General features: G+C 29.7%; 71 protein-coding genes, 1 tRNA gene, 1 pseudogene and 1 other annotated feature (2 of these 74 only partly in view). Of the genes and pseudogenes, 20 read left to right on the forward strand and 53 right to left on the reverse strand.

Features of this window, described 5'->3' with window-relative positions; genetic code table 11:
• From priA to gmk, 3 genes are all read right to left on the reverse strand, one after another.
• Window positions 1-2,036: the 5' portion of a primosomal protein N' gene (gene priA, locus EKN01_RS04110; RefSeq protein ID WP_129045098.1), read on the reverse strand. It extends 376 nt beyond the left edge of the window; 2,036 of the gene's 2,412 nt are visible here — the first part of the coding sequence; its start codon is at window positions 2,034-2,036; its stop codon lies beyond the left edge, outside the window.
• 73 nt (window positions 2,037-2,109) lie between these two features.
• Window positions 2,110-2,361: a DNA-directed RNA polymerase subunit omega gene (gene rpoZ, locus EKN01_RS04115; RefSeq protein ID WP_099974911.1), complete on the reverse strand. Its 252-nt coding sequence runs from the start codon at window positions 2,359-2,361 to the stop codon at window positions 2,110-2,112.
• A 2-nt stretch (window positions 2,362-2,363) separates the two neighbouring features.
• The gene (gene gmk / locus EKN01_RS04120) at window positions 2,364-2,978 is read right to left on the reverse strand and encodes a guanylate kinase (protein ID WP_129045099.1); all 615 of its coding nucleotides are present in this window, start codon (window positions 2,976-2,978) and stop codon (window positions 2,364-2,366) included.
• Window positions 2,979-3,152: 174 nt separating this feature from the next.
• Here gmk and EKN01_RS04125 point away from each other — a divergent pair, with 174 nt between their 5' ends.
• On the forward strand, window positions 3,153-3,476 hold the full coding sequence (locus EKN01_RS04125; RefSeq protein ID WP_129045100.1) for a hypothetical protein: 324 nt from the start codon (window positions 3,153-3,155) through the stop codon (window positions 3,474-3,476).
• On the opposite strand, the gene recN is transcribed toward EKN01_RS04125, so the two are convergent.
• From recN to rplU, 12 genes are all read right to left on the reverse strand, one after another.
• Window positions 3,468-5,165, reverse strand: a complete 1,698-nt coding sequence (recN, locus tag EKN01_RS04130; RefSeq protein WP_129045101.1) for a DNA repair protein RecN — start codon at window positions 5,163-5,165, stop codon at window positions 3,468-3,470. The two genes, EKN01_RS04125 and recN, sit on opposite strands and share 9 nt — an antisense overlap.
• Before the next feature lie 9 nt (window positions 5,166-5,174).
• On the reverse strand, window positions 5,175-5,996 hold the full coding sequence (locus EKN01_RS04135) for a TlyA family RNA methyltransferase (protein ID WP_099974915.1): 822 nt from the start codon (window positions 5,994-5,996) through the stop codon (window positions 5,175-5,177).
• Between the two features lie 14 nt (window positions 5,997-6,010).
• Window positions 6,011-6,856, reverse strand: a complete 846-nt coding sequence (locus tag EKN01_RS04140) for a polyprenyl synthetase family protein (protein ID WP_129045102.1) — start codon at window positions 6,854-6,856, stop codon at window positions 6,011-6,013.
• A gap of 1 nt (window position 6,857) precedes the next feature.
• On the reverse strand, window positions 6,858-7,094 hold the full coding sequence (locus tag EKN01_RS04145; protein WP_129045103.1) for an exodeoxyribonuclease VII small subunit: 237 nt from the start codon (window positions 7,092-7,094) through the stop codon (window positions 6,858-6,860).
• 3 nt (window positions 7,095-7,097) lie between these two features.
• Window positions 7,098-8,441 (reverse strand): exodeoxyribonuclease VII large subunit, encoded by a 1,344-nt coding sequence (xseA, locus tag EKN01_RS04150; protein WP_129045104.1) that lies wholly within the window; start codon window positions 8,439-8,441, stop codon window positions 7,098-7,100.
• Window position 8,442: 1 nt separating this feature from the next.
• Window positions 8,443-9,285: a bifunctional 5,10-methylenetetrahydrofolate dehydrogenase/5,10-methenyltetrahydrofolate cyclohydrolase gene (locus tag EKN01_RS04155; protein WP_129045105.1), complete on the reverse strand. Its 843-nt coding sequence runs from the start codon at window positions 9,283-9,285 to the stop codon at window positions 8,443-8,445.
• A 37-nt stretch (window positions 9,286-9,322) separates the two neighbouring features.
• Window positions 9,323-9,724: a transcription antitermination factor NusB gene (gene nusB, locus EKN01_RS04160; RefSeq protein ID WP_129045106.1), complete on the reverse strand. Its 402-nt coding sequence runs from the start codon at window positions 9,722-9,724 to the stop codon at window positions 9,323-9,325.
• A 7-nt stretch (window positions 9,725-9,731) separates the two neighbouring features.
• On the reverse strand, window positions 9,732-10,148 hold the full coding sequence (locus EKN01_RS04165) for an Asp23/Gls24 family envelope stress response protein (RefSeq protein WP_099974921.1): 417 nt from the start codon (window positions 10,146-10,148) through the stop codon (window positions 9,732-9,734).
• A gap of 28 nt (window positions 10,149-10,176) precedes the next feature.
• Window positions 10,177-10,737, reverse strand: coding sequence for an elongation factor P (gene efp / locus EKN01_RS04170; RefSeq protein ID WP_099974922.1), 561 nt, complete (start codon window positions 10,735-10,737; stop codon window positions 10,177-10,179).
• Window positions 10,738-10,863: 126 nt separating this feature from the next.
• Window positions 10,864-11,136: a 50S ribosomal protein L27 gene (gene rpmA / locus EKN01_RS04175; protein WP_099974923.1), complete on the reverse strand. Its 273-nt coding sequence runs from the start codon at window positions 11,134-11,136 to the stop codon at window positions 10,864-10,866.
• Window positions 11,137-11,148: 12 nt separating this feature from the next.
• Window positions 11,149-11,493 (reverse strand): ribosomal-processing cysteine protease Prp, encoded by a 345-nt coding sequence (locus EKN01_RS04180; RefSeq protein ID WP_129045107.1) that lies wholly within the window; start codon window positions 11,491-11,493, stop codon window positions 11,149-11,151.
• On the reverse strand, window positions 11,493-11,804 hold the full coding sequence (rplU, locus tag EKN01_RS04185; RefSeq protein WP_129045108.1) for a 50S ribosomal protein L21: 312 nt from the start codon (window positions 11,802-11,804) through the stop codon (window positions 11,493-11,495). The genes EKN01_RS04180 and rplU overlap by 1 nt, the downstream gene beginning before the upstream one ends.
• Before the next feature lie 10 nt (window positions 11,805-11,814).
• Window positions 11,815-11,881: a sequence feature (ribosomal protein L21 leader region), on the reverse strand.
• Window positions 11,882-12,029: 148 nt separating this feature from the next.
• Between rplU and EKN01_RS04190 the strand changes: the two genes are divergently transcribed.
• Window positions 12,030-12,809, forward strand: coding sequence for an ion transporter (locus EKN01_RS04190; RefSeq protein ID WP_241685241.1), 780 nt, complete (start codon window positions 12,030-12,032; stop codon window positions 12,807-12,809).
• 27 nt (window positions 12,810-12,836) lie between these two features.
• Here the strand turns inward: EKN01_RS04190 and EKN01_RS04195 are convergent, their stop codons facing one another.
• From EKN01_RS04195 to EKN01_RS04205, 3 genes are read right to left on the reverse strand one after another with little or no spacing between them, the layout of a single operon-like run.
• Window positions 12,837-13,289, reverse strand: coding sequence for a VOC family protein (locus EKN01_RS04195; RefSeq protein ID WP_129045109.1), 453 nt, complete (start codon window positions 13,287-13,289; stop codon window positions 12,837-12,839).
• 19 nt (window positions 13,290-13,308) lie between these two features.
• Window positions 13,309-13,773, reverse strand: coding sequence for a DUF1440 domain-containing protein (locus EKN01_RS04200; protein ID WP_129045258.1), 465 nt, complete (start codon window positions 13,771-13,773; stop codon window positions 13,309-13,311).
• 8 nt (window positions 13,774-13,781) lie between these two features.
• A complete protein-coding gene (locus EKN01_RS04205) occupies window positions 13,782-14,108 on the reverse strand; it encodes a heavy metal-binding domain-containing protein (protein ID WP_099974928.1) in 327 nt (108 codons plus the stop codon).
• Window positions 14,109-14,214: 106 nt separating this feature from the next.
• Here EKN01_RS04205 and EKN01_RS07820 point away from each other — a divergent pair, with 106 nt between their 5' ends.
• The 3 genes from EKN01_RS07820 (at window position 14,215) to EKN01_RS04215 (ending at window position 16,840) form a co-directional block, all read left to right on the forward strand.
• Window positions 14,215-14,391, forward strand: a complete 177-nt coding sequence (locus EKN01_RS07820; RefSeq protein ID WP_164966363.1) for a hypothetical protein — start codon at window positions 14,215-14,217, stop codon at window positions 14,389-14,391.
• 13 nt (window positions 14,392-14,404) lie between these two features.
• Window positions 14,405-15,025 (forward strand): DUF3862 domain-containing protein, encoded by a 621-nt coding sequence (locus EKN01_RS04210; RefSeq protein WP_129045110.1) that lies wholly within the window; start codon window positions 14,405-14,407, stop codon window positions 15,023-15,025.
• Window positions 15,026-15,151: 126 nt separating this feature from the next.
• The gene (locus EKN01_RS04215) at window positions 15,152-16,840 is read left to right on the forward strand and encodes an adenine nucleotide alpha hydrolase family protein (RefSeq protein ID WP_129045111.1); all 1,689 of its coding nucleotides are present in this window, start codon (window positions 15,152-15,154) and stop codon (window positions 16,838-16,840) included.
• Between the two features lie 94 nt (window positions 16,841-16,934).
• Here the strand turns inward: EKN01_RS04215 and EKN01_RS04220 are convergent, their stop codons facing one another.
• Genes EKN01_RS04220 through EKN01_RS04250 form a run of 7 tightly spaced genes read right to left on the reverse strand, consistent with a single transcriptional unit; the run spans window position 16,935 to window position 23,850 of the window.
• Window positions 16,935-17,690 (reverse strand): hypothetical protein, encoded by a 756-nt coding sequence (locus EKN01_RS04220; protein WP_129045112.1) that lies wholly within the window; start codon window positions 17,688-17,690, stop codon window positions 16,935-16,937.
• On the reverse strand, window positions 17,690-19,663 hold the full coding sequence (locus EKN01_RS04225; RefSeq protein WP_129045113.1) for a PEP/pyruvate-binding domain-containing protein: 1,974 nt from the start codon (window positions 19,661-19,663) through the stop codon (window positions 17,690-17,692). Before EKN01_RS04225 ends, EKN01_RS04220 begins: the two co-directional genes overlap by 1 nt.
• Window positions 19,651-20,481: a hypothetical protein gene (locus EKN01_RS04230; protein WP_129045114.1), complete on the reverse strand. Its 831-nt coding sequence runs from the start codon at window positions 20,479-20,481 to the stop codon at window positions 19,651-19,653. Before EKN01_RS04230 ends, EKN01_RS04225 begins: the two co-directional genes overlap by 13 nt.
• A gap of 16 nt (window positions 20,482-20,497) precedes the next feature.
• A complete protein-coding gene (locus EKN01_RS04235) occupies window positions 20,498-20,944 on the reverse strand; it encodes a flavodoxin domain-containing protein (protein WP_129045115.1) in 447 nt (148 codons plus the stop codon).
• A 22-nt stretch (window positions 20,945-20,966) separates the two neighbouring features.
• Window positions 20,967-21,863 (reverse strand): DNA-3-methyladenine glycosylase family protein, encoded by an 897-nt coding sequence (locus EKN01_RS04240; protein WP_129045116.1) that lies wholly within the window; start codon window positions 21,861-21,863, stop codon window positions 20,967-20,969.
• Between the two features lie 9 nt (window positions 21,864-21,872).
• Entirely contained in the window at window positions 21,873-23,075 is a 1,203-nt protein-coding gene (locus EKN01_RS04245; RefSeq protein WP_129045117.1) for an MFS transporter, read from the reverse strand.
• Window positions 23,076-23,097: 22 nt separating this feature from the next.
• The gene (locus EKN01_RS04250; protein WP_129045118.1) at window positions 23,098-23,850 is read right to left on the reverse strand and encodes a hypothetical protein; all 753 of its coding nucleotides are present in this window, start codon (window positions 23,848-23,850) and stop codon (window positions 23,098-23,100) included.
• A 329-nt stretch (window positions 23,851-24,179) separates the two neighbouring features.
• Between EKN01_RS04250 and EKN01_RS04255 the strand changes: the two genes are divergently transcribed.
• From EKN01_RS04255 to EKN01_RS04265, 3 genes are read left to right on the forward strand one after another with little or no spacing between them, the layout of a single operon-like run.
• The gene (locus EKN01_RS04255) at window positions 24,180-24,917 is read left to right on the forward strand and encodes a CPBP family intramembrane glutamic endopeptidase (protein WP_129045119.1); all 738 of its coding nucleotides are present in this window, start codon (window positions 24,180-24,182) and stop codon (window positions 24,915-24,917) included.
• A complete protein-coding gene (locus EKN01_RS04260) occupies window positions 24,898-25,152 on the forward strand; it encodes a PqqD family protein (RefSeq protein ID WP_129045120.1) in 255 nt (84 codons plus the stop codon). The genes EKN01_RS04255 and EKN01_RS04260 overlap by 20 nt, the downstream gene beginning before the upstream one ends.
• 16 nt (window positions 25,153-25,168) lie before the next feature.
• Window positions 25,169-25,732 carry a CYTH domain-containing protein gene (locus tag EKN01_RS04265; RefSeq protein WP_129045121.1) on the forward strand — a complete coding sequence of 188 codons (564 nt, stop codon included), beginning with the start codon at window positions 25,169-25,171 and terminating at the stop codon, window positions 25,730-25,732.
• Between the two features lie 168 nt (window positions 25,733-25,900).
• Here the strand turns inward: EKN01_RS04265 and EKN01_RS04270 are convergent, their stop codons facing one another.
• The 4 genes from EKN01_RS04270 to EKN01_RS04285 form a co-directional block, all read right to left on the reverse strand.
• Window positions 25,901-27,037, reverse strand: a complete 1,137-nt coding sequence (locus EKN01_RS04270) for an FRG domain-containing protein (RefSeq protein ID WP_129045122.1) — start codon at window positions 27,035-27,037, stop codon at window positions 25,901-25,903.
• Between the two features lie 2 nt (window positions 27,038-27,039).
• Window positions 27,040-27,609, reverse strand: coding sequence for an ImmA/IrrE family metallo-endopeptidase (locus tag EKN01_RS04275; RefSeq protein ID WP_129045123.1), 570 nt, complete (start codon window positions 27,607-27,609; stop codon window positions 27,040-27,042).
• 349 nt (window positions 27,610-27,958) lie between these two features.
• Window positions 27,959-28,945 carry a C39 family peptidase gene (locus EKN01_RS04280; protein WP_129045124.1) on the reverse strand — a complete coding sequence of 329 codons (987 nt, stop codon included), beginning with the start codon at window positions 28,943-28,945 and terminating at the stop codon, window positions 27,959-27,961.
• 128 nt (window positions 28,946-29,073) lie between these two features.
• Entirely contained in the window at window positions 29,074-29,574 is a 501-nt protein-coding gene (locus EKN01_RS04285; RefSeq protein ID WP_129045125.1) for a hypothetical protein, read from the reverse strand.
• Window positions 29,575-29,765: 191 nt separating this feature from the next.
• Here EKN01_RS04285 and EKN01_RS04290 point away from each other — a divergent pair, with 191 nt between their 5' ends.
• Window positions 29,766-31,322 (forward strand): DUF6056 family protein, encoded by a 1,557-nt coding sequence (locus EKN01_RS04290; RefSeq protein WP_241685242.1) that lies wholly within the window; start codon window positions 29,766-29,768, stop codon window positions 31,320-31,322.
• A gap of 52 nt (window positions 31,323-31,374) precedes the next feature.
• Here EKN01_RS04290 and EKN01_RS04295 read toward each other — a convergent pair.
• From EKN01_RS04295 to EKN01_RS04310, 4 genes are all read right to left on the reverse strand, one after another.
• Window positions 31,375-31,464: transfer RNA gene (locus EKN01_RS04295), tRNA-Ser, on the reverse strand.
• Between the two features lie 82 nt (window positions 31,465-31,546).
• The gene (locus EKN01_RS04300) at window positions 31,547-32,056 is read right to left on the reverse strand and encodes a YagU family protein (protein WP_129045127.1); all 510 of its coding nucleotides are present in this window, start codon (window positions 32,054-32,056) and stop codon (window positions 31,547-31,549) included.
• 110 nt (window positions 32,057-32,166) lie between these two features.
• Window positions 32,167-32,550 carry a nuclear transport factor 2 family protein gene (locus EKN01_RS04305; protein WP_129045128.1) on the reverse strand — a complete coding sequence of 128 codons (384 nt, stop codon included), beginning with the start codon at window positions 32,548-32,550 and terminating at the stop codon, window positions 32,167-32,169.
• Between the two features lie 113 nt (window positions 32,551-32,663).
• Complete coding sequence (locus EKN01_RS04310; protein WP_129045129.1) at window positions 32,664-34,112, reverse strand: catalase; 1,449 nt, start codon at window positions 34,110-34,112, stop codon at window positions 32,664-32,666.
• A 391-nt stretch (window positions 34,113-34,503) separates the two neighbouring features.
• Here EKN01_RS04310 and EKN01_RS04315 point away from each other — a divergent pair, with 391 nt between their 5' ends.
• Entirely contained in the window at window positions 34,504-34,782 is a 279-nt protein-coding gene (locus EKN01_RS04315; protein ID WP_129045130.1) for a hypothetical protein, read from the forward strand.
• Here the strand turns inward: EKN01_RS04315 and EKN01_RS04320 are convergent.
• The 3 genes from EKN01_RS04320 to EKN01_RS04330 all read right to left on the reverse strand — a co-directional run bounded on the left by EKN01_RS04320 (window position 34,769) and on the right by EKN01_RS04330 (window position 36,193).
• Window positions 34,769-35,284 (reverse strand): GNAT family N-acetyltransferase, encoded by a 516-nt coding sequence (locus tag EKN01_RS04320; RefSeq protein ID WP_099974936.1) that lies wholly within the window; start codon window positions 35,282-35,284, stop codon window positions 34,769-34,771. The two genes, EKN01_RS04315 and EKN01_RS04320, sit on opposite strands and share 14 nt — an antisense overlap.
• Before the next feature lie 291 nt (window positions 35,285-35,575).
• On the reverse strand, window positions 35,576-35,875 hold the full coding sequence (locus EKN01_RS04325) for a hypothetical protein (protein WP_129045131.1): 300 nt from the start codon (window positions 35,873-35,875) through the stop codon (window positions 35,576-35,578).
• A gap of 48 nt (window positions 35,876-35,923) precedes the next feature.
• Complete coding sequence (locus EKN01_RS04330; protein ID WP_129045132.1) at window positions 35,924-36,193, reverse strand: thioredoxin domain-containing protein; 270 nt, start codon at window positions 36,191-36,193, stop codon at window positions 35,924-35,926.
• Between the two features lie 101 nt (window positions 36,194-36,294).
• Here EKN01_RS04330 and EKN01_RS04335 point away from each other — a divergent pair, with 101 nt between their 5' ends.
• Complete coding sequence (locus tag EKN01_RS04335; RefSeq protein ID WP_129045133.1) at window positions 36,295-36,630, forward strand: hypothetical protein; 336 nt, start codon at window positions 36,295-36,297, stop codon at window positions 36,628-36,630.
• A gap of 299 nt (window positions 36,631-36,929) precedes the next feature.
• Here the strand turns inward: EKN01_RS04335 and EKN01_RS04340 are convergent, their stop codons facing one another.
• From EKN01_RS04340 to EKN01_RS04350, 3 genes and pseudogenes are all read right to left on the reverse strand, one after another.
• On the reverse strand, window positions 36,930-37,238 hold the full coding sequence (locus tag EKN01_RS04340) for a hypothetical protein (RefSeq protein WP_129045134.1): 309 nt from the start codon (window positions 37,236-37,238) through the stop codon (window positions 36,930-36,932).
• 119 nt (window positions 37,239-37,357) lie between these two features.
• Window positions 37,358-38,089: a hypothetical protein gene (locus EKN01_RS04345; RefSeq protein WP_129045135.1), complete on the reverse strand. Its 732-nt coding sequence runs from the start codon at window positions 38,087-38,089 to the stop codon at window positions 37,358-37,360.
• A pseudogene (locus EKN01_RS04350) lies at window positions 38,082-38,992 on the reverse strand (ABC transporter ATP-binding protein). Before EKN01_RS04350 ends, EKN01_RS04345 begins: the two are co-directional and overlap by 8 nt.
• A 162-nt stretch (window positions 38,993-39,154) precedes the next feature.
• Here EKN01_RS04350 and EKN01_RS04355 point away from each other — a divergent pair.
• From EKN01_RS04355 to EKN01_RS04365, 3 genes are all read left to right on the forward strand, one after another.
• Window positions 39,155-39,553 (forward strand): hypothetical protein, encoded by a 399-nt coding sequence (locus EKN01_RS04355; protein ID WP_129045136.1) that lies wholly within the window; start codon window positions 39,155-39,157, stop codon window positions 39,551-39,553.
• Between the two features lie 91 nt (window positions 39,554-39,644).
• The gene (locus EKN01_RS04360; RefSeq protein ID WP_099974943.1) at window positions 39,645-39,920 is read left to right on the forward strand and encodes a SemiSWEET family transporter; all 276 of its coding nucleotides are present in this window, start codon (window positions 39,645-39,647) and stop codon (window positions 39,918-39,920) included.
• A gap of 155 nt (window positions 39,921-40,075) precedes the next feature.
• Complete coding sequence (locus EKN01_RS04365) at window positions 40,076-40,267, forward strand: DUF378 domain-containing protein (protein ID WP_099974944.1); 192 nt, start codon at window positions 40,076-40,078, stop codon at window positions 40,265-40,267.
• A gap of 45 nt (window positions 40,268-40,312) precedes the next feature.
• Here the strand turns inward: EKN01_RS04365 and EKN01_RS04370 are convergent, their stop codons facing one another.
• Window positions 40,313-41,899, reverse strand: coding sequence for an ATP-binding cassette domain-containing protein (locus EKN01_RS04370; RefSeq protein WP_129045137.1), 1,587 nt, complete (start codon window positions 41,897-41,899; stop codon window positions 40,313-40,315).
• Window positions 41,889-43,445: an ATP-binding cassette domain-containing protein gene (locus tag EKN01_RS04375; RefSeq protein ID WP_129045138.1), complete on the reverse strand. Its 1,557-nt coding sequence runs from the start codon at window positions 43,443-43,445 to the stop codon at window positions 41,889-41,891. Before EKN01_RS04375 ends, EKN01_RS04370 begins: the two co-directional genes overlap by 11 nt.
• 130 nt (window positions 43,446-43,575) lie before the next feature.
• On the opposite strand from EKN01_RS04375, the gene EKN01_RS04380 reads away from it, so the two are divergent.
• Complete coding sequence (locus tag EKN01_RS04380; RefSeq protein WP_129045139.1) at window positions 43,576-44,442, forward strand: helix-turn-helix domain-containing protein; 867 nt, start codon at window positions 43,576-43,578, stop codon at window positions 44,440-44,442.
• Window positions 44,443-44,470: 28 nt separating this feature from the next.
• Here the strand turns inward: EKN01_RS04380 and EKN01_RS04385 are convergent, their stop codons facing one another.
• The 10 genes from EKN01_RS04385 to EKN01_RS07905 all read right to left on the reverse strand — a co-directional run bounded on the left by EKN01_RS04385 (window position 44,471) and on the right by EKN01_RS07905 (window position 51,333).
• On the reverse strand, window positions 44,471-45,388 hold the full coding sequence (locus EKN01_RS04385; RefSeq protein WP_129045140.1) for a zinc-binding dehydrogenase: 918 nt from the start codon (window positions 45,386-45,388) through the stop codon (window positions 44,471-44,473).
• 9 nt (window positions 45,389-45,397) lie between these two features.
• Entirely contained in the window at window positions 45,398-45,844 is a 447-nt protein-coding gene (locus EKN01_RS04390; protein ID WP_129045141.1) for an SRPBCC family protein, read from the reverse strand.
• 131 nt (window positions 45,845-45,975) lie between these two features.
• Window positions 45,976-46,347: a hypothetical protein gene (locus tag EKN01_RS04395; RefSeq protein ID WP_129045142.1), complete on the reverse strand. Its 372-nt coding sequence runs from the start codon at window positions 46,345-46,347 to the stop codon at window positions 45,976-45,978.
• Window positions 46,348-46,551: 204 nt separating this feature from the next.
• Complete coding sequence (locus EKN01_RS04400; RefSeq protein ID WP_129045143.1) at window positions 46,552-46,731, reverse strand: CsbD family protein; 180 nt, start codon at window positions 46,729-46,731, stop codon at window positions 46,552-46,554.
• Window positions 46,732-46,854: 123 nt separating this feature from the next.
• Window positions 46,855-46,992, reverse strand: a complete 138-nt coding sequence (locus tag EKN01_RS07825) for a hypothetical protein (RefSeq protein ID WP_099974950.1) — start codon at window positions 46,990-46,992, stop codon at window positions 46,855-46,857.
• A gap of 12 nt (window positions 46,993-47,004) precedes the next feature.
• A complete protein-coding gene (locus tag EKN01_RS04405) occupies window positions 47,005-47,250 on the reverse strand; it encodes a GlsB/YeaQ/YmgE family stress response membrane protein (protein WP_099974951.1) in 246 nt (81 codons plus the stop codon).
• A 619-nt stretch (window positions 47,251-47,869) separates the two neighbouring features.
• Entirely contained in the window at window positions 47,870-49,030 is a 1,161-nt protein-coding gene (locus EKN01_RS04410) for an MFS transporter (protein WP_129045144.1), read from the reverse strand.
• Window positions 49,031-49,415: 385 nt separating this feature from the next.
• Complete coding sequence (locus tag EKN01_RS04415; protein ID WP_241685243.1) at window positions 49,416-49,892, reverse strand: GtrA family protein; 477 nt, start codon at window positions 49,890-49,892, stop codon at window positions 49,416-49,418.
• A gap of 243 nt (window positions 49,893-50,135) precedes the next feature.
• Window positions 50,136-50,384: a hypothetical protein gene (locus EKN01_RS04420; RefSeq protein ID WP_129045146.1), complete on the reverse strand. Its 249-nt coding sequence runs from the start codon at window positions 50,382-50,384 to the stop codon at window positions 50,136-50,138.
• A 406-nt stretch (window positions 50,385-50,790) separates the two neighbouring features.
• Window positions 50,791-51,333, reverse strand: a complete 543-nt coding sequence (locus EKN01_RS07905) for an HNH endonuclease signature motif containing protein (RefSeq protein WP_241685244.1) — start codon at window positions 51,331-51,333, stop codon at window positions 50,791-50,793.
• A gap of 555 nt (window positions 51,334-51,888) precedes the next feature.
• On the opposite strand from EKN01_RS07905, the gene EKN01_RS04430 reads away from it, so the two are divergent.
• Window positions 51,889-52,263, forward strand: coding sequence for a hypothetical protein (locus EKN01_RS04430; RefSeq protein ID WP_129045147.1), 375 nt, complete (start codon window positions 51,889-51,891; stop codon window positions 52,261-52,263).
• Window positions 52,264-52,320: 57 nt separating this feature from the next.
• Here EKN01_RS04430 and EKN01_RS07830 read toward each other — a convergent pair whose 3' ends face one another.
• Window positions 52,321-52,458 carry a hypothetical protein gene (locus EKN01_RS07830; RefSeq protein WP_164966364.1) on the reverse strand — a complete coding sequence of 46 codons (138 nt, stop codon included), beginning with the start codon at window positions 52,456-52,458 and terminating at the stop codon, window positions 52,321-52,323.
• Between the two features lie 1,103 nt (window positions 52,459-53,561).
• The gene (locus EKN01_RS04435) at window positions 53,562-54,122 is read right to left on the reverse strand and encodes a DUF722 domain-containing protein (protein ID WP_129045148.1); all 561 of its coding nucleotides are present in this window, start codon (window positions 54,120-54,122) and stop codon (window positions 53,562-53,564) included.
• A 161-nt stretch (window positions 54,123-54,283) separates the two neighbouring features.
• On the opposite strand from EKN01_RS04435, the gene EKN01_RS04440 reads away from it, so the two are divergent.
• From EKN01_RS04440 to EKN01_RS04455, 4 genes are all read left to right on the forward strand, one after another.
• Window positions 54,284-54,517: a hypothetical protein gene (locus EKN01_RS04440; protein ID WP_129045149.1), complete on the forward strand. Its 234-nt coding sequence runs from the start codon at window positions 54,284-54,286 to the stop codon at window positions 54,515-54,517.
• Between the two features lie 2 nt (window positions 54,518-54,519).
• Window positions 54,520-55,596, forward strand: coding sequence for a DUF4429 domain-containing protein (locus EKN01_RS07910; protein ID WP_241685245.1), 1,077 nt, complete (start codon window positions 54,520-54,522; stop codon window positions 55,594-55,596).
• Window positions 55,597-55,669: 73 nt separating this feature from the next.
• Window positions 55,670-56,059 (forward strand): DUF805 domain-containing protein, encoded by a 390-nt coding sequence (locus EKN01_RS04450; RefSeq protein ID WP_129045150.1) that lies wholly within the window; start codon window positions 55,670-55,672, stop codon window positions 56,057-56,059.
• 92 nt (window positions 56,060-56,151) lie between these two features.
• On the forward strand, window positions 56,152-56,322 hold the 5' end (the start) of the coding sequence (locus EKN01_RS04455; protein ID WP_129045151.1) for a DUF805 domain-containing protein. The gene runs 195 nt beyond the window's last position; the window shows 171 of its 366 coding nt (coding positions 1-171); the start codon lies at window positions 56,152-56,154; the stop codon falls past the right edge of the window.

The following is a 56,322-nucleotide window of genomic DNA, read 5'->3' on the forward strand; positions in this document are numbered from 1 at the left end:
ATTGCGTAATGATCAGGATTATAGGTTTGAATAATAACTCGACCTTTTTTTTCTGCTCGACCAGATCTACCACTCACTTGTGTTATTAGTTGGAAAGTTCTTTCACTAGCGCGGTAATCTGACAAACTCAAAATTGTATCCGCATTAATAACGCCTACCAGCGTAACATTAGGAAAATCCAATCCTTTGGCAATCATTTGAGTCCCAATTAAAATGTCAGCATTCTGAGTTTCAAATTCCTTCAATAACTTGGCATGTGCTCCTTTTTTACTTGTAGTATCAACGTCCATGCGTAAAGTTTTAGCATCAGGAAACATATCATTTATTTGTTGTTCTACGTTTTGTGTTCCAGTTCCGTAAAATCCTATCTTGTCACTATGGCAATTAGGACATTCATCCAGAACATTTTCTTCATGACCGCAATAATGACACTTCATTCTTTGAATATCCTTGTGGTAGGTCAAAGATACTTCACAATTTGGGCATTTTAAAACAAATCCACATTCACGACACATCAAAAATGAAGAATATCCACGTCTATTTAGAAGTAATATTGCTTGTTCTTTCCTAGATAATATCTCATCTAACTGTGTCTTCAATGCATTAGAAATATCTCCTGAAACAGCTGCATTGTCGCTATCACGCATATCTACAATTTTAACTTCTGGTAAATCATGATCATTGAATCGGCGTTTCAATTCTATTAGTTTATAAACACCTTTTTGTGCTCTCGCACGAGACTCTAAACTAGGTGTTGCACTACCTAATACAACTGGACAATGATGATACTTAGATCTCCATTGGGTAACATCTTTTGCATTATATCTAGGATTATCATCTTGCTTATAACTAGCTTCATGTTCTTCATCAATTATAATTAGTCCAAGATTTTTTAGTGGTGCAAAAACTGCACTTCTTGCACCGACAACTACATTCACTGATCCGTTTTCAATACGAGTCCACTCGTCATATCTTTCACCGCTTGAAAGTCCACTATGTAAAACAGCTACTTGATCACCAAATCTTGAAGAAACCCTATTAACCATCTGAGGAGTTAGCGATATCTCAGGAACCAACATCAACGCAGTTCTACCTTCTTTTAATGCTTCATCAATTGTTTGCAAATATATTTCAGTCTTACCACTACCAGTAACACCTTGTATTAAAAAGGTTTCAGCATTTTGCTGATTGATAGAATTATTTATTTGTTTTACAGCATTTAACTGTTCATTTGTTAATTCTAATTTTTGAGTAGTAGCATTTTTTAGATCCGTTGGTTTTCTGAGTTTTGTAACTTCAATAATATCTATTAATTTGATCTTTTGTAGTGCTTTAATAGCTGGTCGAGATATTCCCATTGATTCCAAACTACTAATTTCAAACGTGTTTTTTTCATAATTTGAAATAAGAAATTCTAATAACTTTCTCTGTGAAGTAGCATTCTTTTTCAAACTATCTTCTGTTTCCAGTAAATGGTGCTTATCAACTTTAATTTGAATAGCTTGTCGTTTAATTTGTTTAGCACGATTTTTTACTGAAGTTAAAATTTCAATTTTTTTAGATTCAAGTAGTCTTTGAATTTCTTCAATCAAAGAATTATCTATATCATTGTTTAATTCTAAACTAGTTTTATTATCTAATAATTTAGTAACTTCCGGATCATTTTCGAATCCTTGTACTGGTACTACAGAACGAATATATTTAGCTCTTAAAAGATTAGGTAACATTATTTGTAAACATGATATTTGAAAAGAATATGTTAAATCAGCTAACCAAGACGACATTTCTAACATTTCTTTGGATAAAACAGGATTCAAGTCAATTACCCTTACGATCTCTTTTAGTTTTCCACTGTAATCACTTGTCTCAGTGACATCCAGAACAAAACCCTGAACCTGTCGCTTACCTCTTCCAAAAGGAACCTCAACTCTAACACCGGGTTCAACGACTGCCAGTAGTTCCGTAGGTATTTCGTATTCAAATGGTCTGTTAGTTTGCATAGTCGGGACATCAACAATAACTTTTGCTACTGGCATTTAATTCAGCTCCTTTGTAAAAAAAAATCCCTCACTATTATCTCATTCGACAATATGTGAAGGCCTAGTAAACTTATTCTTCTCGTTTTGCTTCTTCAATTTTTTCTGCTTCTTTTTCTAGCAAGATTGAATCTGGATCAATTTCAATTTTGTCATCAGCAATTTCTTCGAATGCACGTCCAATTGTTCTTGGTGATTTATAATCGTTTAACAACTCAATATCACCGTTCTCTAATTCATGTGCTCTCTTAGCTGCAAGAACTGCTAGAGAATATCTTGAACCAACTCGTTCTAGTAATGTATCAATAGATGGGTGAATAATCATATTTAATTATCTCCTATAATTTTTTTATATTTATCAATAACCCTTGGTACTCTTAAGTGTTCACTACGAATAATTTCTTCGATTTTTTCCACAGCCAAAGGAATTTCATCATTAACCACAGCATAGTCATAGTGCTTCATCATTTCAATCTCACTTTTTGCTGTTTCCATTCTTCTATCTATTGTAGCAGAATCATCTGTTCCACGACCTGTTATACGATTCCTAAGAGAAGAAAGATCTGGTGGTGTTAGGAATATATAAACTCCATCAGGCATCTTTTCTCTAACCTGCATAGCACCGTTAACTTCTATCTCTAGGAGTACATCTATACCGGCTTCTAGTTTCTCGTTAACATATTTTAATGGTGTTCCGTAGTAATTGCCAACGTAATTAGCATACTCCAACATACCATCATTTTTTATCTCATTTTCAAATTCTTCTTTTGTTCTAAAGTAATAGTCAACACCATCTTGTTCACCAGGTCTCATATTTCTAGTAGTCATTGAGATTGAATAATCGAATTGAACAGATGATTTTTCTAACATAGCTTGTCTAACTGTACCTTTGCCAACACCTGAAGGTCCAGACAAAACTATCAACATTCCTTTTGATGACATTTTTTTCCCTACTTATATTTATTATGTTATATATCATGCAATAAAAACACTAATTTTTCAAGGACTAAAGACCCTTGAAAAAAGTTATTAAGAAAATCTAAAGGTAAATTTGCGTATACGAACAATCGTTCGTATACTGTGGATACACAAACAAATGTTCGGGGGATATAAATAATGCAAATGAAACAACCTACAACTATGAGCTTTGCAAAGAACATAATTTCTAGTACAACTAACTTTATCGACAAAACTTTAGACTTCAATCTAAACTTCGATGACAATAATCTAAAACAAATGCCAGCAGAACAAATTGAAATATTTGCTCAACAAAGTTTTTCTAATGGATATAATGTTTTAATTACTTTCACAAATAATCAAAAGATAACTGGCCAAATTACAAAGAAAATTAACGATAGAAAATTTATTTTAACTAATAAATCTAGTAATTTACTACAAATCTTGGATTTAGAAATGGTTAAGTCAATTAATCTAATCTAATTTTTTTCGTTCATCTTTTGCTAAGTTCAATAACTCTTCAGCATGTTCCTTAGTTACATCCGTGATTTTAGTCCCAGCAAGCATCAATGAAATAGCGTCAATCCTCTCAGGATCGTCTAATAATGAAACTCTAGTTTGAGTTTTATTACTGACGGTCTCTTTTTTTATCAAGAATTGTTTATCTGACATTGCAGCTACTTGTGGTAAATGTGTGATACATAGAACTTGAACTGATTGAGAAACTGTATATATTTTATCACCAATTGACTGTGCAACTTTACCACTTACACCTGTATCAATTTCGTCAAAAATAATTGTTTCCACATTCATTTTAGTTGCAAGAATAGTTTCAAATGCAAGGATCACACGAGACAATTCACCACCTGAAGCAACCTTTACCAATGGTTTAAAATCTTCTCCAACATTAGTTTTTAGTTCAAAACTAACCAGATCCAGACCATTGTTATTAATCTGACTGTCTTTTAATCTTTCAAATTTCACTTTGAATCGTGCATTTTTCATTTGTAATTCTACAAACTGTGAATTAATAGATTTTTCTATTTTTTTAGCAGTTTGCTTACGTAATTCAGATATTCTTTCAGCATCTGAAATTAACTTTCTTTCTTTTTTAGATAAATCTTCCTTGAGTTCATCTAAATTACGATCTCCTAAATCCAACTGAGATAATTCTTCATGTGCAGATTGTCCATATTGAATTATTTCATCTAAAGTAGGACCATACTTTTTCTTTAATTCATCAATAGCTAATAATCTTTTTTGAATCTCCTCTAAACGAGATTCATCAAAGTCTAAACTATCAATCAAATTAGAGATTGTTGTCAGATCATCTTGCAACTGGTAGTAAGCACCATCTAAAGATTGAAATAAACTAGAATATTCTCTATCTAATTCACTAATAGATTCCACATTTGATCTGACAGTTCCTAGCGTATCAACTGTACCTACATTATTTTCAGAAAGTAGCTGATAACTTTCATTTAGAGCGTTGCTAATTTTTTCGAAATTTGCAAGACGATTCTTTTCTTCATCTAAAGTTACGTCTTCATTTTCTTTTAAATTTGCACCATCTATTTCTTCAATTTGAAATTTCAACATATCAATTCTTTGTGCAACACTTTGTGCATTCTTTTGAAGCAAATCTAGTTTTGCTTTCTGCTTATTATATTCTGAGTAATTGGCTTGATAATCTTCAAGCTGCTTAACTAAATCATCATCGTTATATCTGTCTAAAATTGTTATGTGATTATCTTCAGTAAGAAGTTCTTGTTGTTGATTTTGGCCGTGAATCTCTACTAAAAATTTTCCAATATTTCTTAGTGAGTTAGTGTTTACTAAAACTCCATTTATATGACAAACATTGCGCCCTTTGTGGTTTATTTCTCGATCAATTATGATGCTATTGTCATCATGCTCAATACCCATTTCATCCAAGATAGACAATGATGGATTGTTCTTAGAAATATCAAATAATCCCTGTACCTTAAGAGATTCTTCACCTGTACGAATGAAATCTGTCGACGATCTATTACCAACAATCAATCCTAAAGCATCAATTATAATTGACTTACCAGCACCAGTTTCCCCTGTTAGAGAAGTCATACCAGTATCAAAATTGATTTTCAATTCACTAATAATGGCAAAATTATTAATGATTAACTCTTTTAACATAAATACACCCTACTTCAAATCAGAATAAGCTCGTTCCATTGTATCTTCAATTGATACTGATTCTGAGATGGAACCTTCTACCTCAGATTCTGGTTTTTGAATTTCCATAAGAAACTCAATATTACCTTCTCCACCCTTAATTGGTGAAAAATCTAATCCTTCTACAAGAAATCCTGTCTTCTTTGCAAATTCGGTAATTTTCTCTAAAACCATTTTATGAACTTTTGAATCTCTAACAATTCCATGTTTTCCAACATTTTCAGGACCGGCTTCAAATTGTGGCTTAATTAAACATACAGCATGTGCACCTGTCTCGATAATTTCAAACATTGGTGGCAATATTAATTCAAGTGAGATAAAAGAGACGTCAGTCATTGCAAAGTTTGGACGTCCTTGATCAAAGTCATCTGGTTTACTATATCGAAAATTAACTCGTTCCATAACTATAACACGTTCATCACTTCTAAGTTTCCAAGCTAATTGGTTATATCCTACGTCTAGTGCATAAACTTTTTTTGCTCCATTTTGTAATGCAACATCAGTGAATCCACCTGTTGATGATCCAATATCCAAACAAGTTTTGTCAGTTAAATCGATATTAAAGGATTCTAAGGCCTTTTCTAACTTATATCCACCACGACTAACGTATTTACTATGAGCACCTTCAACAACATGTAGAATGGTTTCTTCATCAATTTTTTCTCCAGGCTTATCATATCTTAAATTATCTTGATCATATACTTGCCCAGCCATTACAGATCTTTTAGCCTGCTCACGTGATTCAAAAAAATTCTGTTCTACAAGTAAAACATCAACTCTTTTTTTAGCCAAAAATATATCTCCTACTATTTAAAATAATCTAAAAAACTAACTAATAGATTCTTATCAAATTTTTCTTCTTTTAAGACAGCGTTTAAAGCATCTTTTACATATTCAGATAACAGATCTTCACTTTCATTGATACCTAATAAATTGGGAAAAGTATTCTTATTTTTATCTTCACCATTTTGAAAATCATCTATATCATCCTTTATTTGAAAAGCTAACCCAATTTTCTTTGCATATTCTACCAAATTAATAGATATCGAGTGATCAGCTGTAGTTGCTCCCATAGTCACAGATGCAACAATCAGATCACCAGTTTTCTCATTATGAAGTTCTACTAATTCATCAAAACTGAGTTTTTTGTTCTCACTATCCATATCTTTTACTTGACCTGCAACCATTCCCATAGGACCTGAATTATGTGAAAGGACACGAATAGCCGCCATACGACGACTTGCATCTAACTTGGATTTTGATATCCAATAAAATGCTTGAGTCAATAATGCATCCCCTGTAAGTACCGCAATTGCTGCGTCAAATTTTTTATGAACAGTGGGTTTACCACGTCTAGTATCTGAGTTATCCATTTCAGGCAGGTCATCATGAATTAGTGAATATGTATGAATTAACTCTATTGCACCTGCTAGATCAAAATATTCGTTGAGATTTTCAAACTTAATCCCAGAAGAGTAAACAGTTGCAAGCATTAACATAGGACGAACTCTTTTACCGCCTGAATTAACGGCATACAACATAGCTTCACGCAAATCAGGTTGTGTTACATCTTTTGTAATTTGGCTATTCAAATATTCATTAAAACTTGGTAGTAATTTATCTCTAAATTCTAAAAAGTTAGTAATTTCCATTTTAGTCCTCTTTTGTAGTGATTTCTGGCATGTCTTTTAGTGTGCCATCTTCGCTCATAACCTTAGTTACTGTTTCTTCTGCTTGATCCAAAGTTGATTGTAGTTCTTTGCTCAAATCTATCCCTTTTTTAAAATTGTTCATTGCCTCTTCTAAAGGAACATTTCCCTCTTCAAGATTTTTAACAATATTTTCAAGTTCAGTTAGATTTTCTTCAAATGTCTTTTTCTTTTCAACCATGTTTTAGTCCTCTTCTACTGAAATAATTTCAGTTTTAGCATTACCGTCTATAAATTTTAAATTCAACTCATTACCAACTTCAACTTGCTTAACCGAAGTAATGATATTTTGATCTTTATCTGTAGAAATTGTATATCCTCTTGTTAGTGTCTTCAAGGGACTCAATGAATCTAGTGAAGCAATATCCCCTGCAAATTTGTTTTTTTGTAAATTAATTAATCTATTAACCGAACTAATCATATTTTGTTTACTATTTAAAATTAGTTGGCGATTTTTTTCAATATCATTAAGTGGTGTTTGATTTTTTAAACGAACATCTAACAAGTTTGTTCTTTCTTTATTGTTTCGAATTTTCTCCGAAACACTCTGGCTTAAACGTTTAATTAAACTATCAAGTTTCTGTAGATATACTTCATATATTCTTTCAGGATGCTTCAGAAATACGCTTTGAGAGCTTCTGTCCAATAACTGCTGTTTTGATTTGATTAATCTTGTTTCACTATTAAATAATCTTGCTTTCAAATCATTAATCTGACTTAATAATTCAATCAATTCTGGAGTTGCTATTTCAGCTGCGGCTGTTGGTGTTGCTGCTCTAACGTCTGCAACAAGATCTGCAATTGTAGTGTCTGTTTCATGTCCAACAGAAGAAATAACTGGTATATCACTGTCCAGAATGGCCCTTGCAACTTTTTCGTCATTGAATGGTGCTAGATCTTCTATAGATCCTCCACCACGACCAATGATAATCGTATCAAAATTGCCATCTTCTTTTATATGTTGCAACTGACTTACGATGGTGTCTGCTGCATTATCTCCTTGAACCTGTGCTGGGTACAAGATTATTTGTACTATTGGAAATCGACGATGTGTAGTCGTCATAATATCATGGATAACAGCACCAGATTGACTGGTTACAACCGCTATCCTACGAGGAAATTGTGATATTTCTTTCTTAGGAAGGTTGAAAACTCCTTCTTCTAAAAGTTTTTTCTTTAACTTTTCCAATTCTAGATAATATTTACCTAAACCGTCAGGTTGCATTGAATCAACATATATCTGATAAGTTCCACCAGGTTCATATAGTGAAATACGTCCCTCAGCAAGAACCTTCATACCTTCTTCTGGTTCAAAATTTAACTTAGCAAAACTATTTTTAAACATTATCGCTGAAATCTTACTTTTATCATCTTTTAAAGAAAAATATTGATGTGAGTTAGGTCTATTTCTAAAGTTAGAAATTTCGCCGACTAAATAAACCTTACCTAAGTAAGGATCAACATCAAATTTACGTTTAATGTATTGAGTTACTGCTGAAATCGATAAATATTGAGATGTATCTGGCATGCTATCTTCTTTCTGCTAGTGTTATTACTTGGTCCATTAGTGCTGTGATAGTCATTGGTCCCACTCCACCGGGAACAGGACTAATATATGAAGTTTTAGAACTTACATCGTCATAATCAACATCACCGCATAGTTTTCCTTCTTCATCACGGTCCATGCCGACATCTACAACAACAGCTCCTTCTTTAACAAAATTTGATTTAACAAATTTAGCTTTTCCAATTGCTACAATCAATATATCCGCTTGACTAGTAACTTCAGGTAAGTTCTTTGTTCTAGAATGAGTCATGGTAACTGTAGCATTACGTTCTAAAAGCATAGCTGAAACAGGTTTCCCTACTATGTTACTACGTCCAATAACTACAGCATTCTTTCCTTCAATTTCTATATTGTAAAAATCAAGCATCATCAAAATACCTGCTGCTGTAGCAGGTAATGTATTGGGTTGGCCTATCCATAAATTTCCAACATTTTCTGGTGAAAATCCATCAACGTCCTTTTTGGAATCAATTGCTTTTATTACTTTATCTTCATTAATATGATCAGGTAATGGCAACTGTACAATAAACCCATCTACCGTATTATCATTATTTAATTCTTCAATTTTATTTAGAAGAGTATCTTGAGAAACGTCAGATTCAAAATGAATCAAATCAAAATTAATTCCTAATTTTTCAGCTCTTTTTTGTTTATTTCGAACATAAACAGAGCTAGCTCCACTGTCCCCAACTAAAATAACTGAAAGTCCAGGTATTATACCTTTTGCTTTCAATTCAGAGACTCTTTGCATCATCTCTTGATCAAGTGTATTTGCGACTTCTTTACCATTTAACTGTTTCATCATTTTCACCTAAAAAAGGCCGGTACTACTGTACCAGCCTCTATCCTTCAACAAAATTTGATAAAATTCCATTAACAAAAGATTTTGAATCTTTATCGCTATATTCACCGGCAATTTCAATTGCTTCATTAATTGCAACTTTTTTAGGAACTTCTAAAGAATTTTCCATTTCAAAAAGACCGACTCTCAAAATTGCCAAATCAATTCTTGAAAGTCTTTTAACTGTCCATTTATCCTTAAGATATTTAGATATCTCACTATCTAGTTCGTCTTTCTTATCAATAGTTCCATTAACAAGAAAATCTAAATAACTTGGTATCTTTTCGTCAGCTTCATCTGACATATCCATGACAGTCTCAATAGCAACGGAAGAATCTTCTTCTGTTGTTTCCATAGAGAAAACTGCTTGTACTGCTAATTCTCTTATTTTATGTCTATTCATTACAACACTATTCCTTACTATCTGAGATTACACGCTCAATAGTTTCGTCTTTTTTAGTAATTAATCCAACAACATGAACATTGACTTGATTTAATTCTAAATCAGTCATGAATGAAAGTTGTTCAATAGCTATTTTCTGAATTTCTGTTGAAACTTTAGGGATTGAAACTCCATATTCAAGATATACAAATATGTCAGCAGAAATATTATCACCATTAAATTTGACATCAACACCCTTACCATGGTTGATGATACCAAATAAAGAATTAATACGATTTGATAATGTACCACGCATTTCATATACGCCTTCAACTTGACTAGTGGCAATTCCCAATATAATCTCAAGAACTTGATATGAAATCTCTGCGTTGCCTTCGACGCTTCCGATATTTTCTTTTAGTGTTACATATTTTTGATCTGCCATAGTTTCAAATCCTCCTGACATTTAGTTACTAAGCACGTGAAATATATGAACCATCTTGTGTATTAATAGTTAGTACATCACCTGCATTAACGAAAAATGGAACATTAACTACAAGACCTGTTTGCATTGTAGCTGGTTTTGTACCACCAGATTGTGTATCACCCTTAATTGATGCTTCAGTTTCTGCAACTTCAAGATCAACAGTGTTTGGTAAATCAACACCAATTGTCTCACCATTGTACATCATGATACTAACTTCCATATTTTCTTTAAGATAGTTAAGCTCTGATGTAATTACTTCTGCAGGAAGTGATAGTTGTTCATATGTATTCATATCCATGAACACGTGATTTGTTCCTTCAGCATATAGATATTGCATTTTTTTAGTTTCAATTTGTGCCTTTTCAACCTTAGCAGTTGATCTAAATGTCATTTCTTGAACAGCACCAGTTCTAAGATTTTTTAATTTAGAACGAACAAAGGCTCCACCTTTACCAGGTTTAACATGTTGAAATTCGATAACTCTCCAAATACCATCTTTAACTTCAATGGTAAGACCGTTTTTGAATTCATTAACTGAAATAGACATACTATAAATTCTCCTCAAATTGATATAAAAACATTTAACACTATTATATTACCAATAATTACATAACAATCGCAATAAACATAGTTAATTATATAAAAAAAAGAGGACATTGTCCTCTCCAAAAGATTAGTATACTGAAACTTTCTTTTTGTCGCGTCCCATTCTTTCGAACTTAACAACGCCATCTGTAAGTGCAAATAGAGTATCATCTCCACCGCGACCAACGTTTTCACCTGGGTGAATCTTTGTTCCACGTTGTCTATAGATAATTGAACCAGCTTTGATAGCTTGTCCATCAGCACGCTTAGCACCTAGTCTACGACCAGCTGAGTCACGACCATTTGATGTTGAACCTCCACCTTTGTGGTGAGAGAAGAATTGTAAATTCATTTTTAGCATAAGTATATTCTCCTAATCGAATTTGATTGTGTCGTCTGTTATGGAAACTTTTATATTATCTTGATAGCTATCTTGGATATCAACCAAAATATAATACAAGTTTTCCAATAGTAATGAGGTATCATGTGATACTTCACTAGTAATCTGGCAACCTAGATGGCCACCATTAACCTCGTCAAGAACAACTTGAAACTGAGATTTAGTAAGTTTCTCCAGATTATTCATAGTACCAATAGATATTGCTGATACTGCTGCACACACCAAATCTTGCCCATAGGGACCTGACTCGGCATGACCAGTAATAATGAACGAATCATACTGCTCTAAGTTATTCTGGTGAAATTTAGCGATTATCATTAGCCTTTGATACTATCAATAACTACTTTAGTATAAGGTTGACGATGACCTGTCTTTGTATGTGAATGCTTCTTAGGTTTGTATTTGTAAGTAACAATTTTCTTGTTCTTACCTTGTTTTTCAACTTTACCTGAAACTGAAGCTCCCTTAACAAAAGGATCTCCTACTTTCACACTATTGCCGTCAGAAACAAGGATTACTTCATCAAAAGTAACTGCCTTGCCTTCTTCAACGTCAAGTTTTTCAATATAAATTGCGTCATTTTCAGCAACTTTATATTGTTTACCACCAGTTTTAATAATTGCGTACATACGTGTACACTCCCTTACTCAGACTCGCCAATCAGGTGCTATGCTTGGATACCTGATTTGAGCGGTTGTAGATGCAATGTGATTGCAACTAGTAAAATATAGCAAAATTCCACGTAATAATCAACAGTTGATTGAGTATTTCTGGTTTTTATAATTGTATAATTAACTTATAATAAAAATAAATATTCATAATTAACCATTAACTATGTTAAAGGAAAAATACCCATGAATAAAAAAAAGTCAATCCGTGAAAATATTGTTTTTAAGTATATATACTTTATTACTACAATTCTACTTGCATTGGTGTCTATTATACTACTTATCTTAGATTACTCTGGAAAAATAGATTTAAACAAACAACCGTATTTTTTTGTTGATCAATTAATACTTGGCATCTTTACTGTAGATTATATTGTGAGATTCATTATTTCAAAAAACAAAAAACAGTTCTTCAGAAAAAATATTTTTGAGTTACTTGCTATCCTGCCTTTCAGCACAATCTTCTACTCTTTTAGGCTTGTAAAGATATTTAGATTTGCAAAATTTTTGCAACTAAATCAGGCATTTCAAATTCTTAGAATTTTTGGCTTCTTGGGTAAATTTCAAAAAAGTGTCAAACGTTTCCTTAATACTAATGGATTCATATATATTATGATTGCCGGAATAATCTTAATGTGTTTTTCAGCCATCGTATACTCTTATGTTGAAAATATTAAACTTTCAACTGCATTTTGGTGGGCTATTGTTACAACTACAACCGTTGGTTATGGAGATGTAGTTCCGCATACCGGAATAGGTAGATTTGTTTCAGCAATTCTTATGATTATTGGTATCAGTTTCCTTGGAATTATTACCAGTGCAATAACTAACTTTGTTACCAATAATGAAACTGAAAAATCCGACGAAAAAATTGAAAAAGTAATTGAAAAACTTGAATCATTGGAGAATCAAAACGCAAAGCTAGAAAAAGAATTATCAGATATTAAATCAAAAATAGATAAATAAAAAAACTCGTACATAATGTACGAGTTTTTATTTGTTATTAAAAGATTGTGCATGAAGCATCCAAGAAACACCATATTTATCTTCGAATGCACCCATTTTTCCACCCCAGAATTGTTCTTTATAAGGCATAGTAATTTTTACTTCGTTAGATTTTTCTAGTTTTGCAAAGAATTTATTTGATTCTTCTAAACTTTCAGAATCGTCGCTATTTACTTCTAGGTTCAAAGTAATTCCATTAGTAATTTTTTCACCTGTTGTAAATTTATCTGCTGCGTAAAGTCTAGATCCTAATATTTCAAGTTCAGAATGCATTGTTAGACTATTCAAATCCACTTTAGATGGATCAAAACCAAATTGACCAGCTTGTTCTTCACTAGGACTTAATCTAGTAATAATCTTTGCTCCAAATACTTCTTCATAATATTCTAGTGCTTCTTTTGCACTATCAAAGGCGATATAAGGTACTAATCTTGATTCCATATTTGTTTTCTCCTAAGTTTTAAATAAATGCTAGCAATACTAAATGTATTGTAAAGCCCCAAACCATATGGCCTAATGCTTCAGAAAAATGTTCTTCCCACGGTTGTTTCCAAAATGGAGGTACAGTTTTCAACATTGGCATTAAAATAATATGATATATAATCCAGATTATTAATCCAAAAATTGTTCCCATTCCTATACTTATAATTGGATAGAATATAAAAATCCAACAATAAAGCACAGAAAAAAATATTGAAAATGAAAAATGCATAATTAAGCTAACCCAAGGAATTTGTTGTCCTGAATAACTGTATGTCAAATGAGTAATTCGATAAGGAACACCTATCTGCTGTAACATCTTTTGTGGCGGATTTGTTTCATTTCTTTCATCAGTTCTGGGTGGAAGTATGACCTCCCATCCTAATTTAACAATTCCTGAAATGATACCTGCTGTTATTCCGATAATTAGAATAGGTATACTCATCATTTATACTAATCCTTAAACTTAACAGCAGTACCATATGCAACTACTGACTGCATATCTGTTCCGATTGAACCAGAGTCAAATCTCATCATCACAATGGCATCTGCTCCCATTTCCTTAGCATTATTGCGTAATCTTTCTACAGCAGTATCACGAGATTCTTCTAGCATTTTTGAATATGCTTTTATCTCTCCCCCGACAACATTTTTCAAAGATGCACCAATGTTACTAAAAACATTTTTTGATTGTGTTGTTAGACCGAAAACTTCACCAATAACTTCATATTCCTTACCAGGAACTTTTTCAGTGGTTGTTACTAGTATTTCATTTTGCATATTAATTCCTCCTAAAATTATAATGTCTAAATTATATATTAATAATTTGTTTTGAACAAAGTATTGTTATTATATATACTAAGTCTTAGAAATGGAGCTGAAATTTATGGCAGACAAAGAATTTGATTTGAACAATATTAATCCTTTAGATATATTTGGAGATATTTTTGAAGAGGCATCTATGGACTACATATGTCCCAATTGCCAAGTAAAAATTGCTGCAAAGGTCTTAAAAGACAAGTGCACTAATTGTGGTGCTGATATTGAAATAGAAAAAAGATAATAGGAGTATACAAATGCCTCAAGAAAAACCTTTCTATAAAACTGCATGGTTTTGGACTTTAATAGTTGCTATTTTAGTTATTATTGGTTTCTTTACTGGTGTAAAAATTCATAACCAAAAAGAAGCTGACAAACGCGAAGCTGCAGCAAATGCATATAAAGTAACATATTCAGATTATAGTAAAATCAAAGTAGGTCTTACTGATGGAGATAGCGCAGATAAAGTCAAAAAAGATTTAGGTAAAACATCTACAAGTAATGTTTCAAAGGCCACAGGCACTGAGATTGCTACATATTCTTGGAACAAAGTAAAAAACGGTGATGTTGGTTCAAATATTGCGGTTACAATTACTGATGGTCATGCAACAAATAAAACAATCAGTGGTTTAAAGGTTAAACGTGATAAGAAAATAAATTTAAAACAATACAACAGCATTAAAGTAGGTGCTGGTTATAATGATGCTTTAGATAAACTAGGAAAACCAAACTCATATTCAGTTACCATCAATAAAGATGGCACAACAACAAAGACAATTGGCTACACATCAGGACTTAATGGTGGAGATTCTGCAATGATTCTTCTTACATTTAATGACAATCGTCTTAGTGATAAATCACAACTTTCACTTAAATAATCAAAAGCACATCCTAAGATGTGCTTTTTTATTTTGACAAAATTTATTTTTGATTAGAAAAAGATTAGTATTTTCTAATCTTCTGTTTTACAATTAAAATATTAAACGAGAAAGGTAATTACACATATGGACAAAAGTATTTTAAAATCTGAAGATTTTTATTTAAACCCTGATCGACAAATATCTATAATTGATTTTAATAAAAACTATGTGAATAATATTTTTCAACTAGTTAACAGTAAGGCCTTAAAAAGATTAGTAAGCTTGTACCTTGAAAATCAAAAGCACTCTAGTCCCAATCATTTAGAGAATCAAGGGGCTGATATATATGTATCTACACTTAAAGCAATATTAGTAGATGATAAACCTAATTATTCTCAGTTTGATGATGATGAAATCTTACAAAGTATTGAAGATTTTTATTCATTCTATAGAGCATATCTAAGAATTTCTGTAGTGAACTTGCATAACAGTAGCATTGTTTCAAAAGAATTCATTGATATTGACGAAAAATTCAATGAAATTGTTATTCAACTGTATAGAACTATTGAAGAGAAAGTCCAAGGATTTAAAACTAATACTTTCCGACAAGTTAATGCTGGTACAAATGCTAGTATCCTAACTCAATCTATAGAATGGGATACTCCTGCAAAATATAATTCATTAAAATCTATACAGTTTCTGAACACAATGATGCTAAAACCACCCCTAATGATGCATACAAAAAGTAACAAACGTGAAGGAACTTTTACGGCAGTGGATTACAATCCTATTGATCATTTCAATGGTGAACGTGATGAATGGTTCTGCTACCCTGCCCTAATTGGCGAAAGTTTAGCATTTATATACTTCCATCGTGATTATTTTGTGAGTGGACTTGCTCTAGCTAACCTATTTAAACTTGCTGACACTTCAAAAATAGCAGAACAAAAACCTGATTTAATTCTATTGTTTGGTATAAAAGAAACTGAAGGTCAAGTTAGTCACTTCCACCATGATACTGAAAACGACATCTGGGTTGGCGAAGTTCCATATAACGACAAAACTACTTATTTTGGTTATATGAAAAAAATGTGTCTGACTTTGCACAACCTACATATGATTTATACTGACAATTTACCAATACACGGATCAATGGTTCGCATTAGCTTTTCAAACGGTAAACACAAAACAGTAGTCTTCTTTGGTGATTCCGGTGCTGGTAAATCAGAATCCATCGAAGCACTTCAAGAAGTCGCTGACGATAAGATTAACAATATAGAAACAATTTTTGATGATATGGGTAGTTTTTCATTTGATGAAAATGGAAATATCTATGCACAAGGTACCGAAACTGGTGCCTTTGTGAGACTAGATGACTTAAGCAATTCAGTAGCTTTTAATAATATGGATCGAGGTGTTTACCTAAATCCAGAGCTACAAAATGCACGTGTCATAATACCTGCCAATATTCATAAACGTGTTATTGAGCATCACAACATTGACATGTGGGTCTATGCAAACAATTACGATAATGAAATTGGATTACATAGATTCGATGATATTAATCAAGCAAAAGATACTTTTGTTTCAGGTAAACGCAAAGCACTTGGAACAACTGATGAAGTTGGTATGACTACTACCTTCTTCTCAAATCCATTTGGTCCTGTACAAGAACCAGAAAAAACACAACCTATTATCGATAAAGTCTTCGACAAATTGTTTGAAGACAATATATATGTAGGAGAAATTTACACTCACCTTGGTAACGATAAATCCAAAGATAGTCTAAATGAATCCGCAAAAGAACTATTGAATGAACTTTATAATAATTAAAAAAGCCTCCGCTTATTGTGGAGGTCTTTTAATTAAAATGGTCAAATCAACAATTATCCTATAGCTAAAAGGTGATTTTTATTACATATAAAAACTAACCTTTTAGTTGTTCTGTCTTTGTAAGTGCCCAACTACTACTAGTATATTTAGGAACATTTGCATCTTTTAAACTCCAAAAATTATTACCTGAATTGTACTCTGTTATTTTTACATAATCATCAACTTTTCCCTTTAGCTTTTCTAAGATAGAAGCATATTCATCATTGCTTAAATATTTGTTTAAAAAGAAATCACTTATCACAGATTTTATATCTATTGGAACAAAATTCTGTGAAAAACTGTAAATTTTTATCCAATCGATGTATTTGTAATATTTATCTTCAATATCAATAAAAATAGTTTTTCTTAGATATAATTCATTGGATAAGTGCTCTGACAATTCTTCTATTTTTTCATTATTCAATTTTTTAATTAATTCTAACTTATCAACTATATTTTCACTTCTATTTTTTTCGTTTTTATTAAATAGTTCTTCATGAACATCTGAAACATGAAATACTCTTATATTACCCTTATCATTATTTATCCAATAAATTAATTCCATTAAAACTCCTTCAGGAAGTTCAAAAGAATTATTATCTAAAAATATCCAAAACTCATCCGCTAAATTTTCTATAGCAAGACAATCAATCATGGCTTCCTTTTTAGAGTTACTATGAGCAATAGTCGAGTCGTAATAACCCAACATTTTAGTTGGATTTAAAGGAATGAATCCTTTTGATAGGACAAATGCTATAAATGTATCAATTTTTGAAATTAAATCACCATCGTAGGAAGTATATACAAACATTAATAATCCTCCCTTAAAGAACCATTTTCAATAAAGAAAATTTTATTTCTGTTGAATTTATTTACTTTTGAAATTATTGCTGGAGTGCCAGACTCTCTGAGTTTAATTCCTAAATGGCTCATAATTGAACCCTTTTCAAAAATAAAACCACCTACATATGGTATGAAAAGGCTTAAAATGGAAGAAGGATATGGAGCATGCAAGATTATATCTTCATTCTCATTAATATTTTTTAATTTTCTAATATATTTATAAATTTCTGGTTTTGCACTTATCTCTTTTTGTTCTATAAAATCTTCATCTACAGAAACGTGAAATCTGGACGCTTTCTCTAATTTTTGAAGTTCAAATTCAGACAGCATTATCACATTACCACGACAATATCCGGAAGAAATTATATTGTTATCATAAGAAATTTTACCAATATCACTTTCTGTAGAAACATCATATATATAAATTTTTTTGCCTTTAATTATCCATTCAACATCTACCTGAATTTTTCCCATCTTCTCAGGCATCAATGAAATTATTTTTACTTGCTCTTCATTTAAAATGGTATTCTCGAAATTTTCTTTTTTTACTGAATTGAAGTTATCATCAAAACTATACAAATATTTTGATTCATTTATATGTTTTGATTTTATTATTCCTTCTTTGTTAATTAAGTATCTAGAAAATTCAATATCCTTATTATTTTTTAGTCCTGCTAAATCTCCTGGAATATATTCAATTAGTTTCTCACCATCTAAATTTTGACTAACTATCCCTGATATATCTGGAATAAAAAACTCTGAAACCCAAAATATTAAAGGTTCATTCTCCTTTATTCCTATTTTTTTTAAAATCACCCTTAAATTTCCTAGCAGGCTTTCTTTTTCAAATATACGTTCTAACTTTATTCCAGATATTTCAGCAATTAAATATAAGTATTTAGAATCCCAAATCTTTAACAAACGATCAGAAGTATCTTCACTTATATTGAATAAATCTTCAAAGTTCATTACTAAAAATCCTAATTTATAAGTAAATATATTAGATTCTTTGTTAACATTTTCTTTCATCCAATGCCTTTTTATCCAATGTTTTCTTATAAGTGTTTTGTAAAATTTAGGCCACTCAAAATTATGTATCTCATTACTATCCAAATTTATAAATCTTGGACCTTTGTCTAACATTGTATTTAATTTATTTATACTTGATGTTATTGGTCTAATTTGGACGATGTATACATCATTATTATATATTCCCCACTCAACGTCTATACCATAACTACTCTCAAAATCATTTTCCAGTTTATTTAAAGTTACGTTTAGTAATTCCATATAAGACTTTGACATATAATCACTTTTTACTTCTTCATTTCCAGTAGAGATAGAATTATTATATAGATTAAATACTGGTTCTATACCTGACTCTATTGATCCATTTTCATTGGTTACCTCTGTAAATGTTCTCTTCTCTAAAGTAACTGGATCCCTTGTAAAACTAACTCCACTTATTTGAAAGTCTATATACTTTTGTATAATAATGGATGCATTTCTAAAATTATCCAATCCACTGGATAAGCCAGACTTCCATACTTGTTTAATTGCATTTATAATACTCTTACTATTATTATGTATGGGGCCTATAGATTCAAATGTTCCAGCATTGGAAGTTATTTCTGAATCTTCATTTTTAAAATTTGATCTAACTATTAAATGATCTGATTCACCAAAAAAATTACTCAACTCTTCAATCAATAATTTAGGAAACTCTACATTTTTAATAAATTTTTTAGCCAAACTAATATTTATGAAATCGCTTTCTTTGGATCTAATAAGAAATTCCCTTGTAACTTCTTCAAAATATGTTTGTTCAATTATGAGACCTTGTGGAACTCTATAGCCGTACTTCATTGCTCTTTCTAGATTCAAAGATTTATTGTAGTGATTTAAATCTACTCCATCGTTAATTTTTTTTATATGTTCCATAATTTCCCCCCGTTTACATTTTCCCACATATAATTAGGTACAGAAACTGTATACCTTGCAGCAGAGTGTTCATCTGGTTTATATCCTAAAATCTTTTTAGTAGCTACAGATGATTGTTTCCAAAAATTATTTTGCATTTTCTTTGGAAGCATATCCACTGGCATATCTGCATTATGTGCATAACTATTGTCCTTGGCTAATTTATACATCTTTTTCTTATCTTTTTTCTTAGTTCTAATAACAATTTGAAAAAATGGACACTGTCTTGTTCTTGGTAAATTTTGAAAAGGACCAAGAAACATAATCCAAGCATAATTACCATTGCCTGTTATATCATATCGTATTGAAATTAAGTACTGATCTTGATATTTTTTTATATCTTCAATAAAGAAATTTGTATACTTTAATAGTGATTCAATTAAATTCATTACTTGAGAAAAACTTTCTATTCTTGGAAAAATCATACTAAAAACTTGTGAATCAGAATTTTTTATTTGATTTATAATTTTTTTTTCAATAATCTGTCCATCTTCAAAACTGACTCTATCAAATTTACAGGGGTATGTATCGAAAGTCCATCCATATTTTTTGGTATTATTTGCAAAAAACTGTGCAAACCTACACCCTATTTGACCGCTTGCAACCCAGTGCTTAACAATATTAAATATAAAATTATTATTTGACAAAATTTCGTTTTCATTATCAAATCCATTTTCACTCATGAGGGCAGACAAATAATCATTTCTATTTGAGAAATTTTTATCAGGCCCATTTACTGATTTATCTATGTTCATAAATTGTTTTTTGAATATTTCCATAGCATTCTCCCCCTTATTAAAAAACGTAATTTTTAGCTAACTTTTCTGAAATTTCTAATATTTTCTTGTATGCCCTTTCATCCATCATCAAGTTAACTTTTAAAGTATCTGATATTTTTTTAGCATTAGATAAATTTAGAACTTCATCAAATTTATCTAGTGCTGCATTGAAGTTCTCTTTTCCATACATAATATCTCCTGATCCAATTAATTGGTAAAACATTCCACTCAATTGACTGTTTTTTATCTCCTCATATAATTCAATACTTTCATCAGGTATTGTACCTTCATCGTAAGTGTAAATAACAAGAATTAGTATGTCAGTTTGATTGATTATTGATGGGTCTATGTTATAAATATCGTAAATATTATATTTAACTCCAATATTACTTAAACTATCAGCAAATGACTGTGCAATATCCTTGTTATTTCCTGTTATGCTACTATATAAAATATTAATCATCTAAATCACCTAATTTCTATATTTAATGATTTGCCCATATATAAAATGTTACATAATCACAAAAATAGCCCCACTTTTTTTCAAAATAAACCAAATCTAAAATACCTGGCTTATCAGGTAGATCATATATTTTTTTCAATCCATTGAGTAGTTTTGCATCTGTTTTTAACATAACATCGTGATTTCTCAAAGAATTCATAGTGACAAGACCCGAAGTCCAATCTCCTATACCATATATTTCTTTCAATAAATTGATGGACTCACTTTTACTCCTGTTATTAAATTTTTCTTTTTTTAGATCACCTGTGGCAAACAACTGACTCACATTCAATAAATATTTAATTCTTGAATGTGAGAGCTTTAATTCTTTTAAATCTTCCTCAAAGACTTTTGAAACTACTTTAGGGTCAGGATAACACCAATATTTATCACCTTCATATAAGATGTAATCTCCATATTTTTCTATAAATTTTTTTTTAATTACATATGCGTAACTCATAGATATTTGTTGACCTATAATTGCCCATGTTATTGACTCATATATATCAGGTGTTCCAACAAAACGAAGTCCTTTACTTTTATTTATAATATTTGAAATTTCTTTATCATTCTCGAAAAAATCATAAAATTTTTTTAAGTCATAATCTAAATCAAACCAGTTCTTTATAAAGTTTGAAATAATGTTTCTATCTTTTGTTAGTAATTCTCCTGAACCTAAGAGTATTTTTACCTCAAGTTTATTTACCTCTTTAAGATATTCTAATTTTAATAAATATTTTTTATTTTCTATTCTATATAAAAAAATTAACGTATTATTTGCTACTTTATACAGAATTTCGTCCTTGGATGCTAAATAATTTAAAGTAAAATCCCAAGAAAAATAACCATTTATTTCTAAAAAAATTGATTTACTTTCCATTTTTTTCTCCTAGAAATGTAATTTGTAAATAGAAACGTATAGCACAAAAAAGCCCAACAATCCAAATGCAAAAGTATATACAAAAGATACCATAAAACCTAAACCTACAACTGATACTCCAAAGGATGCTATCCCTTGTGCTATATTGTTACTAAATAAATTTATTGCAGAATAAGAAGATTTCCTTTCTAAAGGTATTAGAGAAGCTTGAATTGATTGAGCTCCTGGAACAAATATTAATTCTGCAATGGTTCCAATAAGTAGCAGTAAAATTAAGAAATAGGGTTTATTAAAGGTTAATAGGGTTAAAGAATAAGTAATTATTAAAAAAAATGCCCCTAAAAGGGTTGTTTTTTTTAAATACCTATTTTTAAAAAACTTTATTGCTATTGGAGTAATAGCTACTACAATAACAATATTTTCGATTTGTAAAACCGAAAATATATTAGTGCCTATCAGATTTAAGTTTATAAACCTCAATGTAATATTATATTTTTCAATGAAGATTAATAACGAATTAGACAATACTAATGTAACTGATGAAACCATACCAAATCCAATGACAAACTTAACAAATGTATAATCTAGTAAAGGAACTGAATAACTCTTTAAAACACTTCTTAAATTGACATACTCTAAATTTTTTTTTGAATTTTCAAATGAAAAATAATTATTTAATAAATAAGCTATAATCAATGTTATCAAGCCTGATATTCCAAAAAAATATTGACTATAATTAATAAAAAATGCACTCCCCAAAATGACACCTATTGCTAAAGAAACATTCAACGATAGATAATCTATTGTAAAGGCTACCTCCCTATTTTCTGAAGTTGTTTCTGAGATAAGCAGTGAATTAAAAGTTGCCTTATATAAATTAGAAATGCTAACGGAAATAAAAAAGAGTAATACCATAATTATTGTATTCAAATTAAACATTACTGTTATTGAAAGTAGTATTAAAGAAATACCATGGGACAATAAACAAAATATTAAAAATTGTGATTCCTCAGTTATATCTCCGAGATAACCACCCAAAATATTGAAGAAATATCCCAAAATATATTGAACTGCCAGAAGAATCCCAGCAATGTAACTACCAAATATATTTGCAAAATACAAAGTCATAAATGGGGCAATCGATGACCCAATAGTTCTGCTCATAAAAGATGTTGAAAGCCTAATTTTTAAATTACTTGATAGATTAGACATATAAACTATCCCCCACTAATTTTTAATTTGATATCTCAATTAACATATCGTTAACCAACTCTATCATTTCATCCAAATAAACATCTGATTCATTGGAAATAGATAACGAACTATAAAACATAAGATTTGAATATCTATTAACCAAATATTTATTTTGATAATTTTCTATAAACAACTTACTAATCCATTTTTCTTTTAAATTTATATTTCCTGATTTTGCATTTAGTGCTCCTGCACAACTCCAAGCAGAACGGCGTAATTCATCTACAGATGAAAGTTCTTCCCCATATTTGTATAAAGTCATTGCATCTTCATAATGTGATCTTGCACTTTTAGAAAATAGTTCGAGGATAGAATTATAAATACCATAAATATCTAAATATGAACCGATACTAGTTGAATTATTTTTTGTAATTTCAATCGAATTTATAATCCTAAGTAAAACCTTTAGCTCAAAAAAATCTTTTGGAATATTTAATTCTTGAGAATAATTAACATAATAGTCACTGATTATTTTTTGAGGCCAGTATTCAACATCCAGTTTGTAATTATTTTCTAATATAATCGTTTTAACGTAACTGCTATCCCCAGATTTTCCAACAACATAAATATCTAAATCTGAGTCGGGTGTGCCTAGACCTTCAAAAAGAGAACTGTATACGTATATTGTATTTTCATTTCCTGATATTTCTTCATCCACTCTCAACCTTAATTGATGAATATTTGTTCCTTTAATAGATAAATATTCATCTAATATTTTGCATCTTTCGTCCATTTAGTTCCCCCCTTATTTTATAACAAAAGCACACTTTAGAATTTAATATCCAAAGTGTGCTTAAAAAATTATCCTACTACAGTACCAACAACAGTACCAATAATCTTAGGATCAGATACTTCAAGCAAAATTGGCTTTTCGTATATTTTTTTCATCAGACTATACCTCCCTTTTTAAAAATTTAATTCATATTTTTTTATGAATTTACTAAATAATACCTTTTTATTAGAAAAAGTAAATGTTTTTCTAATAAAAAGATGTTTTTTTTAATAAAAGTATTGATTAATTAGAAAACAATACTATAATAAACACCAATTAAAGGAGGGCAAATGGAACAAAAATTCATATTTAAACGTCAAATAATTGCAATAACACTATTTTTTTTTATTTTAATGATTTCTGTGAATTCAATTTTTTTTTATACTTCATTGATGGTCGAAATTGTGTACCTAAATATTGTATTTTTGCCTATTTTCAAAAAAATGATTGGCTATTCATCAATAACTCAAAAGTTTATATTTGAAATACCAATGATTTTAATAAGTGTGGTTTATATCCTCAAATATCCTCAAAATTTAAAGCAAAACGATAATTTATTAAATTTACTGTTTTTGTTTTTAATAATAGCTCTAATGCTTTCTAACAAAAATTTAATATCTAATATAGTTAACTCTCCCTTATCAAAGTTTAATAGTTCCTACAAAAAAAATATTCTCGATTTATTACTTTGTGTATATCCAGTTATTGCAGAGGAAATATTCTTCAGATATGCATTATTCTATAGTATTGATGAATATCTTAGTAAAATTTTATCAGTAACTATTGTGTCAATTATATTTGTTTGTAGCCACTACATTAGTAGATGGGCTAATAGAATTTATACATACAAATCATATGTCTTTCAACTATTACTAAGTGTTACTTTGACAACTTTTATGGCACTGGGTGGGAATATTCTGATCGCAATTTTTTTACATTTTATTTTTAACATACAAGCATGGCTACCTATTCTATTGAGAACATATAAATCTGTAAGGAGAAAGAAAAATGTTAAAAAAGAATTTTAATTTTATGATTGCAAAAATAGATAACAAGATTTATATAAGTGATGGCACTAAATTATTTGAAACAAATAGTATTGGTGCTGATATATACAAGCAAGTAAATGGAAAACGAAATATACTAGAAATAACGAGTAATTTATCACAGATTTACGATGTGAGTTTTGAAGAATTAAGTAATGATATTAAAGATATAATATATCAATACTTACAATTTGGAATATTAAAGGAAACTAATTAAAAGGTAGAAAATAGCTATGTTAGAGTCAGAGTATAAAACATTAATAAGTCATAAGGATTTTGAAGAATTAATAGATAAATTTTCTTTTCCAGTTTATAATATACAAAAAAATTTTTATTTTGATAGTAATGAATTTGATCTTTTTAATCATGGAGAAACAATGAAATTAAGAATTTTGAATAATAATGCAATTTTTATATTCAAATCAACTGATACATCCAGTAATTTATTAACGAAGAGAGAAGAATCTGAAATACTAACTATTTTTAATACAGCTGAAATACCTAATAATATTAAGATATATGAACATCCTGATCTTACTTTGAAAAATTATGGTGAACTAAAAACGTGTAGATATTATTTAGTTTATAAGGGATGGGAATTATCTTTAGATCATAATAAATACTTAGGTACAGAAGACTTTGAGATAGAATTAGAAGAAAAAAATACTACTGTAAGTTTGAATACTATTGTTAATGAATTAGGACTGGGATCATATTTATCTGAAAAACAAAAAAAAACAGAGAGCAAATCATATAGATTCTTAAGTCGCCTTAAGTTTAATAATAGCAAACGCTAATTTATTTTATATTTTCTGAATTTAGAAATAAATTTAGTGACAGTTAAATAATTTTATATTAAATTTAATTATTAAAAATAAGTATATTGGTATTTAAATACAAGGTTTACGATTGTTTGATATAAATACACAGAAAAAAATCACATCTAAAATTTTAGATGTGATTTTTTATTTTGTTTTTAATTTATAATACCCATCATTCTTAATGTAATTATCTTGTATATATTCAATATACTTATCAAAGTCAGGATACAAATTTTTTTCAAGATAGAAGTATTCTTTTAGCTTTCTGTTCAAATCATTATAAATTGTTTCAATAATTTCTTTTTCAAATTTTTTAATTATTTTCTTTTTTGATACCTCGAACGTTTGAATATTATTTTTTATTAATTCATCTTTATTATCTCCCAAATTAGATCTCAAAGAGGATAACTCATTTTCATGCTGTTCGTCCAAAAATTTATAGAGATTTTCAAAATCATAAATTATAGTAACTCTTAGATTATCAATTTTTTCTATATCGATATCGGATTTTGATTTATACAAAAAATCATAATCAAAAAAAGCCCCTTTTTGTGCCTTAATTCTTAAATTTTCCTCATTTTTATTTACAGTCATAAAAAAATTTTTAGATATATGCTTTACTTTATCTATCTTAAACATATCCAAGGTATAATTCTCAGCATTTTTAATATCCATAATCATAAATTCAAGTCCTATAAAAGGATTTTTGGTTATATCCAACAAGCTGGTCTTCATACCATAGTGTTGCAACATTGCTAACTGTTCTGCACGTTTACTAGTTATTTCTTCGTTCTCATAATCGTATTCGTAATATTGAATTTTTTTTGGAAATTCTCTACTAATGTCTTTATATACACTATCAAATTTTTGCAAAAACTTTTCCGATATATTTCCTCTAAATAAACCAGGGCGCAGAGGCCAATTATCAGATTGTCCTCTAAAATAATTGTAATTTCCCTCTCCTCTATCCACAACCAACTTCTGAAAAAGTTCTTTATATAAATAAAATATATTCCAACCTTTAGAATAATTATGGTTGATTTCTTTGTTTATTTTCTCTACTAGCTCTGATAAATCAATATTCTCTGGATTATCACTTTTTATTTTCAACTTCTCTATTTTATAATTTTTAAAATCTAAATCCATTTCTCCAGAAGTTTCATTATTGTAGTTGTAGATAATTTCTCTTTCAAAATCCGGAATGACAACTATATTAAGTTCACTTTTATTAAAAAGTTTATTGGATGAATCAACATTTAAATCTTTATAAATTTCTTTCATAACTACTTTACAAATAATCCTAAGTTTAAAATTCTATATCTCATTGCTTCCACAGAAACATTGAATGATTCAGCTAATTTTTTAACAATAAATTCAAAGTCTCCCTCAGTTAATTCATTTTCGTTCAAATTACTTTCTTTAATTGTCTTTTCAATTTCATCTAACAATAATTTTTTAGGCATTATAAGTTTTGCAGCAAATTGATTTGCTACTGTTTCTTTATTTCTTCTCAAAATATCTATGTCAGACTTGCTCGCATTAGCCCTCAAAGAGATACCGGAATGTCCTAAAACAGCATGTCCTAATTCATGTGCATATGTAAAATGCTTCCTAGTAGAAGGTTTATTTTGTTTTAAAGTTATTTCTTTAATTTCATCGTCATACTTTCCGTCATCGTCATACTCATTAATATTTTCATTAGTATAATTAACATTAATTTGAAGAATATCAGAAATTTTATCCAAATTTATATATGGTGGTTCTTCTAATACTTCAATTTGTTTAATTTCCTCTTTTTTTTGTCCAAACAAATCTATAAATTCTTTGGAATAAATATCTTCAAAAGTAACCATAATTAGCCTCCAATGTAATTCTTCTTACATTATAAACAAAAATACATAAAATAATCAAAACTTGTGGTCACTTTAATACAAAAAATTGGAAGCATAAGGTGGAAAAAGCAGAACTCTTAAGACAAATTTAATTGCTTTTTAATATTTATTTTTGTCTAGAATAATAAAGCACTACCTAACTGTAATATTCATAGTTCAATGATGCAAACATTTATTTAATATTTTTACATTTAATATTACTTCTAATAACTAATATATTTGTAGTTCAGTAGGAAAATTTATTTTGTACTATCAAATCAAAATAAATTTTTAATGAAGCAATAAAGGAAATAATAATTGAACTTTTAAATTAATAACTAATCGCACGATTACTTTGAGTTGCCCAATTTTTTATGAACTCATTTATATCCATTTGTGCTGTTTGATTTGTCCAGCAATCATTATAGTAAATATACTGATTGTCATAACCTGTAATTACTAGTGCATGATATGGAAATCCGTGCAAGGTATTCCATGTAACAACAGGTTTACCTATGCTAATTTGGTATTTAATAGCATTTATATCATAGCCTGTTAAATCTTTAGCAGATCCAGTGTAGTGTTCAACTAAGTTCATTAAAGCGTTTGGAAAGATTGTAATACCGGTACTATCCCAAGGTTGACCAATATAACCATAATTAGGATCACTACTACGTGGCATTTCACGAGCCAACTGCATTTTATCAACATTAACGCCTGCGTAATTAAGCATCATTGTTACAGCAGTAATTTCACAGCCGTTTGGTAGCTCAGGATTTTGATTAATCAAGGGAACTCCTGTTAGCCAATTATAGGAAGGAACATCAGTAGAGTTAGTTGATACAACAAATTTTTCGGGCAACCAGACATCGTTTCCAACCTCGTACCACCAACCGTCACTTGCTTTCTGCTTCTCATTAACAATCCAACTTGTTCCAGTTGCTAGATTTGTGCCGTTATAGATAGCATTTTCTCCGTATCCATTATATGAATGAACCTCTGCTCCGTGTTTATAAGCAACGGTGACAATTTCTGTACTTATTGTACTATCGGATTGTGTTTCAGCGGATTCTTGTATTGCTTGTGTATCATTAGGTTGTGTGGAAACTGAATTAGTATTTGATAAATCATTATTTGAATTTACATTTGCTGATTCAGTATCATTACTTACTGAATTTTGAATATCATCTGTTTCAGTTTGTTGACTTACAGAAACGTCTGTATCTGTTGTGCTAGCATTAACCTGATTTACAGATGTTGCTAGTAAGATACCAGTAAGTGCAACAAATGAATATGATAAAATTCTATTTATTTTCATTAATTTATCTCCATATATTTATAAAATTCGATAATTATAATTTTAAACATTAAAGTTGTTTAATCAATAGACGATAACAAAAATATTTTATCAATAAAAAAAAGCTGACATCTGTCAACTCTTAAAAATTATTTATTTATAATAAGAATCCCATCTTTAATACTTGGCTTTACATAACCCTTAGCTGATACTTGGACCCTATTACCTATTAAACTACGATATTCAATACCATATATAAGCATATCACCTGATGTATAAACTACTTCTCCTGTTTGCCAAACACTACCACTATCTATTATAGCGGTCCAAATTGTCACAAAATTTTGACTCTCTGCATATGTTTGATAACCAGTATTTTGAATTAATGATCCTTTTGGATTCAATATTCTAATATCGTATATATCTACATAACCATCGTTACATACTCTATAAAATTGTCGAGTACTATTGTAAGCTTGATCTCTCTCATGCCAAGTATATTCATAAGCAGGTACTCTTTCATCTTTTGTATATACAGTTGAAACATCAGAAGCTACATTCATATCCTCAGTAATTGAAGGTGCTAAGTTCTCATCTGTTCTATTAGACGCATCAATATTTAAAGCAGGAATAATAGATACAGCTGTCAAGGACAATAAGTTATTTAGAGAGAAAAACCAAGTTACTAATTCTTTTTTTTACCCTATGTTTACCTATTAGATTATCATCACTCTTAATTCTTAATAGAAATAGCTTTTTTAAATTATAAAAATTTTTGATGCCTCTATTAACGTAATCTTAAGCACATAACATTGTTATATAATTTTAATACGTTATTCTTATGCTGTGTACTACAATAAGTCCGACAATACAAAAAAGTTTTACTTTAGGGAGTAAAATCATTAATAAAAAAATTGAGAGATTAACTTTTATAGCTGTCTTTATTTATTATGCAGTAATATCTGTTTTGATAATACCAAGTGCTGATGACTATTTTTGGTGGGGGTACAAGGGTCTATATTTATTAAGACATAACTTTTTTTCTACCAATATAATATATGATGGTAGTAGCAATGGTAGATATCTAGGTAATTTATCTGAAATATTAATAATGCACAGTCCAATATTCGCAGTCTTATTTTATGCACTGGTAGTTACTTTAGTAATATGGTGTATATATGAATTAACAGGACGCAATGCAATATCATTAATAATGTCTATTTTGTTATTCTTTATATTACAAATAGGATATCTACAAAGTGTATTTTTGTGGTATGCAGGGTTTGTAAATTATCTTCCACCTATGGCATTGTTATTGCTTGATTGTTTACTATATAAGAGGTTTTTAAATGCTAAAATAAATAATATTTTAGCTTTATCTATATCACTATTTGTCATATCTTTATGCGGTGGCTTGTTTGTAGAACATGTTACTTTATATCAATTACTAGTTGGTGTTTTGTTTGTTATTCTTATTTGGTACTTGAATAACAAACAAAAATTTAGCAAGATATATTACCCCTCAATTGCCTTTCTTTTGGGTGCTATATTGTCGGCGTCTATAATGTTTTCCAATCCTTCTTATTATCATCATCAAGAGGTATATAGAAAAACTGGATTTACATTAATTGGTTCTATACATAACTATATTTATTTTACTCATTTTTGGATAGCAACGTTTAATTATCTAATAATAATAATTTTATGTATATCAATCGCTGTTTTAGCATTAAATAAAATTAATAGACGATGGTTAAAAATAAGTATGGTTACATCATCGATTATATTCGTTGTCTATTACATATTCATAAATATTTATCTTACTAATTACTCAATCGACTTTCTATATGAAATTGTGGGGTTACCATTTAAAATTGGATTAATAGATTCTTTTGTGGGTTCTATGTTTTATATCTTTTTATTCGCATCAACAATAATTTTGTTTAGAAAACTTACAATAGATAATATCTATATATACTTTTATTTATTCAGTTCTGTAGCTTTATTCGTACCATTTATATTCATTTTAGCTCCAGTTTCTGCAAGGGAGTATTTCGGTGCATTTATTTTCTTATTCATGTTATGCATAATATATCTTAATAAGGCATTATCTTATTTAGATTTAACCGTCAAAAGTACTTTACAATATGTATTTAGCACTATAATAGTTTTTAGTAGTATTTTGGTAATTGTTTTAATGTCAAAAAATGCACAAGCTAATATATCTAGAGTTGACAATCAAAAATTCTTATATGAATATGCCTTGTTAAAAAAGAGAGTTCCATATGAGAAGTATGTTTTTGTAAATGACGAACCAATATTACAAGCTCCTGAATATTACAGACATAGATTAAAATTTACATTCAAAGACTATATTTATAATAATTATAGAGACTAAAAAGTCCAACCTATAAAGGGTTGGACTTTTTATTAGAACTTATTTCTTATTAAGGAGAATGTGGGATTCGAACCCACGCGCGATTTGACTCACCTAACGGTTTTCTAGACCGTCCCCTTCAGCCGGACTTGGGTAATTCTCCATTGCAAAATTTATTATACACAATTAGTTTTAAATTTTACAATTAAAATAAAAAAATACCTGCCATTAGACAGGTATTTTTTCTATTTGTAAATTGGATCTGGTTCATGTGTTATTCTACTTCGAATGTCTCGCCTAAAGATTTCAATTACCCATGCCCACACGATGTGACCTAGTGCTTCTGAGAAATGTTCTTGGAATGGTTGATTCCAGATAGCTGGAACTGTTCCAAATAATGGCATTATGATTAAGTGGAATGCTATCCAAATAACTAATCCATAGACAGTACCTTGTCCCCAAGTAATTTTCGGAAATTTCTCGGCAAGAATACAATATAGTAATGCAAAAGTTATTGAAAATCCAAAATGCATTATAAAACTTACCCATGGCATTTGTTGTCCTGAATAAGTATACGTTAGATGTGTAAAGTGTGATGGAAATCCAATTTGTTGTAGTAATTCTTGTGGTGGATTTGTTAAATTTCTAGCAATTGTACGTGGTGGCAATAATACTTCCCAACCAAGTTTAACAATTCCTGAAATGATACCACCTAGAATACCTGCCGTAAAAACAGCGTACCATTTTCTGTTCATAATAAACTCCCTATGTTAATAAATACAAAGATTATTTTACTATAATAGTGAAATAATTATCAATAGAAAATAAAAAAGACATCCCATGTAAGGGATGTCTTTTACTACGATTAAAACATTGAATTACCATTCTTTGAACTTTCTGGAATCGTTTGAAGTACATCGAAATGTTCGACAATTTTACCATCTTCATCCAATCTAAAAATATCCATTCCTGCCCAATTGGCATCTCCTGGCCAAATTTGTTCACAATGAAGAACTACATAGTTATCTTCAGCAATAACTTTATGAATTATAACTTTCTTGTCAGGATACTCTTTTGCCATTCTTTCAAAGTATTTAATGAATTCTTCCTTGCCATCTCCCACTTCTGGATTATGTTGTATATATGTATCTCCAACATATAAATCTACAGCTTCACGAGGTTTAGAATCATTGAACATCATTTTATAAAAATTTTGAACATTTTCTTTATTTTTCTCTAGATTTGACATAATTTACCATCCAATTATTAGTAATAACAATAAGAATCATACATTAGTGCTTTTTAAAAAACTATCAATAAGTTTATAACAAATAAAAAAGCTTCCATTAAGGAAGCTTTTTACTATTTAATATCATCTATATTCATATCTAACGCTTTAGCAACTCTTGTTCCATAGTCAGGATCAGCGTCATAGAATTGTTTGATTTCTAATTTTTTAATTTCATCTGATTCTACTTGTCCTAGATTCATTTGAATTGTTTCAATCAAACGATCTTTTTCTTCATCACTGAACAATCTGTATAAATCTCCAGCTTGCGTACTGTAATCAACATTATGGCTATAGTCTTGACTTCCAGCTTCACCTGAAACTTCAAATGAATGTATATTTGCTTCTGGAACTTCTTTTGGACCATCAAAACCGTTTGGTTCATAGTTATCCTCAGACCCTTGATTATCAGATTTCATATAACCATCTCGTTCATAGTTATGAACCGGAACAACAGGTTTATTTGATGGTAAATCTTCAAAATTAACACCCAAACGGTATCTTTGAGTATCTTTATATGAGAATAATCTACCTTGGAGTAATTTATCTGGTGATGGTTCAATTCCAGGAACCATATTTGCTGGAGAAAAGGCAGCTTCTTCGATATCTACAAAGTTATTAGTAGGATTTTCATCCAAAACAAACTTACCTACTTTTTGAAGAGGATAGTCTTTATGTGAAACTACCTTTGTTATATCAAAAATATCCCATTTATATTTTAATCCTTCTTCATAAGGGATAATTTGAACATAGACGCTCCATGAAGGGAAATCGCCATTTTCAATTGAATCGTATAATTCGTTTTGAAGATAATCTGAATCTCTACCAGCTAACTCACCAGCAAGTTTATTTGAAATGTTGTGAACACCTTGATCTGAGATAAAGTGGTACTTAACCCAGAATTGTTCCCCTTCTTTATTAACCCATTTGAATGTATGAGATCCGTAACCATTCATTGTTCTATATGATGCCGGTAGACCTCTGTCACCCATTAGATATGTTACTTGATGTACTGATTCTGGAGAATGTGACCAGAAGTCCCATTGTCTCTCTTGTGTTCTTTTATTTGATTTGGGATCACGCTTTTGTGAATGAATAAAGTCTGGAAATTTTAAAGGATCATTTACAAAGAATATTGGAGTATTGTTACCCACAATATCGTAATTACCCTCTTGAGTATAAAATTTAATTGAAAAACCACGAACATCTCTTGGTGTATCAGGATAACCTTTTTCACCAGCTACTTGAGAAAATCTAACCAAAACTGGTGTTTTTTTATCATTGCCATTGAAAACATCTGCTTTAGTGTATTTGCTCATATCATTTTCCAATAAGAAATATCCTTTGGCACCTGCACCTTTAGCATGCACAACTCTTTCTGGAATTCTCTCTCGATCAAAATGAGCAAGTTTTTCTAGTAGGTTGTAATCTTGAATTAAAACTGGTCCTCTAGCTCCTGCAGTTTGTGAATGTTGATTATCCGCCCAAGGTTGTCCTGTTTCTGTGGTTAATTTTTCTGCCATTCTATTTTCCTCCAATATCAAATTAAGTACTATTCCAATATAGTACTCTCAACGCTAACTGCAATTAATAAGCTCATGATTAGTTAGTAATTATCTGATATACTTAAAGAAATATAAAAATATGGATTAATGCTATGTGGTTTCTCTTTTTATTTTTTATTTCTGTTTGTCTAACAACCTTCTCTTTTCTTCATACAAACGGAACTTTAGGTGCAAAAGACATGCGAAATACCTTGATATGGGGAACTTTAATGATTATCTTTACCGTTCTTTCTATATACTTTTTATACAAATGGGAAGTACAAGTTTTACAAATTCAACCGATTAAACTAAAGTAACGCCGTCCAAATACTGACGACTCAAAAAGCTGAATTTGAACAGGAGAATTTCAATGTTAAAATTAGCATCGAAATTTTTGATTTTAGGTTTTCTTTTAAAAATTAGTTTCTACGTTGCAATACTTTTTTGGATTAATCCGATAATTTTAGTGTTCGTACTTCCAATTGTATTTTTAATTTTGCTAGTTGGTTTACTAATATTTGTGTTCAATCGACCTATGTACAATAAAATTATAAATTCATTTAAAGTAATTCATGAAAATATGAAAATTGCTTTTCTAAACTTCTTTAGAAAATTCAAATCAACAAAAAAAGACACTAATCTGGATTAGTATCTTTTTTATTGAATTCACTCTTCAAAATACCCATGAAGTAACTGTCATGATAAGAACCATTACTGAAAAATTGCTCTCTCATCTGACCTTCTACTTGGTATCCAATTTTTTTATATATATGAATTGCTTTTTCATTTGAAACATCAACGTACAGGTAAACTTTATTCAAGTTAAGAGAATTAAATGCATATTCTGTAGCCAATTTCATAGCTAATTGAGCATATCCGTGACCAGAATAAGTTTTATAAATAATTACTTGAATCTCACAGTTGTTGGCTATATTATCTATTTCCACTAGCTCAACAATACCAACCTGCTTGTCATCAGCTTCAACAACAAAGCGTCTTTTTGATTCATCTGATAAATATTTCTGGAATTTGTTCTCTGTTTCCTCAATCGATTCAAAGGGTTCCTCATACCAGTAACCCATAATATCTTTATCATTAAACAACATATTTAAGAACGGTAAATCTCGTTCTTCCAACGGTCGAATTTCCATAAATACCTCTCTTTCAACTATATATATGTTATCACTAATTTTATATAAATTCCTTAAAGTAAACAAAAAGGAGTTAATATCTATCGATATTAGCTCCTTTTTCTAAACATATTCTTGATCTTACCTGTTAGGTTTAATATCATCAAGTACACTGGAATTCCAAACATAACAAGTGAAAATAAGATAACTACTAAAGTGGATATAATATCAAATAACATATGTCTGTCCTCTTTTCATAGTTACATTATGACATAAAATTATTTATTTATAAAACACAATATTCATTATTTATTAGTTAATTTCATATACATTCAATGATACCTGTTTGAAGAAGTCATTAGGTGTAAACCAGATGTCCATCCACTCTGACTGACTTTGTTCAAACTTAGATCTAGTCATGTAGTCTTCTAAAGAGTTATAGTAAAAATTCAAACTTACATAAGTCTTATCATATTCCTCACGCATTGCCATTTCCATTTTTACATGAGTCGGTTCTGAATTAAATTTTTCAGCTCCAGATTGTTGAAATTTTGCCATTAATTTATCTAAATTCTTTGTCTCTACTTCGTATACAAAATCTGCTCTAATCATAATTTTCTCCAATATTTTAGTATATAAATTATATCAATAAGTAACTCTTTATTTTACCCATTCTCTAATTTTATCTAACTGATAATCACTCCATATATCTAATGGATTACTTCCGTCATCATTTTCTCCTTCATACACACGAACTACTGGAAAACTTCTGGCTCCTTCTAATTTGAATTTTTCAAGTTTTTGTATGCCCCAGTCACTTTCTGGATCTACTAAAATCTTTTTCACTGGAATAGAATTTCTTTCAAATTCTTTAGCGGTAAGCATACACTTCATACAATTTTTTGTATGATATATAACAACATGAATCATCTAAACAACCCCCTGCTTTTTATTGTTTTTAAAATAATAATGACTTATAGTATGGAAGATAAGTATACTAAATATAGAACAAAACAGATAGGAAGTCACACATGAGATCATTTGCTGAATACTTAGAACAATCTGCAACACCTAGAAAATATCAAAAGCCTGTTATTGCAACTATTGAGAGACTGAAAAATAGTTCAAGGGCCATGTCACAATTTGAGGAAGCAACTGGAAAAAAACTTTCAGATTTCCCAGACAGTTCAGTTATTGTCTGGAATGAAGACACTTCAACTGAAAAAATTAGCTTTGGTATAGTAAATTTAAACGACGATGGTACAGTAACAACTGCCATGGATCTAGAAGACGCCTATACTCAAGATCTTAGTTTCTTTTCTTACGAGTATAGTACCTTCGAATTACAACTAGATAAGAGTATCTAGTTATTGAATCTTACCGCATAATAAAAAAAGCCATCTCATATGAGATGGCTTTTTTTATACTAAATCTCTATTTCTATACCCTATGTATCCAATGATTATAAGAATCATAGATATTGCTACTACAGTGAAAATCACTGGTAAATATGCGATAAAGATGTGCCAATATATTTCAAAATCTAATTTACCATGTTTTAACACGGAATTTCCTGAAAAATATACTCCTAATAATGACATAAAGAAGCTTAGTATCCCTGTTAAAATGGACCAAAATAAATAACTTATAAACATTCTAAATCGTGTTACTTTTTTGCATAAATATTTTCTAAATATCCTTTTTCTTGATCAGATTTCAGACTATTCATAATTTGTACAGTCGGAATCACAGCTAAACCTATGCAAACAATAACTATTATACTTAGAAAATTTAATAGTATTTGATGATTAGCAGCATCTACAGCTCCTTTTCCAAAAACAGTTTGCATTGTAGGATTAGACTTCAAAATATCACCGATAGTATTAAAAATTGATCCGTACGTTACACCTAAAATTAATAAACCAATGGACCAAAAAACTATGCTTACCCGATGCAATCTCCAAACAAGTGACATAGGTCCAGTTAACACCATTGAAGCTTTAGAACGACCATTTCTAGCTGCAAAAATTCCAGATCCTATATCTCGATACTGATTGAAAAAAACTGCTAAAGCCCAGATTACTACGCAAAGTACTAATAAAGTAAATACAGGTGTCCAATTATTAGCATGAAATGCAGATATTTTTCTATTATTTCTAGTGGATTAAACCAAGTTAACTTAGGATTCTTTAAATCTGTAATTATTCTGGCGATATATATAATTCCAAATACTAAGTAACTTAGAATGTTTGCAGTACGAGTGCTATCAGCTAGCTGAGCCATTAACAATCCTAACATTCCAAAAACCTCCATTGCTAATGACAGCGCTATTAACCAAGCAGCCTCTGTAGTTACACCAGACATTCCACTAAATTGGATACCAAGACCAAATAATATTCCCACCAATAAGTTTAATATTAATATCTCTAATGTCCAAGAAAATATAATTGCCAATTTACCAACTGATTTTGATGAGATTAATTCAGTTAATCCTTTGCTCTCTTCACCAATTGAACCTTGCACTGAAAAATAAATATTCATCACTATCATCATAATTGCCATGAAAATTAGCATTTCTGCGCCAAAAACATCAGCGTTAGTCTTAAAGGGAATATCAAAACTTCCAAACATTGATACCATTGATGTAGATTTCAAAGTGCTCTCTATTGCCAAAATAGAAGACTTTGAACCATAAATATCACTGAATTTAATTGCAATTACAGTCATCATTCCACTAAGTGCAATTATCCATGCCAATAATTTCCAAGCGTCCCGACGAATGGAAAACTTTGTTAAAAATAAGGTTTTATCAAATTTATTATTCATGTTTGACCACCTCTTTTGCATTATAATAACGTAAGAATAGGTCTTCTAATGTAGATGGTGTAAATTGCAACGTTAAAATATCTTTAGATGCTAAATAGTTCATCACTTCATCCAAATGATCAGAATCTACAGTGAATCTCAATTTTTCATCTAATTCAATTAGATCATGCACATATGAGTTACTGCTAATTTCAGATAAGCCTTTTTTGTGCTTACTATAATCTGTGATCTAGTTAAGTGACGCATTTCATCTAGAGTACCAGTTTCGATAATTTTGCCTTCACGGATAATTCCTATTCGATCGCACATTCGCTCCACTTCAGACAAAATATGACTAGATAACAAAATACTTTTTCCTGAATTTTTGAGATCTATTACTTCTTGTTGGAATACCTCTTCCATAATTGGATCTAGTCCTGAAGTTGGTTCATCAAATATATATAGTTCTGCGTCTGTAGAAAGAGCAGCAATCAAAGTAACTTTTTGTCTATTACCTTTTGAATAAGTTCGTGCTTTTTTGGTAACATCTAAATCAAACTTTTTAATCAGTTCATCCGTACGACTTGAGTGTTTGTTATTATTCATCTTTAAAAATAAATCTATAATTTCCCCACCTGTCAAATTAGGCCACAAGTAAACATCTCCAGGTACATATGATAAACGTTTATGTATTTCAACAGTATCTTTCCAAACATCATTACCAAAAATAGTAACATCACCAGAACTCTTTTTTAATATTCCCAGCAATACCCTTATAGTGGTAGACTTTCCAGCTCCGTTCGGTCCAATAAATCCAAATATTTCACCACGATGAACATTAAATGTAATATCCTTCAAAGCAGAAAATTTACCAAAATTTTTCTTTAAGTTTTTTATTTCTAATATTGTTTTATCTTCAGTCATAATAGGTTCCCCCTATATTCTAATTTCAGTGTAAAATCTAGAGGTTTTTAAATCAATTTATATAAAAAAGTAAATTATAATTTCCATTTATTGTCTGTTATAATCAAACAGTTTTCCAAATCTGAAGACTTAAAAAGCTGAAACATATTTTTAGGGGAAATCATGCGTTTACAAAAATTATTAATATTAATTGCTTCAATCGTTGGTATATTATCAACATTTTTAAATTGGTTTAAAGGTCCATTCGGTATAAATATCTCTGGAATTTCTAGTGAAGATAGCTACGTAGCTATTATTCTTTTAATCGTAATAATAGTACTTGTAGCTATTAAAGACAGAGTTTCTATACTAACTGGTAAAATCAAAATAGCAACAGTTGTATTAGGAGTATTAAATTTACTATTAGGTCTTTTTGAAATAATTAATGCTTCTCAAACAACGTATATGGGACAACATATTGTATCTCCAGGTATTGGATTAATTATTTATGTTATAGCTTCAATTGCTATAATTGTCCTACCATTTATCAATCTTTCTCAAAAAATTGGAACAAAAGATTAATCAAATAAAAAAGCTTCTACAATTATGTAGAAGCTTTTTTATTTAAAATATATACTTATAGTTAGTAACAATAGAAAGGAACCAAAAAACAATGAAAAAAATATCAACATCATCAGTGGATAAAATAGGTACAGTAGCAAGTATAATGTCTGTACTTATGTACGTTTCCTATATCCCTCAAATTATGTCTAACTTATCCGGAACAAAGGGAAATCCTATACAACCATTAGTCGCATTTATTAATTGTTCTATTTGGACAGCATATGGTCTACTAAAAGAAGAAAAAGACTGGCCTATTGTTTGGGCAAATATACCAGGTATCTTCTTAGGTCTAGCTACATTTTTAACTGCTATATTTAATTTTTAATTTTATTGACGTCCTCTGAACTTAGATTGATATATTTATCACAATATCTGAAATAATTTTATTCATTTTATATATAATAATTTATATTATAATGAACATAATTAATATCGTATGATATGTATAATTAATTTATTAACTAATAGGAGGACAACATTATGACAATATTAAACATAATTGCTTTAGCACTTGTAATTATTGGTGGTCTTAACTGGCTACTTGTAGGTGCATTTAAATGGGATTTAGTTGCCGCTATCTTCGGGGGTAGAGAAACAGTTCTAGCAAGAACTGTATATATTATCGTAGGTATTGCCGCTCTATACTCAATTACATTCTTTAGTCTATTTTAAAATAAACCAAAAAAGACCTTACAAATTGTAAGGTCTTTTTTATTTTTAAATATCTTTTGTCAAATAATTGTTCATATTTAACTTAATAAAATTTTCGCTATCAATAGTATCTCTATGTGAAACTATTATTATCATAGAATTAGGATATTTTTCTATTATTTTTTCTAACATATTTCTTTCCAAATCAGCATTCATAGAACTTAAAGCTTCGTCTAACAAAATCACTTGATAATCAACATCTGATACTAATAATCTTGAAATTTCAATTAATTGACGTTCTCCACCAGACAATGTATCTTTTGATATTACATTATCTAGTCTGTCTATCGTTTTACTATTAAATGGCAATGATTTTACAAATTCTTCTTCTTTATCACTAATATTTTTTTTGAAATATATATTACTTATCAGAGTAGTATCAAATATAGAAGGATTTTCGCTAGAATACCAAACAGATAAATTTAAATATCCATTACTATTTCTCAAACTTTTATTATTTTGATCAACAATAATTTTTACATTAGTCTTAAATGCAGGATCAAATGCATACTTCAATAATGTCGATTTACCTGACCCAACATCCCCCGTTAACAAATAATTTTGATTTTTCTTTAATTGAATATCTCTATTTAATCTTATTTTATTAGATAAATATACAGAAGATTTCAACGTCAAATTATCTATCTTATTTTTTCTGTCGTTGTTAGTAAATTTAATTGAATTGGTTAATTTAAAAAATCTGCCCACTGGAACAGAAACTTCACCAAGTCCCACTACCATATAAGCCAAAACTGACAAGGCAGGAACAAGCCACAAGTACATTTGATATATTGCAATTAAATTTCCTAACGGTATACTATTGGAACTTAAACCTATTAAAAAAATAAATAATATTGATAAATTAGATAATACAGTATTTAAAATAGATATTAGTGCCTCTGAAAATGATATTTTTCTCTGTATACTACCAACTTTGTTATTTTTTATTATGATATCTTCTTGTTGCTTCTTTTTGATACCAGAACTTATCTTTTGATTTTTTAGAGAATCATACAGTTCTTTACTACTACTTAATAATCTAGTAGACGATAAAGTATAACTATTATTCAACCTCTTAAATCTGCCATAAAGAAAATACATTGAAGAGTACTGAATTAGCATAATAATTATTAATACTAACCCAATAATTACGTTGAAATAAATTATTAATACTATTCCTAAGGATATTGTTGTTATCAACCAAAGCAAACTTCCAAGATTTCTGTATATATAATTTGATATTTCGTCATTTTCAAATGTTAATATATGTAATTTTTCATTATCTGTAAATTCCTTATTTTCTATTGAATCTAGATAGTTATCGACAAAATTTGTTCTTTTTCTAGATATATTTTCCAAAACAAAAGTTGATAATTTCAAATCTACGTCTATTAATTTATTTGTAATAATTGGAATTAAAATCAAAAAGACAACCAGTAATATTAATTCATGTACCTTTTTTTGAGGTAATAGAGTATCTATTATTACCTTAGATATTAGTGGAGAAAGTAATAGCAACAGTGATCTTAAAGTTGTTATAACAGCAATCAGGCAAACTTTTTTGAAATTTCCAGATAAAAAGTTACTTATCAATACCAATCCCCTCCATTTCCATATAAGACGCTTCTTTAATATCTAATTTTCTGTGAGTGATTTCTATTATAATTTTGTTTTCTCTATATCTATCTAATAAACTATGTATTTGATTTAATGCATTTTTATCTATATTTCCAGATATCTCATCAATTAAAATAACTGATTTATTGATATTAAAATTCCTTAGAAAATTTAATATCTCTCCCTGTCCAGTTGATAAATCACTTCTGTTGGAAATAATTTCGTTAACATCAGGCAACAAATTCAACAATTTCTTTTGATATACATCATATGAACTCAAATGAATCCCATCTATTTCTAGATTTTCCTTGATAGTTCCTTCAAATATGTATATTTCTTGAGGGATATATGAAATATCATCGTTCCAATTAAAACCCTGATTTAATTTATTATTATTTATTTCAATTTTGTATAATCCCTGCTCTAAGCCAAATAATTCATTTAAAAATGTTGTTTTACCCACTCCTGATCTTCCTGATATAACAACAAAATCTCCCTTACTAAATAAGTATTCTATGTTACTTTTTGTGTTTTTTACTTTAATCTTATTAATAACTTTTTGAGATAACATTTTGTTTCCCCAAACATCTTTAGTTGGAATCTGCAAAAATTTATTCTGATTTTTATAGGCCACTTTGAACTCTGGAAGAGAAGTCAATAAATTCATAATAGATCTAAAAGGAGCATTTAAAATTACTACGTAGGTAAGAAGTGTAACTAGCTGCCCCATATTAATTTGTTGATTAAAATATTGCCATCCAACAATTAATAATATGAGTGCTGGTCCAATTGAATCTAAAGTTCTCGGAAGTATTTTAGATTTGTTTTTTGATATTTCATTTTTCTTAAGATATTCAACCGAATTATTAGATTCATTATTTAAAATATCTAAAATATATTTTGATTTATTTTGTCTAAAAATTGTTTTTTTGTAATATATTGCGTCTGATAAAACGGAAATAATATTTACTCTTGCACTTCTTAATTTCTCAGAATACATTGATTGATATTTTAAAAGATTTTTCATGGGTAATAAATAAAGTATGTATAAAGCTATTAAAACTATATATGACAGAGTGGAAATTTTAATAAATTGAATACTTGCAATAATAAAACTAAAAAATTGTACGAATATTTGTGGAAAATCACTAAGTGTAAATTCTTGAATAGTGTTTAAATCTTGGTTGGTAATCTGAATAAATTCGTTTTTATTTATTTTTCTCGAATCTGAGAAAGAAAGACTGAACCATTTTTTAAACAAAATTTTCCGTCTATTATTAATGTATTCAGTGACAAAAATTTTACCTAAATAAATTCCGATAGAAGAAAAAAGTAACCCTAATATGATAGTGAATATAAAGGATTTAAAACTTAAAAAACTTAAATTACCAATTTTTATATATAATTCTGTTAATTCTCCTATTTTTAAGGGTATTCTAGTTAAAAAAATAGCACCCAATATACTAAAAATAGAATATAGTAAGAATTTAAAATAATTTTTAAAGATACCCCGATTTGCCATAAGTTAAATTCCCCCTTTAACCTAGGATTTCAATTATATTAACAATAAATATATAAAGCCGCTTTTCTTTCAAGATCATAAACAAAAAGGTAAAATCAAGTTGTGATTAACCCACAAAGGAGTGATAATTATGAATTATATTCCTGAAGATAAATTGGCAGTTTCACTTGGTCAAAGAATAGCATCTGAACGTAAATTAAACAATCTTTCTCAAAAGCAGTTGGCTGAAGATATATGCTCACAATCTATGATTAGTAGTATTGAAAAAGGAATTTATGTCCCAAATGCAATACTATTGTCTCGTCTTTGTATGAGATTAAATATCTCAATGGATAATGCTGTCCTAAGTTCCTATTTAGAAATTGAAGACATGGAAGGATTTAATGAAAAAATCAAATCTCTTTGTAATAATCACGACTATTCTGGTATGTTGAAATACTTGGATGATTCCAAAATAATAGATCAACTATATAAAAACCAGGATTTCCAAACATATTACTATTATTACGCAGTGGCAACTTATCAATATTTAAATGATCGACGTGAAAGTCTTAGATTGCTAAATTTAGCCTATCAATACACTTATTCAAAAGGACAGAAAAGTTTTATTCCAAATGAAATACTAATACTTTCAGTAATTGCATATATAAAAGTCCAATCAAATGATGTAACAAGCGGATTTAAAGATTTTGAAACTGTTCTTAAAATTATTGAAGATAATAGATTTTCCAGCTACAACGAAAATATCAATATCCTTTATTATCTATACGGTGTTTGTTTACATGAAACAAAACAATATAGAAAATCAATAAAAATTCTTAACGATGGAATTAATTGGACAACCCTTCACTCATCATATTACATGCTCTCAGATCTCTTTTTAGCACTATCAAAATCATATGATAGTCTGAATAACAAATCGGAAGCACATAAAGCTGTCTTAAAAAGTGAAACAATTGAAGATGTATTTAAACAATATGCATATAAAAAAGACTGACATTAATATTTAATTAGTGTCAGTCTTTTTAAAATTTCAATAGAATTCTACCTTTTGAATGTTTCTCTTTTGATTCTATTTGAGCTTTTTTTATATCTTTAAAATCATATTCATTTTGAATATAGGCTTTGATTTTCCCAATACTCAATAAATTTAATAATTCTTTATATCCATTTAATGAAATGGGCCCATTAATAAATCTAAATGATTGTTTTTCAGTGATTCCCGAATACTTCATTAAAGATAACGAAACAATTTCTAATTCTTCATAGTAGTTAGTTATTTCATTAAGAAGTTCAATGTTTCCAACTGTATCGATCACTTTATTGGGTTTTATTTGTTTCTTAAGCTGGGAAACAATATTAGACTCATAATTTATTATTTGATCTGCACCTACATTTTTTACAAATTCCATATTTTCTGAGGAAGACATTGCTATGACATTTGAACCTCTTAGTTTTAATAATTGAATAACATAAGTTCCTACTCCACCAGAAGCCCCCGTGACTAATACATTATCTTTTTCACTTGCATTAATTGAGTCAACAGCTTTTAGTGCAGCGTCTCCTCCACCAATTATAGTTGTTGCATCACTAAGGATCACTTGATTAGGTACAGTAAATAAAAGTGGTGGAAATTCAGAATTTATCAACTCTTTAGTAGAGCCATTCATACTCATTCCAATAACTTTTTTTCCAATTAATTTTTTATCTCTCAATTTACCCACTTTACTAACTATTCCGCCAAATCCATAACCTACCACAATGGGTAATTGTACATTTCTAATTCCCTTCAACTGACCATATTCGGTCATTAAATCATATGGCAAAACTGGTACAAATTTATTTTCTACTATTACTGAATAGGGTTTGATCTTATTTTCTTCTAAATCAACAATATCTAAACTGGAAATACCACTATAATTCTTTTGAATGACAGCTTTCATATTACTTGCCTAAAATTGGCTTTCGACATTTTCAGATTCAGAAACTGCTTTTAAAACCTCTAATACTTGTTTAAAAGCAGATTTTGTTATTGGCTTCAAAATAGATAATGGCAACTTAATAGACGAACTATTTGTTAAGATCAAATCCTCTCTGAGATTTACCTTACCCTCATTATCAGTCAAAGTAAAAATAACTTTATACTCGAGTTTTCCCATAGTTGAAATATATATTATTCTGTTATTTTCTTTTCTTACTTGTATGTGTTCAACCGGATTGACAGCTGCTGTTTTTCGAATAATAACAAAACCATCACTATCTTTTTTAACAGTATCTATATCATGATCCCATTTCGTTATATTTTCTAAATTCAACAGAATTCCTGATAATCTCTCTACACTAGAATTAATATCAATTTCGTTTTCAAAAAATACACTATCATCTTTAACATTTTCCATGACTCTTACCTCTTTTATATTTATTTAACAGCTTAAATATAGAGGCTATTTGTGTAGAAATAAAATAAGAGTTCTGATATTTTTGGAAGTAGTTGAAGTAACCCTATAACTTCAGTAATCAGAATTTATCTTTAATCTTCACTCAATTTATATTTTATTTTTATTTTTCTAATATCAACCTTTTTTAAAGGAGTTGTGCGCATTGATTTGGGATTTTCTTCTTTAATTATATTTTTTGATCCATCTTTAAAATCATGAAACACAAAATTCCCAGATCTTGGATATGCCATACCTTCTATTTCTTTATCGTCTGAAATAGAGTACTCCCATAAATAATCATCACTATTTTTATGATTTTCATCATTAACGTAGAATGAATAAGAATAACCCGAAAGAACATTGTTAGATGTGATGTAAGTAAATGTAATACTATTAACACCTTTGTAATTTTTTACTAAATCTTCAAGGATGATATTTTCTACATCTATGTCTAATAAATGCACAATTTACTCCTTAAACAATAAAATCTAAATTTACCACTATATTCATACGCACTAGACCATACTATAAAAATAAATAATAAACGCAAAATGACCTCCACCAAATATGGTAGAGGTCATTTTCAAATTTATTGGGAATATCATTTTAATCAAGAATTTTTTACAGTTAAATACAAAACTATATAAAGTTTTTAAAAATTATTATCACTAATCTTTTTTATTAATTTTTTCTGCAACTTTATCAACAATATCGTCGGCTTTTTCTTTTGCTTTACCAACTTTGTCTTGAACTTTACCTTTCAATTCTCTTTTATCGTCACCAGTTACTTTTCCTACAGCTTGATCTGTTTTACCTTTAATAATATCTTTTTTGCTTTCTAAACTCATAATAAAACTCCTCTCATGTTAATAACTAAAGGCTAACATCAGCAGAAAGTAATATCAATTTATTAGCTTATTTATTTTTATCTAAAAAATAAGACTACCTAGAGTTTAGGTAGTCTTCACACATTAATGTAATTTTTCTTGTAATTTATCGCCAGCCTCATCAATACCTTTTGCTGCCAATATTGTTCCACCAATAAGAACGCCACCAACTACCAGAGTACTAACTGCCAAAACCTTAAATGTTGTTTTTAATATATCCATATTTGTTTCCTCCTATGACATTTTTCTTACAACAAACGAAACAATCAATACTAGGATTATAGCACCAATTAATGATGGTATAATTGCCATTCCGGCTAATTGAGGACCCCAAGATCCTAATAGACCCTCACCAATTGAAGAACCTATAATACCAGCTAGAATATTACTAATCCATCCCATAGATTTGCCATTATTTGTAATTGCTCCTGCAAGAGCACCTATAATCGCTCCAATAATTAAAACCCATAACCAATGCATAATTGATTCCTCCTTATGTGATTAGAATAATTATATTATATAATATTCAGAATAATTTTAAAATTTTAACCTACATGTCAATCCTATATTATGATTGCAACGTATAATATTCACAACTAATGAATAATTCAATTGTTATAGTCAGACATTTAAATTGTCTATCTGATAATCAAAGTACTCCATGACATTTTCAAAATATGTTACATATTAAACCGATAAATAATATTTCTATTAAATTACAGTTATATTAAAGTTCTTTTTATATACTACATTTTTTAAATTTTATGATAATATTTAGATATATTAATTAAGGAGGGAAATTCACATGATTACATTATTCAACTTAACTAATCTTGCATTTTGGACATCACCAACTGTTCAAGGAACTATCGGCAACACAGCAAATTATATTACAAGTGGTCTTAAATAATAAAAAAGCCTCCTAATTAGGAGGCTTTTTTATTGCAAAAACACATCTTTATTTTCATGTTTTTTGATTTTTAATAAAAAACTTTTAAAATAAACAATCAATAAACAAACAATATAATACTTAATTTTGAAAAATAAAAAGCTTCTACTAAGTTTAATTAGTAGAGGCTCTTTTATTAGATATACATAATTAGATATTGTTCACTGCTGTAGCTGAAGATTCTTCCATTTTAGTATTATCTAATTCTTTATTTTGTGATGAATCTGTTTTAGATTCTGAAACACTATCTGATGATGTGCTATTTTGATCTGCAGATTCATTTTGTACATCTGAGTTGTTTTCCTTTGGAGATTCAGCATTAATGCTATTGCTATCTAGTGAAGTATCTCCATTTTCAGGTTGTTCTGAATTATCACCCAAAATTGTAACATCATCTTTATGTACATAATTTCCATCGCCATATGGCAATAGTTCAAGACCATCTTTGGTTACTATACTACTGTTGTTAACAGTATGTATTTCTTCTGAAGGTGTTGCCAGTACTCCTACTGAACGAGCATCTTTATCCAAAAGTGATATTGTTTTTTCAACTTTAAATTTAGTATACACAGGTTCAACGTCAGAAGCTCTAACTGATAAGTCACCTGCATTATGTCCCTCATTATTTTCTTGTGAATTTAAAGTAGATGCTAAAGCACCAATAACGGCACCTGGAATAATACCACTAGGTGCAGCGTTAAGTCCCGATATTCCCCCTCCTATCGGAGCACCTAAAGCAATTCCCACAGTAGCGCCAGGAAGAGCTACTGATAGAGTTCCTAAGGAGCTAATAGCAGCAACCGTTGGTACAGAAACCAAGGCGCCACCTAGTCCAGCTCCAATAAGAGCATTTAATGGATGTAATAAAGGAACTGGAGTTAAAAATCCTAAAACTCCCCCTGCTAGAGTTGTAGGAATTCCTAAGAATAAACCAACAGGTAATCCTATAGCAACTCCCAAACCTCCTGCTGCTAAAGTTGCAGGAGCATTTGCAATAAGTGCTGCGGAACTTCCTAATATAGCGCCATTATACAGTCCCGATGGTACACCTAGTGCTCCTGCTATGGCAGCCCCTCCTGCTGCCCCAGTTAAAGTACTAGGAATAATATTGGAGTAACCCTCATTACTACTTTTATTAGAATCAAATTGGAAATATGTGTCTCCGTTAGGAACAATATAGACAATATTACTATCATCTACAGTATTCACTGTCGCCATATCAGTTGTATCAGCTTTAACAAGAGAAGTTGATAAATTTGCAAATATAGCAATAGTAATTAAAAAGATTAGCGCAAAATTTTTGCTTTTCACTAGTTAAATTCTCCTTTCAAAGATCACTCCAGCGAAAGCCTAACATACATTAAATTGGAACACAATTTAATATTAATTAAATGTTATAAAGTTAATAATATTTATATTTAAGAATCAAATTGGTGAAAAAAGTTTTAAATAAAGTACGACTAATGCTTTGCTTAGTGTTGTATTTTTGAAAAGACTACCTAGCCTCTAGAAAAATATTAAATCCATATATTCGTTTGCTGATTTGTTTTAATTTAAAGTTTTTCTTTCCCAAACTAAAAGCGCCATGCTGTTAAGCACGACGCTTTTCATTGAAATACTTACTTTTAATTTTGGATCCAGATTATGTGCCTTAATACTGTTTATTATCTTTCGTACTCGTTTACAATGTGTATTTTTATTTACTTTGAAATACGAACCATTTAGAAAACAAGAAATTACCAACAATAGCACCTACTTGACCAAAGACTTTAGCAAGTAACATTGGACTTCCAATCACAGATACTAATAACCATAAAATCAGAGCTTCAATAAAATACGTCACAATTCTAGTTGCATAGAATTTTCCCATTTCACGATAAACATACTGTGAATGGTGCTCAAATACCTTTACACGATCCACCCAAAATGCAACTTGGACCGCAATCACCCAAGTAATTCCATTAGCCATTTGATATTCAATACCTAATACATTATACGTAATATAGTAGACAGCAAAATTAACAGCTACACTAATTAATCCCCACAAAATATATCGAATAGCTTGATTACGCGTCTCCTTTGCCGAAGATACAAGCTGTCTATCTAACTCTGCTTCTGGCTCTAACATTTCAACAATTGTTTCCTCTTGATCACCAAGTTTAGTATTTTTCACAGTTAACCCCATCTTTTCACGATACTTAAATATTTATGGATTTATTATACTCTTTATTTCTTCCATTTGAGTAAAAATAAAACCTTGGAGACTAATCCCCACCAACTACCGTGAGAAGCACACTCATCACTTTAATTTCTGCTGACTATGTTCTTTGTATTATGCTACGGAGTAACGTGATTGGTGTTGACTCGAATAATCAATGAATTTAATCTGTCCCATATTAACTAATTTAAACTCACCTTACCAGACACAATATTGTTCTATCATTGCACGATCCAACGAACGAATAGGAAGAAGTTGAAAAGCAGGTACTATTCTCTTCCATTCTGTTTTAACAGCATTAGACATATACGATGGTGGTGTATTTTTTAATAATGGGAATCCATCAGAAGCCAATATTTCGGCTTCTTTTTTTTGTTCTTTTTCAGCAATTGTTGCATGCCACTCTGTATTGGCCAATAGCTTATATTTTCTACCTTTTTGTGCCATCAACTCACCTCCTTCGTGCGTATTTCTTTCTATTACTATAATCGTTGATACAACGGCATTCTGAAAACTAAAAAAACGGACTTTTCCGTGAGAAAAAGAGGACGTGCGTTCAAACAACTGTGGCAGTTAATCCCCCGTATTTTTCATTGGGGGTATCTTTGTAGTTCTCCTACTCTAGCAGCTGTTTGCGCCGACATTTAAAATCCGAAAAAATTCATTTTAAAATTTATTTTTATTTTTTGAAATTTAATTTCATTTTTTGTTTTTAATTTTTGATTTTTTCTTTTTAATTAATTTAAATCTTTCAAACAATCTTTCTTGCTTCATTCTGTCAATCTTATTCATGACACTAACTGCCTTGTCTATGTCTTGTTCACTCTCATGAAGTCTCTCAATACATTCATCCTTATCTTCCATCAAGTAATATGTAGTCAGCATCATAAGAAGCTAACAAATCAAACAACTTAATATCTGGAATGGATTGTATAATCCAAACATTATTAAATGTTTTCTCTGTTCTGAGTTTGCGCAGAATCATTTCATATATCAGATCTATATACTCTTTAACATCAATATTATTTATCAATGACTTATTTGATTCAGTTGTTTCATTACTTTCATTTAAATCAATTTGTTTATCAATCAATCTTTGTCCAGTGGAACACTTCATTAATTCATCATAATCATATACTAAGTCATGTTCTGTAATCCTAGATGAAACATAGCTATGCTTGCCACTTGCAGGGTAACCTGACACTATAGTTATCTTCATGGAACGTTTAACTCCTTTATGTTTCTTTATCCATTCTCTTTTGGTCTTCAATCTATGACAATCATTGCAAAGTGTTTCAAGATTATTTATATTCAATCTATTTTCCCAATCATCTTCAGAAGGAATTATGTGATCACCCAACTGACCTTTCATACCACAGCGAATACAAGTATCCATATCTCTGGTCAGTACTTCCTTACCATTCTCCATTGGGAACTATGGTAAAAATCTAGGGACTCTGGTTCTTCTAGCTGTCTTCTTTTGTTATACGCCTTGTAGGTTTCAGAACGAGATACCTCATCAAAATCAACAAGCACCCGTTTTCCATTCTTGAATATTAGTTTCTTTGGTTTCAAACTAATAACCCCTTATTGCAATAACTAACCAACCAATTCCTAGAACAACTAAAGCAATAATCAACGGTATAAATACTGGCAAGAAAACTAACCACCAACCCCAAGTAATAAACCCTGTTATTTTGCAATAACAAATATCAATGTTAACACTTCCAAAAAGTGCATTCTTTTGTTTGTTTCTTTAGATTTCATATATAATTAGATTTTCTTTCATTTTTAGTTAGCTATATATTTTATTATGATATTATTGCGTTAATCAGGTCACATAAAACTGTTGCAAATGCAATAATCATTTAATATAACTGCATTTTTAGTAATACTAGTCAGCTAGTTACCGTGTTATAATAACCTATAATAGAGAAGGAGAAGTACTAACATGAAAAAAACATTAAAATCAATTTTAAATAGCATGGCAATTACAATTTCAGTTTTTGCCCCTTTAGGAGCTTTAACACCAGCAATTTCTAACGCGGAGGTTACAACACCTTCTGATGAAGTACAATCTACTGAAACTAAATATGGTGATTGGAGTGATTCTGTCATTCACACTGTGGTCCAGACTAAGGATCTTTTGGGTATTCCTCTATATGATAAAGATGGTAATGTGATTGAGTATAGATCACTAGGAGCAAATTCATTCTGGTTTACTGATACAAGACATGAAAATAGTAAAACTGGAGAAGTTTTCTATAGAGTGGCCACAAATGAATATGTAAGTGAAAAATCTTTAACTTCATATGTAGAAAAATAACTTTAATCATAAATATACTAAGACATCAATATTTTATATCGATGTCTTTTTTTTTACTCAAATTGAACTCACACTATCTTGCTTAAAGGGACGATCAAATTCGTCAGTTAATTTCTGAGTAATTTGGGCATATGTACTGCCAGCTTTTCGTAAATCACTTGCTCTATTAATTTCTTTCATATTCCAAGTTCTCAAAAGCTTCCGTCTACTTACGTAAAATAGTATTATTTTTATTTCTTAATAAAACTCTTATAGTAATCAAGTGCACAATATGTAAAATACAATATTTGAAATATACCAATCATTATAAAAATAATTCTTCCAATTAAATTATCTATAGTAATAAAAAAAGCAACTGTAAACACTATTGATAAAACACTTAACCAGTTCATCATTATAAAAGACATTTTGTATTCATTTTTATATCCTCCATTTATTAGACAAAACAAAAAGCACTACCTAATTAATAGGTGTGCTTTTACTTGTTTAGTTCATTTGAACAATTACTACAATACTTTGGAGCAATGTATTTTTCCTCATTATCAATAACTACCAATATCCGAGGAATTTTATAAGAACAATGTTTACATGTATTCATATTAGGGGCATCCTTCTAGTTTTATATTTGAGACTATATTATATATTAATTTCAGAAGTAAGCAAAACAAAAAGCACAGCCGAATGAGCGACTATGCTTAGCGTTGTAATTTTTTATAGGACTACTAGTGGTAGTCTTTCTATTTTTATTTGCCTATCCTGGAAGATAGGCATAAGCAAGTAGTAGGAATCGAACCTACTATATACCAGTATTCGCTAAGGCTTTAATGGTTCAGCCATTCACACGTCTCCCAGCCAGAGAACTCTTTGAGTTTTCCGTCTTTTCTTTGACAATATCTGATCAGATAAACCGTAGGAATTTCACAACATAGTTACCATAGGCTCGATGAGGCAAGGGCTTTTAAAACCACTAGGTTAACCTTGACTCCAAAATTTAAACTAAAAACTACAATGGGTACTTTAAGTACTACTTAATCACTTAAAGTTAGGTATGGTTTAGAGTTTTCCTTCTCAATAGTTAAGGGAGGAATTGAACCCACCGATCAACTCATCAGAGATTAACCACAGTTTCCATTCGCCCGGACTAACCAGGAATTACAAGGTTATCGCCTTCACGACTATATATTCCAAACAGCCAGTCAAGGAATCGAACCTTGCACGAAAGGTTCTTATATCCCTGTCTCATAACCAATCTGACTTTTTGCTACTATATCAATTTAACATGTTGACAAGGTATACAACTACACGTTTTTGTCTACACTTATCAAACTTTTTTCAATTGCTAACAATTCCAGTAATCTATATCTTTTCTTATAGATACCGGGTACTGAATAACATAACCTATCAGCAATATCATAACACCCAAGACAATCAGAGTTAACAAATCTAAGATTATACATTTCTAATTGCTCATCGCTCATTTTATCTATAGCACGCTCACAATCATATTTTAATTTAAACAGACGTTGAAGTTCCTTATCTTCGTCTTTTTTTATTGCAAATATTTCTTGTGGCTTGATAGTAACACCAGATGAACCAACACCAGTATTAGAATCACTTTCTGTCCAGGGATGTTCTAGTGAAACAACCCTAACAGCAATATTGTAATTAACTTGTTGGTATTCTTTAAGAGCTAATTCATCTTTTGATAATTCTTTATCAACTTTTTCATAGTTGACCGCTTTATCTTCTATTGCCTCATCGATATAATCCAACGCGTCATGGAACAGTGTAGTATCCATATCTTCCGCGTAATCTAATAACTTCATGTAGTTATCAGTTAGTTCATATAATGTGGACATAGTTTATCCTTTCGTGATATATTTAGATGGTATTCAATTTATAACCATAGTCCCCTATTCAGTTGCTGCTGACTGGGACTTTTTTTGTGCCCTAGAATATTCGATATTTATCACCCCTTTCTTTGGTATAATTTTGGCAATAAATGTATATGTTGATAAACATGAACTGGTACAAGCAAGATGAAATACCTATGCAAATAGGTCATCTTATTAATGGTGAAAAATACTATATGAGTGATATTAACAAAATAAAGATAGAACATAGAGCCGACATGTTTGCTATTGATCTCATAAAGCAATATTGCATTGAAAATGATATTGAGATAAATAGTAAGATCGAACTTATCCAAAATTTTGGAATACCTGAATCAAAAATTTATTCTATGGGAATGTAACTATGCCGAAAATATTAGAAGAAATTAGTGTAAACATAACGGATAGGAAAGCTCTAAATAAGCTTGTAAGTTACGTTGCTAGAAACAGTGAAAGTTACATGTTATTTGATGGGTTATCAAATAACGAAATATTAGAACAAACTTTTGGGGAAAAAGTATATCAATTTCTATATATATCTGCAGATATTAATTTAATAAAAACCTCTGAAGATTTTTACGAAGTTTACGCAACCCCATATAATGGAGATAGATATCTTATTGGAAATATTTATTCAAAATCAAATATAAGTGATTATATAAATAGTGATAATATTGATTTTCAACTTTATCCAGAGGGTGGAAAATATAAACGTGTGGTGGCAAATGAAATGGGTCAAGAATCTGTAAAACAATTTTCAGATCCCTTAGGCTTAACATTAAGAATAGTAGATTTATCTGAAGTAATAAACAAAGACACAGGAATTAAAAATAATAGTTTTAATAACAAGAGTATAAACACTGAGACAATCGTATCTGAGGAGATAAGAATGGAAAACAGAACCAGAACACAAAGAAAATCGAACAAAAATCCATCAAATATAATTACCATTAAGCATCCCAATAAAACTGTAATTTCTTTCGATACAAATAAAGTTGTTATATCGAGAAAAGGATTATCCAATTTTGTTTTACACGGTTCAAAGGGATCTAAAACAATTCCAATAAAGTCTATAACATCGATTCAACTAAAAAAGCCGGGTTTTAATAATGGATATATTCAATTTGGTGTATTAGGCGGTATTGAATCGAATGCGGGAATAACTTCAGCAACGTCTGATGAAAATACAGTTATGTTCACTAAGAGCTACTATCCAGAGATATTAAAATTAAAAGAATACTTGGAAAATATAATATATTCACCAAATACAAATACAAATACAAATACAAATACAAATACAAATACAAATACAAATACAAATACAAATACAAATAACTATAGTACAGCAGATGAGATAATTAAATTAAAGCAATTATTTGACCAAGGAATCATTACAGAAGAACAATTTGAAAACCAAAAAAATAGCTTATTAAATAACTAAGCCACCCTAGGCTTAGCATTCTGTCCAAATACTGAAGACATTAAAAGCTGAATATACATAGGAGGAATTTGCCTTGGTAAATTCATATAAAAAATTCTGGAATAATTTAATAGACTTTTCTGGTAGAGCTAATAGACCGGATTACTGGTGGCCAATTATCATCAATTATGTGCTTGGAATTTTGATTGTACTATTTGGAATATCCCTAGTTACTATATTAGAAAATTTCACAGGCATGAAAATAACTGGAAATATTTATAGTTTTGCTTCAATTTTATCTGCGATATTAATTTATATAATTAGCATAATTATCTGGCTAGTAACCTTATCGCTTAAAGTCCGTAGACTACATGATACGGATCGTTCTGGTTGGTGGGTTCTAATTGAGTTTATTCCTATTATTGGAACAATTTGGTTCTTCATCTTAATGCTACTTCCTTCTAAGGATAGTCACTGGGTATAAATATTAATTAAATAAGCCATCCTAGGCTTAGTATTCTGTCCAAATACCGAAGACATTAAAAGCTGAATATTATTTTTAGGGAGGAATTTAATATGATAAATTCTTATAAAAAGTTTTGGAGTAATGTATTTAACTTTTCAGGTAAGTCAAATAGACCAGATTATTGGTGGCCAATTATTATTAACTGGCTTCTAGCCGTAATAATAATTGCTATAATCCAAGCAATCACTGGTCATCCATTTGAAGATATTTATAATTTTAGA

It is taken from the genome of Companilactobacillus metriopterae (genome assembly GCF_004117915.1).
Classification (GTDB): domain Bacteria; phylum Bacillota; class Bacilli; order Lactobacillales; family Lactobacillaceae; genus Companilactobacillus; species Companilactobacillus metriopterae.

Bases quoted from the DNA above. Each gene is read 5' to 3' on its own strand.
- EKN01_RS04145 (WP_129045103.1), bottom strand. From the start codon at position 7,094: ATGGTTGAAAAGAAAAAGACATTTGAAGAAAATCTAACTGAACTTGAA.
- EKN01_RS04155 (WP_129045105.1), bottom strand. From the start codon at position 9,285: ATGATGAAACAGTTAAATGGTAAAGAAGTCGCAAATACACTTGATCAA.
- EKN01_RS04180 (WP_129045107.1), bottom strand. From the start codon at position 11,493: ATGATAATCGCTAAATTTCACCAGAATAACTTAGAGCAGTATGATTCG.
- EKN01_RS04330 (WP_129045132.1), bottom strand. From the start codon at position 36,193: ATGATTCATGTTGTTATATATCATACAAAAAATTGTATGAAGTGTATG.
- EKN01_RS04260 (WP_129045120.1), top strand. From the start codon at position 24,898: ATGTTAAAAAAGAATTTTAATTTTATGATTGCAAAAATAGATAACAAG.
- EKN01_RS04245 (WP_129045117.1), bottom strand. From the start codon at position 23,075: ATGTCTAATCTATCAAGTAATTTAAAAATTAGGCTTTCAACATCTTTT.
- EKN01_RS04345 (WP_129045135.1), bottom strand. From the start codon at position 38,089: ATGAATAATAAATTTGATAAAACCTTATTTTTAACAAAGTTTTCCATT.
- EKN01_RS04280 (WP_129045124.1), bottom strand. From the start codon at position 28,945: ATGAAAATAAATAGAATTTTATCATATTCATTTGTTGCACTTACTGGT.
- EKN01_RS04195 (WP_129045109.1), bottom strand. From the start codon at position 13,289: ATGGAATCAAGATTAGTACCTTATATCGCCTTTGATAGTGCAAAAGAA.
- recN (WP_129045101.1), bottom strand. From the start codon at position 5,165: ATGTTAAAAGAGTTAATCATTAATAATTTTGCCATTATTAGTGAATTG.
- EKN01_RS04380 (WP_129045139.1), top strand. From the start codon at position 43,576: ATGAATTATATTCCTGAAGATAAATTGGCAGTTTCACTTGGTCAAAGA.
- EKN01_RS04220 (WP_129045112.1), bottom strand. From the start codon at position 17,690: ATGTTTGTATATACTTCCTACGATGGTGATTTAATTTCAAAAATTGAT.
- EKN01_RS04405 (WP_099974951.1), bottom strand. From the start codon at position 47,250: ATGCATTGGTTATGGGTTTTAATTATTGGAGCGATTATAGGTGCTCTT.
- EKN01_RS04420 (WP_129045146.1), bottom strand. From the start codon at position 50,384: ATGGCACAAAAAGGTAGAAAATATAAGCTATTGGCCAATACAGAGTGG.
- EKN01_RS04325 (WP_129045131.1), bottom strand. From the start codon at position 35,875: ATGATTAGAGCAGATTTTGTATACGAAGTAGAGACAAAGAATTTAGAT.
- EKN01_RS04440 (WP_129045149.1), top strand. From the start codon at position 54,284: ATGAACTGGTACAAGCAAGATGAAATACCTATGCAAATAGGTCATCTT.
- EKN01_RS04375 (WP_129045138.1), bottom strand. From the start codon at position 43,445: ATGGCAAATCGGGGTATCTTTAAAAATTATTTTAAATTCTTACTATAT.
- EKN01_RS04250 (WP_129045118.1), bottom strand. From the start codon at position 23,850: ATGGACGAAAGATGCAAAATATTAGATGAATATTTATCTATTAAAGGA.
- xseA (WP_129045104.1), bottom strand. From the start codon at position 8,441: ATGCCAGATACATCTCAATATTTATCGATTTCAGCAGTAACTCAATAC.
- EKN01_RS04270 (WP_129045122.1), bottom strand. From the start codon at position 27,037: ATGAAAGAAATTTATAAAGATTTAAATGTTGATTCATCCAATAAACTT.
- EKN01_RS04310 (WP_129045129.1), bottom strand. From the start codon at position 34,112: ATGGCAGAAAAATTAACCACAGAAACAGGACAACCTTGGGCGGATAAT.
- EKN01_RS07820 (WP_164966363.1), top strand. From the start codon at position 14,215: ATGGCAGACAAAGAATTTGATTTGAACAATATTAATCCTTTAGATATA.
- EKN01_RS04210 (WP_129045110.1), top strand. From the start codon at position 14,405: ATGCCTCAAGAAAAACCTTTCTATAAAACTGCATGGTTTTGGACTTTA.
- EKN01_RS04140 (WP_129045102.1), bottom strand. From the start codon at position 6,856: ATGGAAATTACTAACTTTTTAGAATTTAGAGATAAATTACTACCAAGT.
- EKN01_RS04275 (WP_129045123.1), bottom strand. From the start codon at position 27,609: ATGGTTACTTTTGAAGATATTTATTCCAAAGAATTTATAGATTTGTTT.
- EKN01_RS04125 (WP_129045100.1), top strand. From the start codon at position 3,153: ATGCAAATGAAACAACCTACAACTATGAGCTTTGCAAAGAACATAATT.
- EKN01_RS04235 (WP_129045115.1), bottom strand. From the start codon at position 20,944: ATGATTAATATTTTATATAGTAGCATAACAGGAAATAACAAGGATATT.
- nusB (WP_129045106.1), bottom strand. From the start codon at position 9,724: ATGAATAGACATAAAATAAGAGAATTAGCAGTACAAGCAGTTTTCTCT.
- EKN01_RS04315 (WP_129045130.1), top strand. From the start codon at position 34,504: ATGTTAAAATTAGCATCGAAATTTTTGATTTTAGGTTTTCTTTTAAAA.
- EKN01_RS07825 (WP_099974950.1), bottom strand. From the start codon at position 46,992: ATGGATATATTAAAAACAACATTTAAGGTTTTGGCAGTTAGTACTCTG.
- EKN01_RS04355 (WP_129045136.1), top strand. From the start codon at position 39,155: ATGCGTTTACAAAAATTATTAATATTAATTGCTTCAATCGTTGGTATA.
- EKN01_RS04400 (WP_129045143.1), bottom strand. From the start codon at position 46,731: ATGAGTTTAGAAAGCAAAAAAGATATTATTAAAGGTAAAACAGATCAA.
- EKN01_RS04215 (WP_129045111.1), top strand. From the start codon at position 15,152: ATGGACAAAAGTATTTTAAAATCTGAAGATTTTTATTTAAACCCTGAT.
- EKN01_RS04340 (WP_129045134.1), bottom strand. From the start codon at position 37,238: ATGTCACTTGTTTGGAGATTGCATCGGGTAAGCATAGTTTTTTGGTCC.
- EKN01_RS04190 (WP_241685241.1), top strand. From the start codon at position 12,030: ATGAATAAAAAAAAGTCAATCCGTGAAAATATTGTTTTTAAGTATATA.
- EKN01_RS04165 (WP_099974921.1), bottom strand. From the start codon at position 10,148: ATGGCAGATCAAAAATATGTAACACTAAAAGAAAATATCGGAAGCGTC.
- EKN01_RS04255 (WP_129045119.1), top strand. From the start codon at position 24,180: ATGGAACAAAAATTCATATTTAAACGTCAAATAATTGCAATAACACTA.
- efp (WP_099974922.1), bottom strand. From the start codon at position 10,737: ATGTCTATTTCAGTTAATGAATTCAAAAACGGTCTTACCATTGAAGTT.
- EKN01_RS04430 (WP_129045147.1), top strand. From the start codon at position 51,889: ATGAAAAAAACATTAAAATCAATTTTAAATAGCATGGCAATTACAATT.
- EKN01_RS04360 (WP_099974943.1), top strand. From the start codon at position 39,645: ATGAAAAAAATATCAACATCATCAGTGGATAAAATAGGTACAGTAGCA.
- EKN01_RS04200 (WP_129045258.1), bottom strand. From the start codon at position 13,773: ATGAGTATACCTATTCTAATTATCGGAATAACAGCAGGTATCATTTCA.
- EKN01_RS07905 (WP_241685244.1), bottom strand. From the start codon at position 51,333: ATGGATACTTGTATTCGCTGTGGTATGAAAGGTCAGTTGGGTGATCAC.
- gmk (WP_129045099.1), bottom strand. From the start codon at position 2,978: ATGTCATCAAAAGGAATGTTGATAGTTTTGTCTGGACCTTCAGGTGTT.
- EKN01_RS04390 (WP_129045141.1), bottom strand. From the start codon at position 45,844: ATGGAAAATGTTAAAGATGATAGTGTATTTTTTGAAAACGAAATTGAT.
- rpoZ (WP_099974911.1), bottom strand. From the start codon at position 2,361: ATGATTATTCACCCATCTATTGATACATTACTAGAACGAGTTGGTTCA.
- EKN01_RS04230 (WP_129045114.1), bottom strand. From the start codon at position 20,481: ATGGAAATATTCAAAAAACAATTTATGAACATAGATAAATCAGTAAAT.
- EKN01_RS04365 (WP_099974944.1), top strand. From the start codon at position 40,076: ATGACAATATTAAACATAATTGCTTTAGCACTTGTAATTATTGGTGGT.
- EKN01_RS04320 (WP_099974936.1), bottom strand. From the start codon at position 35,284: ATGGAAATTCGACCGTTGGAAGAACGAGATTTACCGTTCTTAAATATG.
- EKN01_RS04305 (WP_129045128.1), bottom strand. From the start codon at position 32,550: ATGTCAAATCTAGAGAAAAATAAAGAAAATGTTCAAAATTTTTATAAA.
- EKN01_RS04240 (WP_129045116.1), bottom strand. From the start codon at position 21,863: ATGGAAAGTAAATCAATTTTTTTAGAAATAAATGGTTATTTTTCTTGG.
- EKN01_RS07910 (WP_241685245.1), top strand. From the start codon at position 54,520: ATGCCGAAAATATTAGAAGAAATTAGTGTAAACATAACGGATAGGAAA.
- EKN01_RS04225 (WP_129045113.1), bottom strand. From the start codon at position 19,663: ATGGAACATATAAAAAAAATTAACGATGGAGTAGATTTAAATCACTAC.
- rplU (WP_129045108.1), bottom strand. From the start codon at position 11,804: ATGTACGCAATTATTAAAACTGGTGGTAAACAATATAAAGTTGCTGAA.
- EKN01_RS04265 (WP_129045121.1), top strand. From the start codon at position 25,169: ATGTTAGAGTCAGAGTATAAAACATTAATAAGTCATAAGGATTTTGAA.
- EKN01_RS04300 (WP_129045127.1), bottom strand. From the start codon at position 32,056: ATGAACAGAAAATGGTACGCTGTTTTTACGGCAGGTATTCTAGGTGGT.
- EKN01_RS04205 (WP_099974928.1), bottom strand. From the start codon at position 14,108: ATGCAAAATGAAATACTAGTAACAACCACTGAAAAAGTTCCTGGTAAG.
- EKN01_RS04290 (WP_241685242.1), top strand. From the start codon at position 29,766: ATGCTGTGTACTACAATAAGTCCGACAATACAAAAAAGTTTTACTTTA.
- EKN01_RS04335 (WP_129045133.1), top strand. From the start codon at position 36,295: ATGAGATCATTTGCTGAATACTTAGAACAATCTGCAACACCTAGAAAA.
- EKN01_RS04435 (WP_129045148.1), bottom strand. From the start codon at position 54,122: ATGTCCACATTATATGAACTAACTGATAACTACATGAAGTTATTAGAT.
- EKN01_RS04385 (WP_129045140.1), bottom strand. From the start codon at position 45,388: ATGAAAGCTGTCATTCAAAAGAATTATAGTGGTATTTCCAGTTTAGAT.
- rpmA (WP_099974923.1), bottom strand. From the start codon at position 11,136: ATGCTAAAAATGAATTTACAATTCTTCTCTCACCACAAAGGTGGAGGT.